Source organism: Bradyrhizobium sp. WSM3983 (assembly GCF_000473045.1).
Taxonomy (GTDB): domain Bacteria; phylum Pseudomonadota; class Alphaproteobacteria; order Rhizobiales; family Xanthobacteraceae; genus Bradyrhizobium.
The window spans coordinates 1-57,671 of the sequence record NZ_AXAY01000030.1; the positions used below are offsets into that span (position 1 = coordinate 1).

Annotated in this window: 37 protein-coding genes and 11 pseudogenes (1 of these 48 running past the window's edge); 32 read left to right on the forward strand and 16 right to left on the reverse strand. The window is 58.4% G+C overall.

Annotated features, from left to right (window positions below; all coding sequences use genetic code 11):
• The first annotated feature begins 202 nt into the window (after nt 1-202).
• From nifV to YUA_RS0132040, 5 genes are all read left to right on the forward strand, one after another.
• Nucleotides 203-1,375: a homocitrate synthase gene (nifV, locus tag YUA_RS0132020; protein WP_051383495.1), complete on the forward strand. Its 1,173-nt coding sequence runs from the start codon at nt 203-205 to the stop codon at nt 1,373-1,375.
• 201 nt (nt 1,376-1,576) lie between these two features.
• A complete protein-coding gene (nifW, locus tag YUA_RS0132025; protein ID WP_027534365.1) occupies nt 1,577-1,918 on the forward strand; it encodes a nitrogenase stabilizing/protective protein NifW in 342 nt (113 codons plus the stop codon).
• Nucleotides 1,919-2,836: 918 nt separating this feature from the next.
• Complete coding sequence (locus YUA_RS0132030) at nt 2,837-3,946, forward strand: electron transfer flavoprotein subunit alpha/FixB family protein (protein WP_027534366.1); 1,110 nt, start codon at nt 2,837-2,839, stop codon at nt 3,944-3,946.
• Nucleotides 3,947-3,957: 11 nt separating this feature from the next.
• Nucleotides 3,958-5,265, forward strand: coding sequence for an FAD-dependent oxidoreductase (locus YUA_RS0132035; protein ID WP_027534367.1), 1,308 nt, complete (start codon nt 3,958-3,960; stop codon nt 5,263-5,265).
• A 38-nt stretch (nt 5,266-5,303) separates the two neighbouring features.
• Entirely contained in the window at nt 5,304-5,600 is a 297-nt protein-coding gene (locus YUA_RS0132040; RefSeq protein ID WP_027534368.1) for a ferredoxin family protein, read from the forward strand.
• 201 nt (nt 5,601-5,801) lie between these two features.
• Here the strand turns inward: YUA_RS0132040 and YUA_RS45635 are convergent.
• The 3 genes and pseudogenes from YUA_RS45635 to YUA_RS50410 form a co-directional block, all read right to left on the reverse strand.
• A pseudogene (locus tag YUA_RS45635) lies at nt 5,802-6,350 on the reverse strand (carboxymuconolactone decarboxylase family protein).
• Nucleotides 6,347-6,901, reverse strand: a complete 555-nt coding sequence (locus YUA_RS0132055) for a peroxiredoxin (protein WP_027534369.1) — start codon at nt 6,899-6,901, stop codon at nt 6,347-6,349. Before YUA_RS0132055 ends, YUA_RS45635 begins: the two are co-directional and overlap by 4 nt.
• A gap of 862 nt (nt 6,902-7,763) precedes the next feature.
• Complete coding sequence (locus tag YUA_RS50410; protein WP_156947390.1) at nt 7,764-7,952, reverse strand: hypothetical protein; 189 nt, start codon at nt 7,950-7,952, stop codon at nt 7,764-7,766.
• A 1,308-nt stretch (nt 7,953-9,260) separates the two neighbouring features.
• Here YUA_RS50410 and YUA_RS0132065 point away from each other — a divergent pair.
• The gene (locus YUA_RS0132065; RefSeq protein WP_027534371.1) at nt 9,261-9,467 is read left to right on the forward strand and encodes a cold-shock protein; all 207 of its coding nucleotides are present in this window, start codon (nt 9,261-9,263) and stop codon (nt 9,465-9,467) included.
• Between the two features lie 1,263 nt (nt 9,468-10,730).
• On the opposite strand, the gene YUA_RS52000 is transcribed toward YUA_RS0132065, so the two are convergent.
• The gene (locus YUA_RS52000) at nt 10,731-11,099 is read right to left on the reverse strand and encodes an ATP-binding cassette domain-containing protein (RefSeq protein WP_027534373.1); all 369 of its coding nucleotides are present in this window, start codon (nt 11,097-11,099) and stop codon (nt 10,731-10,733) included.
• A 99-nt stretch (nt 11,100-11,198) separates the two neighbouring features.
• Nucleotides 11,199-11,872: pseudogene (locus tag YUA_RS52005) on the reverse strand (molybdate ABC transporter permease subunit).
• A 492-nt stretch (nt 11,873-12,364) separates the two neighbouring features.
• Here YUA_RS52005 and YUA_RS0132090 point away from each other — a divergent pair.
• Entirely contained in the window at nt 12,365-12,571 is a 207-nt protein-coding gene (locus YUA_RS0132090; RefSeq protein WP_027534374.1) for a hypothetical protein, read from the forward strand.
• 1,881 nt (nt 12,572-14,452) lie between these two features.
• Nucleotides 14,453-14,731, forward strand: a complete 279-nt coding sequence (locus YUA_RS50425; protein ID WP_156947396.1) for a hypothetical protein — start codon at nt 14,453-14,455, stop codon at nt 14,729-14,731.
• A 171-nt stretch (nt 14,732-14,902) separates the two neighbouring features.
• On the opposite strand, the pseudogene YUA_RS52770 reads toward YUA_RS50425, so the two are convergent.
• A pseudogene (locus YUA_RS52770) lies at nt 14,903-15,380 on the reverse strand (IS5 family transposase); the annotation flags it as partial.
• Between the two features lie 1,117 nt (nt 15,381-16,497).
• Between YUA_RS52770 and YUA_RS0132115 the strand changes: the two are divergent.
• From YUA_RS0132115 to YUA_RS0132125, 3 genes are all read left to right on the forward strand, one after another.
• A complete protein-coding gene (locus YUA_RS0132115) occupies nt 16,498-18,105 on the forward strand; it encodes a carboxyl transferase domain-containing protein (protein ID WP_027534376.1) in 1,608 nt (535 codons plus the stop codon).
• 16 nt (nt 18,106-18,121) lie between these two features.
• Nucleotides 18,122-20,122, forward strand: coding sequence for a biotin carboxylase N-terminal domain-containing protein (locus YUA_RS0132120; protein ID WP_027534377.1), 2,001 nt, complete (start codon nt 18,122-18,124; stop codon nt 20,120-20,122).
• Between the two features lie 107 nt (nt 20,123-20,229).
• Nucleotides 20,230-21,300 (forward strand): IS630 family transposase, encoded by a 1,071-nt coding sequence (locus YUA_RS0132125; protein ID WP_084293004.1) that lies wholly within the window; start codon nt 20,230-20,232, stop codon nt 21,298-21,300.
• A 288-nt stretch (nt 21,301-21,588) separates the two neighbouring features.
• Here YUA_RS0132125 and YUA_RS48980 read toward each other — a convergent pair.
• Both YUA_RS48980 and YUA_RS0132150 read right to left on the reverse strand, forming a co-directional pair.
• A pseudogene (locus YUA_RS48980) lies at nt 21,589-22,595 on the reverse strand (MFS transporter); the annotation flags it as partial.
• 644 nt (nt 22,596-23,239) lie between these two features.
• Nucleotides 23,240-23,716, reverse strand: coding sequence for an Lrp/AsnC family transcriptional regulator (locus YUA_RS0132150; protein ID WP_027534381.1), 477 nt, complete (start codon nt 23,714-23,716; stop codon nt 23,240-23,242).
• A 154-nt stretch (nt 23,717-23,870) separates the two neighbouring features.
• Here YUA_RS0132150 and YUA_RS0132155 point away from each other — a divergent pair, with 154 nt between their 5' ends.
• From YUA_RS0132155 to YUA_RS0132175, 3 genes are all read left to right on the forward strand, one after another.
• Nucleotides 23,871-25,385, forward strand: coding sequence for an NAD-dependent succinate-semialdehyde dehydrogenase (locus YUA_RS0132155; RefSeq protein WP_051383485.1), 1,515 nt, complete (start codon nt 23,871-23,873; stop codon nt 25,383-25,385).
• Between the two features lie 10 nt (nt 25,386-25,395).
• Entirely contained in the window at nt 25,396-26,796 is a 1,401-nt protein-coding gene (locus YUA_RS0132160; protein ID WP_027534383.1) for an aminotransferase, read from the forward strand.
• Between the two features lie 625 nt (nt 26,797-27,421).
• On the forward strand, nt 27,422-28,519 hold the full coding sequence (locus tag YUA_RS0132175) for a S9 family peptidase (RefSeq protein ID WP_027534384.1): 1,098 nt from the start codon (nt 27,422-27,424) through the stop codon (nt 28,517-28,519).
• A 211-nt stretch (nt 28,520-28,730) separates the two neighbouring features.
• Here YUA_RS0132175 and YUA_RS45665 read toward each other — a convergent pair.
• A pseudogene (locus tag YUA_RS45665) lies at nt 28,731-29,560 on the reverse strand (transposase).
• Between the two features lie 292 nt (nt 29,561-29,852).
• Entirely contained in the window at nt 29,853-30,335 is a 483-nt protein-coding gene (locus YUA_RS0132190; RefSeq protein ID WP_027534385.1) for a MarR family winged helix-turn-helix transcriptional regulator, read from the reverse strand.
• Between the two features lie 474 nt (nt 30,336-30,809).
• Between YUA_RS0132190 and YUA_RS0132195 the strand changes: the two genes are divergently transcribed.
• From YUA_RS0132195 to YUA_RS47210, 7 genes and pseudogenes are all read left to right on the forward strand, one after another.
• Nucleotides 30,810-32,324 carry a porin gene (locus YUA_RS0132195; RefSeq protein ID WP_027534386.1) on the forward strand — a complete coding sequence of 505 codons (1,515 nt, stop codon included), beginning with the start codon at nt 30,810-30,812 and terminating at the stop codon, nt 32,322-32,324.
• A 298-nt stretch (nt 32,325-32,622) separates the two neighbouring features.
• Nucleotides 32,623-33,647 (forward strand): annotated as a pseudogene (locus YUA_RS45670) (hypothetical protein); the annotation flags it as partial.
• A gap of 4 nt (nt 33,648-33,651) precedes the next feature.
• A pseudogene (locus YUA_RS50435) lies at nt 33,652-34,218 on the forward strand (DDE-type integrase/transposase/recombinase); the annotation flags it as partial.
• A 946-nt stretch (nt 34,219-35,164) separates the two neighbouring features.
• On the forward strand, nt 35,165-36,625 hold the full coding sequence (locus YUA_RS45675) for an amidase (RefSeq protein ID WP_051383487.1): 1,461 nt from the start codon (nt 35,165-35,167) through the stop codon (nt 36,623-36,625).
• A 420-nt stretch (nt 36,626-37,045) separates the two neighbouring features.
• Nucleotides 37,046-37,465 (forward strand): annotated as a pseudogene (locus YUA_RS48995) (IS3 family transposase); the annotation flags it as partial.
• A gap of 820 nt (nt 37,466-38,285) precedes the next feature.
• Nucleotides 38,286-38,516 carry a polysaccharide deacetylase family protein gene (locus tag YUA_RS52775; protein WP_371259924.1) on the forward strand — a complete coding sequence of 77 codons (231 nt, stop codon included), beginning with the start codon at nt 38,286-38,288 and terminating at the stop codon, nt 38,514-38,516.
• Complete coding sequence (locus YUA_RS47210) at nt 38,411-38,725, forward strand: hypothetical protein (RefSeq protein WP_027534388.1); 315 nt, start codon at nt 38,411-38,413, stop codon at nt 38,723-38,725. The genes YUA_RS52775 and YUA_RS47210 overlap by 106 nt, the downstream gene beginning before the upstream one ends.
• A gap of 278 nt (nt 38,726-39,003) precedes the next feature.
• Here the strand turns inward: YUA_RS47210 and YUA_RS0132220 are convergent, their stop codons facing one another.
• Entirely contained in the window at nt 39,004-39,261 is a 258-nt protein-coding gene (locus YUA_RS0132220; RefSeq protein WP_051383497.1) for a LexA family transcriptional regulator, read from the reverse strand.
• Nucleotides 39,262-39,304: 43 nt separating this feature from the next.
• On the opposite strand from YUA_RS0132220, the pseudogene YUA_RS49005 reads away from it, so the two are divergent.
• Nucleotides 39,305-40,269, forward strand: a pseudogene (locus YUA_RS49005) (IS630 family transposase); the annotation flags it as partial.
• A 395-nt stretch (nt 40,270-40,664) separates the two neighbouring features.
• On the opposite strand, the pseudogene YUA_RS52020 reads toward YUA_RS49005, so the two are convergent.
• Nucleotides 40,665-41,478 (reverse strand): annotated as a pseudogene (locus YUA_RS52020) (transposase); the annotation flags it as partial.
• A gap of 293 nt (nt 41,479-41,771) precedes the next feature.
• Between YUA_RS52020 and YUA_RS0132240 the strand changes: the two are divergent.
• The 5 genes from YUA_RS0132240 to YUA_RS0132260 are packed head-to-tail and all read left to right on the forward strand — an operon-like array spanning nt 41,772 to nt 47,403.
• Complete coding sequence (locus YUA_RS0132240; protein ID WP_027534391.1) at nt 41,772-43,451, forward strand: ABC transporter substrate-binding protein; 1,680 nt, start codon at nt 41,772-41,774, stop codon at nt 43,449-43,451.
• Nucleotides 43,451-44,452: an ABC transporter permease gene (locus YUA_RS0132245; protein WP_027534392.1), complete on the forward strand. Its 1,002-nt coding sequence runs from the start codon at nt 43,451-43,453 to the stop codon at nt 44,450-44,452. The genes YUA_RS0132240 and YUA_RS0132245 overlap by 1 nt, the downstream gene beginning before the upstream one ends.
• 14 nt (nt 44,453-44,466) lie before the next feature.
• Nucleotides 44,467-45,399, forward strand: coding sequence for an ABC transporter permease (locus YUA_RS0132250; protein ID WP_027534393.1), 933 nt, complete (start codon nt 44,467-44,469; stop codon nt 45,397-45,399).
• Complete coding sequence (locus YUA_RS0132255) at nt 45,396-46,409, forward strand: ABC transporter ATP-binding protein (protein WP_027534394.1); 1,014 nt, start codon at nt 45,396-45,398, stop codon at nt 46,407-46,409. The genes YUA_RS0132250 and YUA_RS0132255 overlap by 4 nt, the downstream gene beginning before the upstream one ends.
• Entirely contained in the window at nt 46,402-47,403 is a 1,002-nt protein-coding gene (locus YUA_RS0132260) for an ABC transporter ATP-binding protein (RefSeq protein WP_027534395.1), read from the forward strand. Before YUA_RS0132255 ends, YUA_RS0132260 begins: the two co-directional genes overlap by 8 nt.
• A gap of 369 nt (nt 47,404-47,772) precedes the next feature.
• On the opposite strand, the gene YUA_RS0132265 is transcribed toward YUA_RS0132260, so the two are convergent.
• From YUA_RS0132265 to ectB, 3 genes and pseudogenes are all read right to left on the reverse strand, one after another.
• Nucleotides 47,773-48,837, reverse strand: coding sequence for a D-alanine--D-alanine ligase family protein (locus YUA_RS0132265; RefSeq protein ID WP_027534396.1), 1,065 nt, complete (start codon nt 48,835-48,837; stop codon nt 47,773-47,775).
• Between the two features lie 103 nt (nt 48,838-48,940).
• Nucleotides 48,941-49,087 (reverse strand): annotated as a pseudogene (locus YUA_RS52780) (transposase); the annotation flags it as partial.
• 139 nt (nt 49,088-49,226) lie between these two features.
• Nucleotides 49,227-50,519: a diaminobutyrate--2-oxoglutarate transaminase gene (ectB, locus tag YUA_RS0132270; protein WP_245285311.1), complete on the reverse strand. Its 1,293-nt coding sequence runs from the start codon at nt 50,517-50,519 to the stop codon at nt 49,227-49,229.
• A gap of 1,333 nt (nt 50,520-51,852) precedes the next feature.
• Here ectB and YUA_RS47220 point away from each other — a divergent pair.
• Nucleotides 51,853-52,080: a hypothetical protein gene (locus YUA_RS47220; protein ID WP_027534399.1), complete on the forward strand. Its 228-nt coding sequence runs from the start codon at nt 51,853-51,855 to the stop codon at nt 52,078-52,080.
• Between the two features lie 208 nt (nt 52,081-52,288).
• Here the strand turns inward: YUA_RS47220 and YUA_RS52785 are convergent, their stop codons facing one another.
• Nucleotides 52,289-52,567 (reverse strand): transposase DNA-binding-containing protein, encoded by a 279-nt coding sequence (locus YUA_RS52785; RefSeq protein ID WP_156947402.1) that lies wholly within the window; start codon nt 52,565-52,567, stop codon nt 52,289-52,291.
• Nucleotides 52,568-52,721: 154 nt separating this feature from the next.
• Between YUA_RS52785 and YUA_RS50445 the strand changes: the two genes are divergently transcribed.
• The 4 genes from YUA_RS50445 to YUA_RS0132310 form a co-directional block, all read left to right on the forward strand.
• Entirely contained in the window at nt 52,722-53,096 is a 375-nt protein-coding gene (locus YUA_RS50445) for a hypothetical protein (RefSeq protein WP_156947404.1), read from the forward strand.
• 264 nt (nt 53,097-53,360) lie between these two features.
• Entirely contained in the window at nt 53,361-53,921 is a 561-nt protein-coding gene (locus tag YUA_RS45705; protein WP_156947406.1) for a hypothetical protein, read from the forward strand.
• Nucleotides 53,922-53,933: 12 nt separating this feature from the next.
• A complete protein-coding gene (locus YUA_RS0132300) occupies nt 53,934-55,895 on the forward strand; it encodes an aconitase family protein (RefSeq protein WP_198029541.1) in 1,962 nt (653 codons plus the stop codon).
• Nucleotides 55,896-56,883: 988 nt separating this feature from the next.
• Nucleotides 56,884-57,671, forward strand: the 5' portion of a protein-coding gene (locus YUA_RS0132310) for a Xaa-Pro peptidase family protein (RefSeq protein ID WP_027534402.1). Its footprint extends 376 nt past the window's final position; 788 of the gene's 1,164 nt are visible here — the first part of the coding sequence; its start codon is at nt 56,884-56,886; its stop codon lies beyond the right edge, outside the window.

Below are 57,671 nucleotides of genomic sequence, written 5' to 3' on the forward strand. Positions count from 1 at the left end.
AACCCGAGCTGATCCAGGACGTAGAAAGGTGAGAGCTCAACTGGCGCGTCGGTTTTGCGACACTGTCATCCTGGCGCATCCGGTCGCGGGCGAGAGCTCGCGAATCTTCAGTAGGTTGGGATCCTGCGGGCGTGGCATGCGGTTTGCCAAAGCAGTCCTTACCAAACGCAATCAGGAGGCTTCGTTGATCGACGCCAAAGCCATCGCTGTCAAGCCGTCATGGTTCGAGTCGGCATGGAACCAGCGGACCGTGCTCAATGACACAACGCTACGCGACGGCGAGCAGGCGCCTGGTGTTGCGTTCACCACGGAGGAAAAGGTGGCCATCGCGCATGCGTTGGCCCGGGCCGGCATCACGGAGATCGAGGCCGGAACCCCCGCCATGGGCGATGATGAGATCGCTTCTATTCGCGCTATTGTCGAGGAGGGGCTGCCGCTCACGCCTATTGCTTGGTGCCGCATGCGTGAGGCCGATGTCGACGCGGCAATCGAGGCCAAGGTGTCGATGGTCAATGTTTCGATCCCGGCTTCGGACGTGCAGATCGCGGCCAAGCTTGGTGGGAACCGCAAGCAGGCATTGCAGCGGGTGGAGCGGGTGGTGGGTTACGCCCGCGAGCGAGGGCTTGATGTCGCCGTCGGAGGCGAGGATTCTTCCCGCGCCGATGTCGAATTTCTCATAAGCCTCATCGCGACTGCGACAGCCGCGGGCGCGCGGCGGTTTCGGATCGCCGATACGCTCAGTGTCCTCGATCCCGATTCCGCCTATGCGCTGATCGCGCGCCTGCGCGCGACCACTGATCTCGAGCTCGAATTTCACGGCCATGACGATCTCGGGCTCGCGACCGCCAACACGCTTGCTGCCATCAGGGGTGGAGCGAGCCACGCTTCTGTCACTGTCATCGGGCTGGGCGAACGGGCCGGCAATGCGCCGCTCGAGGAAGTTGCGGTCGCACTCAAGCAGCTCTACGGGCGTGATACCGGCATCGTGCTGCCGGAGCTCATAGACGTCGCCGCGCTGGTGGCGGCCGCGGCAACACGTGCGATTCCTCCCAACAAGGCGATCGTCGGGGAGCATGTGTTCACTCACGAATCCGGCATTCATGTTGATGGGTTGCTGAAGGACGAGCGCACCTATCAGTCGCTCGACCCGCGTTTGCTCGGTCGCTCCAACCGTATCGTGCTCGGCAAGCATTCCGGGCTCTCGGCCATCACCACGCTGCTTGGCGAATTGCAACTCGCCGCCAGCACCGAACAGACCAGACACATCCTGTCCCGAGTGCGAAAATACGCCGTCGAGCACAAGCGTCTGGTCGCGCGCGACACGCTGGCGGCGATCTGGCGCGATGTTTGCGAATGCTCTTCCGATCGCATGTGAGTGAGCTCTCGAGTTTCATTTGGCCCGCCACCAAATCAATCGGAGGGCGGCCAAAACTCGCGCAGACCGCGTTGAAGTCCGAGGACATGGGCTGTGTGGCCATGTCCAGCAGGGCCCACGTGAAACGGCCTTTTTCCGCGAACTCACCAGGCGCTGCCGGACCTCGACCGAGGCGGGCGGGCCCAATCCAGGGAAGTCTCGATGAGCAATATACCCCAGAGGGCCGGCATCCTCGACCGGCTCAACAGGGCCTCCTCGGCTGAGGAGATCTTTGCGCTGCTTGGCGTCGACTACGATCCCAAGATCGTCAATGTCGCGCGCCTGCATATCCTCAAGCGCATGGGGCAACATCTCGCCAAGGAGCAATTCGCCGCTGCCGCGGAAGCGGAGATCGCTGCGCGCTGCAAGGCGATGCTGGAGCAGGCCTATGCCGATTTCGTGGCGTCATCGCCAATCGACCAACGGGTCTTCAAGGTCCTGAAGGATGCGGTCGCGGAGCCCAAAAGGCCGGCCGCCTTCGTGCCGCTCAGTACGCTGAAATAGCCGTCTCTTAGATGCCGTCTGCCTCAGAGCAAATAGCTAGGCGTGCCTCGGCGGGCGCCTCTTAGTTCGATCGACCCCGCGGAGCGATGCGGGAGGCGACCTTGTCGCGTTTCCGACGTATGTCGTGGCCTGTTGTCCCCGACGCCAGGAACCACTTCGGCAAATGCGCCAAATTCATTTCCTTTGGTGCATGAACTCGCGGTGTTCTCAGTTGGTATGACACTTGCTGCTCTGCACCTAAGTCTGCCCGACAACAAATCGACCTTGTCCTGGAGAAGCGCATGCATAGCGTCATCTGCATCAAACAGGTCCCCGCGCCAGCGCAAATCCGCGCGCGGTTCCTGTCAAACACGATTGTGCAGCGGGGTGTGCCGACCAACCGTGGCGACGCCGTAGTCGCGGAGGCGACCCCCAGTGCAGTGACCAGCCGGCCCGAGAGATCATCGTGCACGCTATGGGACCGTATTCATTCGAGCCTTAATTGCGGAAGGTGCGCACCTTGGGTGCCGAAGCTGCGGTGCTGTTTACCGAGTGCTTCTCTGTCGGTGACGCGACGCTACCCACGACGTATACACGCACGACCGCGATCTCGAAGACCAGGCAGCTATCTGGTGGGACCGCTGTCGTCTTCATTGGCAAATCGGGCATCAATGGCGACATGGCCGAGGTCGGCCCCGGGGTCGAACATAGCCCTATTGTTCGCTGCTCAACCAGCTCGCCGCAATCGTTTGCCTCGATCTCACCTCCTGCCGCCTCTAGCGCCGAGCGTCAAGGGTCCCGTCCTCCGCGAAAAAGACCTGGGGTGTAAGCCGCGAGCAACCGGCTAACGCGCTCATCAGGGCCATGTTCAACCGACAGTCCAAGCCAGAACCCGATCGTGTCGCGCAGGCGCGTGGATCGGAAGGAGAATGCAAAGCCATGAGCAACGTCATCAAGGCTCCCACATCAGTCACAGGGGGCCGCGCAGCAACCAAGAAGCAGTTGCCGGACCGGTTCAAAGCTTACAAACATGTCTGGGTGTTCGTCGAGCAGGAGCGCGGGCAGGTCCATCCCGTCTCGTGGGAGCTTATGGGGGCGGGCCGCAAGCTTGCCAACAGGCTGAAGGTTAAACTTGCAGCTGTTGTCGTCGGCCCTGAGGGCGAGGCCACACGCAACGCCGCGCTCGAAGCCTTTTGCTACGGCGCCGATTTGACCTATCTCGTGGCCGACAATGTGCTCTCGGACTATCGTAACGAGTCCTACACCAAAGCGCTGTCCGATCTCGTGGAGATCTACAAGCCCGAGATCCTGCTCCTGGGGGCAACAACGCTCGGCCGCGATCTCGCGGGCTCCGTCGCTACTACTATCCTGACGGGCCTCACCGCCGACTGCACCGACCTCGACGTGGACGCGGATGGCTCGCTTGCGGCCACCCGTCCGACCTTCGGGGGCTCGCTGCTCTGCACGATCTACACGCTGAACTACCGGCCGCAGATGGCAACCGTCCGCCCGCGCGTGATGCCGATGCCGGAGCGTGTCGAGCGCGATCCCGGCCGCATCATCGTCCACCCGCTCGGCCTGGTCGAAGATGACATCGTGACCAAAGTGTTGTCGTTCATCCCCGACCGTGATTCGGCCAAATCAAATCTTGCGTACGCCGATGTCGTGGTCGCCGGCGGGCTTGGGCTCGGATCTCAAGAAAACTTTCAGCTTGTGCGCCAGCTGGCCGGCGTGCTCGGCGCCGAATATGGCTGTTCCCGTCCGCTTGTGCAAAAGGGATGGGTGACCTCCGACCGACAGATCGGGCAGACGGGTAAGACGATCCGGCCAAAGCTCTATATCGCCGCGGGCGTTTCCGGCGCAATCCAGCATCGGGTTGGTGTCGAGGGCGCCGATCTGATTGTCGCCATCAATACCGACAAGAACGCGCCGATCTTCGAGTTTGCCCACATTGCCATCGTCAGCGACGCCATGCATCTGCTGCCGGCGCTCACGGACGCGTTTCGGGCGCGGCTCTCGCCACATTCGCGCGACCGGATCGCGATCTAAAGGAGATTATCATGATCGAGGAAAGGTTCGATGCAATCGTTGTCGGTGCCGGCATGGCAGGCAACGCGGCGGCACTCACCATGGCCAAGAAAGGCATGAAGGTATTGCAGCTCGAGCGCGGCGAATATGCCGGTTCGAAGAACGTTCAGGGCGCAATACTTTATGCCGACATGCTGGAAAAGCTGATCCCGGAGTTCCGGGAGGACGCACCGCTGGAGCGACATCTTGTCGAACAACGGTTCTGGATCATGGACGACCGCTCTCATGTCGGGCTGCATTACCGCTCAGAGGACTTCAATGAGGAGCGGGCCAACCGGTACACGATTATCCGGGCCCAGTTCGACAGGTGGTTCTCCTCAAAAGTGCGCGAGGCAGGCGCGACCGTGCTGTGCGAGACGACCGTTACCGATCTTGCGCAGGATGCCTATGGCAGAGCCATCGGTGTTCGTACGGATCGCCAGGACGGCGAGATCCACGCAGATGTCGTGGTGTTGGCCGAAGGCGTAAACGGCCTGCTCGGCACGCGGGCGCGCCTGCGCGAGCGCCCCAAACCTAACAAGGTGGCCCTCGCGGTTAAGGAAATGCACTTTTTGCCGCGCGAGACCATCGAAGCGCGTTTCAATCTGAGCGGCGACGAGGGCGTCGTGATCGAAGCTGCAGGCACCATTTCCGGCGGCATGACGGGAATGGGCTTCATCTACGCCAATAAGGAGTGCATTTCGCTCGGTATCGGGTGTCTTGTCGCAGACTTTCAGCGCACCGGAAAGACGCCCTACGAGCTGCTCGATCGTTTCAAGCGCCACCCGTCGGTCGCGCCCCTGATCGAGGGGACTGAAGTCAAGGAATATTCCGCGCACCTTATTCCTGAAGGCGGCTATAAGGCCATCCCGCAGCTCTACGGAGACGGCTGGGTCGTGGTCGGTGACGCGGCGCAGCTCAATAACGCCATTCATCGCGAGGGATCCAATCTTGCGATGACGTCCGGGCGGATCGCGGCCGAAGCGATCTTCCAGGTCAAATCGCGCCGGCTTGCCATGACTGCGGAAAATCTCGCGCTCTACAAGAGGATGCTGGATCGCTCCTTCGTCTTGAAGGACATGAAGAAGTACAAGGATATGCCGAGGCTAATGCATACCAACTCGCAAAACTTTTTTCTGACTTACCCCCAGCTCATCTCCAAGGCGATGCAGACCTATCTTCGGGTTGATGGTACGCCAAAGTCTGAGAAACAGAAGTCGACGCTGAAATCCTTTGTCAATGCGCGGTCGTGGATAGGGCTGTTCGGCGATGCATTCCGCTTCGCCCGCGCTTGGCGCTAATTGTTTGAAACGCGAACCCGAAACCAACGAGGCTGACTATGAAGGTCGAGAGATCAGTGCGTGTCGAAGACAAGTTGTTTTGCAACCGCTATCTTGTGGACGCCGGACGTCCCCACATCAAGGTGCGTGCACATACGAAGCCCTCGCCGCAGCTCCTTGCGCTTTTGAAAGCCTGTCCCGCGCGCTGCTATGACCTCAATGACAAGGGCCAGGTCGAGGTCACGGTCGACGGTTGCATGGAGTGCGGCACCTGCCGCGTCATCGGCGAGCCCACCGGCGACATCGAATGGGGCTATCCGCGTGGCGGATATGGGGTGTTGTTCAAATTCGGGTGAGTGGCTACGATTCCCGCCGCGTTATCGGCTCGGCCGAGAAGATCTCGGGGCGGAGATAGATCGCCGCGTGCGCCAGACGAAAGTCGACCAACGCTGGAATATTCGGTCGTGAGAGCACTTTCGGCGAACTCAGCTCGCGGATATGGGCTTCCACCTCGACCATGCCCGGAGAAGAGGGCGCGAAATGTGCAAAAAGGCGGATTACTCGGCCCCTTGCGGCGTGCCATGCCGTGCGGCCTCGATCGCAACCGCAACTGACTGCACGATCGCCGCAAAGCGCACGGCCGTTTGAATTGTATCCGAGCCGGCGCCGGCTTGCCGCAGCGCCTTTTCTGGGCGTCCATGCAGGACCGCGCCCATTGATTGCGCTTACCGCCAGTGCCTACAATTCGAAATCGGCTCTGTCCACACGGGGATTGCCGAGCCAATTCATCCGCAGCCGAGCGGGCATTGTCTTGTATTGCGGTTGAGGCGAGATGAACAAATCGGTAATAGACGTCGTTCATAGCCATGACGGAAGCTGCGGATTTCGCCGCCTCGACCGCCGCTCGCGTCATCACCACGCCTGCGGCGGCTTCCATTGCGGCCGACGATCGGATTGCGGGTCGCGATCGCGCTAGCCAGCAACAGCCCGTAGTTGCTCTGCGGTGACGGTGTTTCGTCCGCCATCATGGACGCCAAGTTGAACGTGACGTCCTTGGCGAAATCCGGAATCCGGTCTTTCAACTCTCGATGGTCATATCCCCTCAAGCGAATTTCAATGTCTCGCCGCCAACCTCGCGGTTGCAGGGGCAGAGCTCGTCGGTTTGCAGAGCATCCAGGACGCGCAGCGTGTCCTTCGGGCTGCGGCCGACATTGGGATTCGTAGCATAGACATGTTGGATTGTATTCTCAGGATCGACAATGAAGGTCGTGCGATGGGCAACGCCCTCGGCCGAGCGGCCGCCAAGACCGTCGACAAGCGCGCCGTCCGTGTCGGCAAACTGCCAAATCGGCAGATGGTGCAGGTCTTTGTGCTCGCGCCGCCAAGCAAGCTTGCAGAACTCGTTGTCAGTCGAGCCGCCCAGCACGACCGCATCGCGGTCGGCGAAATCCTTGGACAGGCGGGCGAACTCGGCGATCTCGGTCGGGCAGACAAAGGTGAAATCCTTGGGGTAAAAGAAGATGATTTTCCATTTCCCAGCAAAGCTCCTTTCGGTCAGCGTCTCGAAGGCGCTCTGTCCGTTCTCTTCGTGCAAGTGAAAACCGGGCTTTACCCCGGTGATTTGGAACGACGGCAACTTGCTTCCAATTCCAAGCATTTTGTCCCCACTGTGTACTTCGCGCGAAATCCACTTATCTCGCGCCACCAGCGAAGCAAGCGATGTGCCATCAGATCCTGCGGGTTAACTGTCGCTGATCCAACATTCGGTTCGTCCTTATGACGGGTTCAAGCCATGCTGCGACATCAAAGACGATGGTTCCTGAATTTAAACTGTCCTGGACCAGGAGATTCTGAGGACGAAGATCTATCGCAAGCTCCGTTGACATCACGCGACCAATAGGACAGGCGCCGGGCCCCGATCCGTGAGCAAGCCGGCCATGCTGTCTCCGCCGAGAAGCAGAATGAGGTCTGGAAGCAAGTGCCTGAGCTCTCCACAGCAGGCACTACTGCTGGCGTTGCAGCCAAGGTAGGAAGTTGTGACCGCAATTGATTCTCGGGGCGATCGAGTTCGCTCAACGCTGGGCAGCTGGGGTTTGGGCTGCAATCCCCCCTCAAGTTGTGCAAATGAATGAAGCGGTGCCATCGTCGTCTGCTTGGCCTGCAAATCACCACCAAGCGATTTTTCGATGAGCCTTTCCTTCGGAGTGTCTGGGCGCAAACCTGAGCATACCGGAGGGGATGATTCCGTTCCTGTGGGAAGATGAAGTGCTACCGACTAAGCTCAGGCCAATAGGCATACCGTTTGCTATTGACGATGAGCGATACATGTCGAGTCCACTGGGATGAGGGCGCATAGTATCTCATTCATCATTCTCGCTGGGCAATGCACTTGGCTTAGATCCGAATAGCCTGCCCATACCCCAGCCCAAACCCGATGCCGCGCAGTGAGCTCTATCAGCTAGGAATCAGAAGACCAGATGATCAAGGCCAGGAAGGAAAGAGTCCGCGAACTAATTCGGTCACTCGAATCGATCCAGGTGCGAAGTCAGGCGCTCGGCGAAGAACAGAGTACGTTCGAAGGCAGGTCGTACTCCTTGACGGAGACCGGGGCTGGTAAGAACGATGCAGCGCATTCCGCGCGCGAAGCTGGCGACGATATCCAGAGCGCCATCGATCACATGAGAGCCGCTGTGGGTGATGACAGCCATGTCGGAACCTAAAGCAGCACCCAAGCCGCCCGATCATTGCCGCCCTGTCAGGCTCATGCCAATGCGCTTCTCATTAAAAGCTGGTGAGCAGCCTCGGCTAGAATGGCACGCTCGGCCCCCCGCGCGGCTGCCGATCGACGCTACGGCCAACAGGCGCTCGATCTGGCGCCAGGTTGTTTTGACCATACTGGCATACTGCCAGAGAAAGGCAGTAAACGACGCGTTGACCCACCCGTTGCCGGGGGGTTCCTTTGAGACCCGGCAAGTTCTTCAGGGGAAGCGATCGAGGACAGCCCGTTGATGGGTAAATCACCCTTTATGGCCGCGCGATAGTCCGCGAATTCCATCGCGAGCGAAGGGCAGCGCACGTGCGGTACAAGGCCAATCGAAGTTGAGATCACATTGGCTAACGTTCGGCTATCAACGATGTGGCCGACCCGCAACTAACCATGTTCAGAGTCGCAACAAAGACTTGGCCGCAAGGGAGTAGAACCTGCCGCTGCGGGGCGGGTGTCAACGCTCGATGGATACCGGCGCTCGCGGCGGCGATTGTGGAGCACCGTTGGGAAAGCGAGGCTACTGGAAACCCTGTGGCGCCAACGATATGGGGTTGCTGGTCTCGTCGCCGTGCTCACCGGCGTACCTTTAAGCGGAATGACCTGCGATCAGCCGCCAGAATCCCGACGGGGCCCCCAAGCTAACCGTTTTTCTTGAGAACGGTCCAGATCTTGCGAACGCGTGAATTGACGCGCTCGTCATTCTCACCTCCAGAACCTCAGGGCGACATCGAGACCTGAAGCGATCTCGTCGAAACGCAAAATACATATATGAGTTGTTAGACCCTCGCCTTTTCGGTTCGACGATGAAGTCACCTGGATTGAGGTGCGTACGTGACCCGTCTGATATCTTCACGACTCTTGGTCCGCAGGCGCAACAGCGAGCCGATGAGATCGGCCAGCGCCATACCCACAATGCGCATTAGGGGCGACGGTGCCCAGACGTGGCTCAGTGCGTCGATAATTGCCGCCGCGGTGTTCGGGGGTGTCGAAGCAACTACGGCTGGCTCAATCCAGATGGGCTTGTATGCAGAACGGCATCGCCCACACAGAATACGGGTTGCCCGGCTGCCCTCCGTCTGGTTATCGGGGGACGCGACCAGTGGAAATCACAAGTCTGGCTCAAAGCTTGCAATAGACGAGACGAAGCAGAAGACATGGTAGGGCGCTCGGCGCTAGGCCCCGCCGGTCGCGGCTGCGGCCGTCTGCGCTCATGGAAGCTCAAGTCTGAGCATTGGTGGAGATTGCGAGAGTGGCGATAGGCTTTGTGAAGTGGTTCAATCCTGAAAAGGGGTACGGATTCATCAGGCCCGAGGACGGCACCGCTGACGTGTTCGTCCATATATCGGCGGTTCAAAAGGCGGGGTATACAACTTTAGCTGAGGGCTCGCGCGTGAACTACGAGCTTGTTCCCGGCCGTTCCGGCAAGATGTCGGCTGAAAGCCTTAGCGTTGGCTGAAGCCGGACCTCTGCCGTTGTTGAGCCAGCGGATCGAGACGCGAGCCTAGTGTGCCAGCCTTTCAGTTCAACTGGGGGCGGACGTCAGGCCCCTTAGACCATCTGAAGCTGCTCGATTGACCCATCCTCCTTCATGAAATTCCTGGAGCGCCAGCCTATCCAGCCATTCGCGTTGGTCTATTGACCAACGCGACAAAAAGGCGCCTTCGATGGTACGCGGCGTACGCAGGAGTCGACCGCACAGCGAAAGTGATCGTGATGCGACGTGCTTCGGCATGCCTTTAGAGCAGCATTTAGCTTGTTTCGCGTTGGTCGAACTGCAGCTTTAACGAGCCCCGTTGAGTGCTGACCCGTAGGTAGGTTAGCTTGACCGCTACAGGTAAGGCGACCGGAGACGTCCGCCGACGGTCGCAGGTAAAGCTTCAGGATTATAGATGAGACTCGATCGAGTGTGATTTTGAGGACGGGGAATGGCCATCGCATGGCGCCTCCTCTTTGAGATTGGGCCGATCAGGGGGAGATCGACGCCGATCGACCGCGCGAGATTCTGAGCTAAGTCTGCGAGTAGGCAATCGAGATTAGGTTCCAGACGGTCGAGGATTGCCTCGACGGAAAATGGAGGCCGTCCATGTGAGGTTCGCCATCAAGATGTTGATTCTCTTTGCTAGTTTCAAGCAGCGACGCTTGCCTGTCCGGAATCTCCTGTCGGCCTGGAGGCCTCTGGAGCTTGCGATGGCGCTTCAGAGGCCGGGACCAGCGAGATGTGCTTGAAATGGGCGAATACGTCCATTCCGTCCTTGAGCCGTAGCGTATCAAACGCGTAACGCGTGACAAAATTCCGCGCCTGAGCCGCCAGTGCCAAGCGCGAGCACCAGAGTGATCTCGGACGCGCCGAGCGGAAAACAAGCTCTAATCCGCGCCGGAAAGACATTGATGACGGTGCTTGAGCGCGGCGCGTCGCGCATGCTGACGTCGGTGGCCGCGATGCGCAGCCGCTGGCGGACGCCAGGTGCAAGCGGCGGAGCCGGCACCAAGAGCTGCGCACCTTTGAGGCGGAGGATGAGCAGCCCACAGCGTCCGTCATAGCACGGACCACGGCATCAGGGCTGGCGGCGACTTCGTGGCTCGCCGCAAGGGGCAGAGCTGGATCGCTCTGCAAGATATGCAACGGCCGGCCGCGGTGATCGCGCTACGCTCCATCATCAGGAGATGATCGGCGAGATGTTCGATCTCAGCCATGTCATCGGCACGGCGAACTTATTCTTCAGGCGTTCAAGACTTGGCAAAATCCGTGCTTGGCCCAGCGATCCAGGGTGGCAAGCGGTTCGTCCATCAGAAGAACTCTTGGCTGGGACAATAGGGCGCGGCCGATGGCGACGCGCTGGCGCTCGCCGGCGGAGAGATGCACTGGCGAGCGGTCGAGCGGTGGCACTACACCGACCAATTCGATCATCTCATCAAACGCAATTGGCATAGGCTCGCGTTTGGGCGCGGCGCAAAGCAAGTTGCGCCTGACCGACAAATGTGCAAAGAGGCACGATTTCTTAAACACATAGCCGATCGGACGAAGATGCGGCGGACGGAACGTCGTCCGGTCCTGCCATACCTCGCCATTGATGGCGCAAAAACTCATCGGCAAACGCTCGAGTCGGTTTGCTGAACTGCGCATTCAGCGGGAAACGAGCGCGTTTTAACCTGAATGCGACTTCGATCCGGCCTGGGTGGCTGTCCCTCACGTGCTCCTCCGCCCGAGGTACTTATCGATTAAGCTCAAGACAGGGATGACCGCAAAAGCAAACATCAACATACCGCGAGCTACCCAGCTTGCCTCGTGCCAGCGCGATGCTTTGATATAGTCGAACAGACACCCGACAGTACTTTGGTGCGTGCTGGAATGTTGCCACCGATCATCAGTACCCCGAATGCGCCGATTGTATGCGCGAAGCCAAGCACGGCAGAGGTGAGAAAAGCCGGTCGTGCTAAAGGCTCGGCAGCCGTAAAGAAGGCACATGATGGAGAGGCACGCAGAGTGGCCGCGGCTTCGAGCGGTCGGTCGCCCATTGCATAAAGGCGTTGCGGATCGGCTGGACGACGAGTGGTAGTGCCCTCAAAACCGACCCGACAACGAGCCCCGCAAAGGTGTAGGCGAGGGCGCGCTCTCCCCAGAGACGCGAGCAGACCGCCCGGCCCGGCCGGGCCGAGCAAGGCCAGGAGGTAGAAGCCCGGCACAGGTTGCGGCAGTATCGGCGGCAGCACGATGATCGTCGCCACAGCCTCATTCCAAATGGTCTTTGAGCGCGCTAGCCACGCGACAGGCGTACCAATAATCAAGAGGATCACGGTCGTGACGCTCGCGAGCTCAATTGTGAGTCTGACAGACACGCAGATCTCTGAAAGGCTCTCGATGCATTAACTCCAGGCTTGCCACGCACAGCCGTGCCGCGCGACCCCTCCGTTGGGTTCCGGTCCTTTGAGAAAATCGACGACGGCGAGTCTACCGTCTGAGCCAGCCTCAACAGCAAGGCCTGCTGCCCGAGGAGATCACAAGTCTCCTGCGGCACTAAGCCGCCGCGATGCGGTCCCGCAATGCGTTAGCCTCGACAGCGTGACGGAGGCTCCCGACGTGAGGCGGCTACGGCCATTTTGGCCGCCGCTGCTCCCCCTCATCCAGCAATCTGCGTGCCGCTTGCGCAGTATGGTCGCGGTCGGCTTGACGTGGATCAAACCACTCGTGCCAGCTTGTTCTCCAGAACGGATGAGCAGCTTTGTCGGATTTCCGACATCGGCGGGTTTCAACCGAACACCGATGACAGACAAGATGGAGGCGGCTTAGGAGATAACGATCGCCCCTCGCGCCATGATGTGAGCAGCTACTTGACTTGATGATGTGGCGACCCCATGACCGAAGCGCTTAGCACGCCGGATGCCGACAAGTTCTCGAACCTGAACTATCGAATCAGACTTGACCAAACCGTCTGGCGCCCGAGCGATGAAGCGAAGGCTGCCGATATCGGATGGATCGCCGAAGGCGGACCAGGGTGCGCGACGTGCAAGCGAGCGTCAATGGAGCCGATCTTTGCCAAGTTTATACCGGCGATGCCATGATGTTAACGAGCACTGGGCGGATCCGATCCTATATCTGTCCGCGATCGTCGACCTGATCGCTCAATATCTGCTACATCATCATGAACGACACAAAACTCGAACTTGTATGCAGGATCAGCTCACCTCTAGGGGGGCTGGCCTGAACCCGGCGCGGTGTCGAATTCCGTTTTCCCGGTCCACCGGTTGGTCGCCATATTTGTCTTTGCCGCGCAAGATGAAGCCTTTGCCGCGTATCATAGCATCAAGATCGTGCGGTGTGGCTGGTTCAGCTCTGCCAACCGTTGCTCGACGGTGTGCTGCTTGCCCTTAAAGCGTCTCGAACAATCAATTGAGGGTACGCATCGTCTCCTCCTCATCCGTCGGTGAATAGAGGGCGACGGATACCTCATGTAAGAAGGTCAGAGTTTGGAAAATACGATGGGACGCTTTGACGGTAACTTGTAGAACTTTCGAGACCGAAGAAGAATTCGTTCCATAGGGTGGCGTAGCGGTCATAACCTCCATCGAGGCTGGACACGAACAGGGTCCCGTGAACCAAAGCGAAACAATCAACGTCGGTAGCTACCAGACATCCCCGTTTGCCACTTTGTCGAGCAAATACTATCGCTGATGAACGTGAGAAAGAAGAATCGTGCAGGATCCCAAGCGCAAGCGCTCGAGTTTCAGAGGCCAACCTGAAGGCCGCCGAAACCGTTCAGCGCTCTTGCCGCGAAGCCGCGGCGAGGTCGCGCGGGCATCGCGAACCGTGGCGCTAGCCGTTTCGATCAGCAGTTCGCGGTTTGGCTCCGCAGTTGTGGGTCCGAAGCGACGTGGTCTTCGTCCCTCATACTCCCAACGTTCTTTGCTCGTTGCGAGAAGTGCAGAGCTGGACCTCTGGGAAAATCAGGAGGCTCTTCAGCGCTGGCGGCTATCTAGACGATGAAAGACCGCAATTGACCATTCCGCGCCGAACCGCGCTTTGAGAACGTTCGTCGCATCGGAATCATCACAGCACTCGATCTAAGGATAAGTGATGCCGGATATTTCGCTGGTATCGGTCCGAAACGTCATGCCTTCTTCGACGAAGGACCTGCTGTTGCGGCCGCTCGGCGACACGATCTACATGATGCCGCCATACTGTGTCACGATGGACCTGAATAAAATCGACGCAGGCATCTAAGATGATGCTGAGGTGCCAGCTTGAGGCCGCGCTTCTCGTCCGTCGCCACGGGAGTCTTAATTCGAATATGCCTGGCCGCGATGCGGTGATTACCTATCCGATCCTCGGTCCGCACATCTACGTGATGAGGTACCAGATAGGGGCAAGCGTCCACGATCGTCCACACCGAGCATGCCTTGAGCGTGTCTGACGGCCCGCCACCTGAGCCATAAGCAAGATGTCTCGTAGAGCGCCTCAGTGACTTCAATGAAGCACGCAATTTCGGTTCCGCCAGCTGCAAGAGACAAGGATCAATCGCGGACGACACGGCTGATACTTGTCCGATTTTTGACAGCGGCCAGACAGGCCGTGGGGTTCGAAACACCTCAGACGCCCTGCTGGCTGTGTTCTAAGGCGAATCCGAGACCTACCGCGTTGAACGCTGGTGGCACGGAAGTTGCTGCTGAGAGGGCATCGACAGTGAATGGAGGCTAAAATGCAATCAGATACGTAGGGCGAGCGGTGCTCTCCTTCCTTCAAGCCGCGATGTGACTTTGCAAGAGAAAACGAGCGAGCGGTAACTGCGGTGCTCATGCAGCACGGCGTTGCGGATGAGCCGATGGGGCGACGCGTCCCTTGGATATGAGAGTCATGCGCTTGCCGTCATGTTGGAATGCGGCATACGTTGTTCCGAACCGTCCCTTAGTACGCGGTGGCGTACATACTAGCAAAAGGAGGGCAACGTGTTTTTTCTCGAGCTCCAGACGAGCGATATTCATGCCGCGCTCGGCCGTCTCCTCGACCAGACGCGCGTTGCTGGTCTTCGACTCGCCGCCGTCAATGCTCGAGCGATAGGGGACGAATGCCGGATCTCAGCTTCGATTGACATCAGCGACCGCGATACGGTCGACAAGCTCGCTCGCCGCGTCGGCTCCATGGTCTGCATCGGCACAGTTGATGTGCGAAGCGAATGCGAACGTCCGATCCCAATCCAAACGCCGCGAGCTCGAACTAAGGACTGACTTCATGTGCCTATTCGGTAGCGCACAGCTGTGTTGACCAGCTCACTTCCATCGGAGCTCGAATCAAACGAGCTTGTCTTTCAGGCCGTTCGCTGCTTCTAGCTGGATGGGGGCGTAGTCCACTAACGCCTGTCTACAGCCAGTAGCTTGCGAGGAAAGCCGCGGTGAGATGATCAGGCTGGCAAAGCAGGCATTGGTCTCCTCGTAGCGAGTTGCGATGCGGCGGAACGACTTGAGAGCGCAGAAGAAGTTCTCGATCAGGTGGCGCCGTTTGTACATTTAGGCATCATGAGGATGCGGCCCGCCCGGTCGGCCGTGGAGGGATGCCCGCCGCAGCGCCGCCTTCGTTCAAGCTGGCGCGCAGCCAATTATTGTCGGAGGCCTTTCGCGATCAGCGCCTCAAAGTCGGCGATCAAAGGCTCGTCGCCGACGCTATCGTGCCGCTGGTCTCGCAACAGGGCGAAGCGAACGAGAGTCCCGAGGGCATCGACCAAGGCCATGATTTTGGTGGTCAGCCCCGCCAGGTGAGCGACCTACGGCCGGATTTTGAGCCCCCCTTTTGCTCCGGTGCCATGCTGGTGGACCCGACGACTGTGCCGTCGATCATGACATATTCGAAATCCGGATCGTCGCAGAGAGCCTTGAAAACCCCCGCCCGGATCAGAAGGCGCAGATTATCGCCGGTACCTGTTGATAGTGAGACAGTAAGGCCGGTAGCGCACCGACACGATCTGACGCAGCAGCTTATTGTTCGGTCGTCGGAGCTGTTACGAAAGATGCAGAAGAACGGTCCTTGATGGCTGTGGTGACATGATTATGGTTCCGTCCGGCGTCTGGGTGCTCGTGGCTAGCAAGCGAACGGACTTCCGCGCGGTGCCGACAGTCCGGTCGCGTCGGTCCGCGAGTAGCTCAAGCATGATCCGTTCTCCGGGACGGTCTTCATGTTCCGATCGGAGCGAGCAGACGTGCTCAAAATCCTGACCAGGAACACGTCCAGTCTAGACTAGTGGCTGCTATCGCAGCGCGCAGTTGACTGCAACCTGCTATTCTTGACCATTTGGCGTCAGACGCCATCGTCAATACCCAGTTTTGGCAGATTGGCACCCGCTGACTAGAAGTGCATGATGGCTCAAAGCTCGATGTGGCTTCCAAACCTGACTTCCCAAGCTACAAACAGCATGAAACGCAATTGTATTTGTCCGGAAGGGAAGCCGCCGATCGCTCTCGTATCGTCAGGATGTTGGCCTTCCTAAGCCGAAGGTAACTGCAGTGTGAGGTTATCCTGAGCCGGTTGCCAGTTGCGTTGCTGCCAATCGATTCGAACCCGGCCGGCCATGTCCGATTCCCGCTAGCAGTGGAGAGATCCTCATGCAACATACCCTCGCCAACGAGGTCAATGCCACACACGAACCGCCCCGTTACGCAATTCACTCAAGCGGAACGATCGATATTCTGGCTCAGCGTGGTTCACCGCGCCCCGCGGCCGGCGTTCAAGCAGACGTTCGCTGCGGGGTGTTGCTCGACGTGGAGGGGCCGCGCATGTCAGCACATTGACAGGAGCAAGGCGGAGGACATCATCTTCGACATGGATATCGAGCTCGCCTCACAGGCATGGGTTCTCCTTGCATCGCTGCGCGACTGATTAAAGATTGCGAGTTTCCCGCGGCGCATTCGGCTGCCGAAAATCGCGTCCCGGCCCAGGGAATGATTCACAATGACGGCAAGCGATCAAGGGGCTTGCCGTGCAGCCGCCAGGAACACCGGCAATGGCAATCATCAAATCGGACGTCGTCACGTCGAGCGAAGAATACGTACGCAACCGCTACGCTTACGCAGAACTGGTCTTTGATCTTCGGCAGCGCCGGGCCGCGGCTGCGATCGGCGGACCCGAGCGGGCGCGAAAGCTCCACAAGGAGCGCAATCAGCTGCTGCCGCGGGAACGGATCGCCGCCCTGATCGACCCTGGATCGCCGTTCCTCGAATTCTGTCAACTGGCGGGCGAAGGCCTGTACGAGGGCGTGCCGCCTGGCGGTAGCATTGTCACGGGCGTGGGAATGATCACAGGTCGCCCCTGCATGATTATTGCGAACGAGGCTACCGTCAAGGGAGGGACCTATTACGGCATCACCTGCAAGAAGCATGTGCGTGCGCAACGCTTCGCCTGGCAGCACCGCCTTCCCAGCGTGATCCTGGTCCAATCAGGAGGCGCTAATCTGCCCGACCAGCCCAATATCTTTCCCGACGACGGCCAGTTCGGCTCGATCTTCTACAACCAGGTCAGGATGTCGAGCGAAGGCATTCCGCAGATCGCAATCGTGCATGGTCCTTCCACAGCGGGGGGCGCCTATATTCCTGCACTTTGCGACGAGACCGTCATCATCAGAAACCAAGGCGCCATGTTCCTCGGCGGTCCGCAACTCGTCTACGCCGCAACCCGCGAGGAGATCGGCATCGAAGCGCTCGGCGGCGGGGATATGCATAGCCGTATCAGCGGCGTGATCGATCATGTTGCCGAGAACGACGCACATGCAATTGCGATCACGCGCGAGATCGTGGTTAATCTGGGCGAGATCCCTCCGCAAACATGGACGGTCGCGCCCGTACGCGAACCGCTGTTCGACCCTGGCGAAATCTACGGGTTGATCAGCTCGGATCCCCGCGTTCCCACCAACAAACGCGATATCCTTGCCCGCCTGGTCGACGGCAGCGAATTCCACGAATTCAAGCCGCTCTACGGCGAAACCTTGGTGACCGGATTCGCGCGAATCGAAGGCTTTGAGATCGGTATCCTCTGCAACAATGGCGTTCTGTTCTCCGAGAGCGCGCTGAAAGCGACACACTTCATCGACCTTTGCTGCAAGCGCGGCATTCCGCTGCTGTTCATCGCTGACCTCACCGGCTTCATGGTCGGTCGCGAGGCCGAGGAAGGCGGCATCACAAAGAATGGGGCGAAGATGATCACGGCGATGGCGAGCGCCAACGTGCCGAAATACACCCTGATCATCGGAAACGCCTACGGCGCAGGGTACTTCGCGATGTGCGGCCGCGCGTTCCGGCCGAACGCTATGATGATGTGGCCCAACGCTCGGTCCGCGCTCATGGGCCCGGAACAGGCAGCCACTACCCTCGCGATGATCAGAGATGCTGTGCACAAACGAGAGGGCACGAAATGGACGGACGCCGAACGCGAGGCCTACATGGCCCCGACCCGGCGGACATTTGAAGACTTCGCCAATGCCTACAACTTCGCCCGCAACACCTGGTGCGACATGGTGATCGATCCGCTCGAATCCCGCAGCGTGATGGCGCTGCTGCTCGATCTGGCGGGCCGAGTCCCGCGCCAGCGCACTGATTTCGGCGTGTTGCGAATGTAAACGCAGGAGACCCGCGGTGTTCAACAAGATACTGATCGCCAACCGCGGCGAAATCGCGTGCCGAATCGCGCGCACCTGCCGTCGTCTTGGAGTCGCGGTTGCCGGCGTGCACTCCACCGCGGATGCCGACGCCTTGCATGTGAAGACTATCGGTGAATCGGTCGAGATCGGCGGTCCGCCGACTTCAGAAAGCTATCTGCGGATCGATGCCGTGATTGCTGCCGCCAGGACAACTGGCGCCGAAGCCATTCACCCGGGTTTTGGCTTCCTGGCCGAGAATGCCGCGTTCGTGCGTGCGGTTGAAGCAGCCGGCCTGGTGTTCGTTGGACCAACGGCGGAAACCATTGAGCGCGTCGGCGACAAGTCATCTGCGAAACGGGAGGCCGCTGCGGCTGGCATCCCCATAGTTCCCGGCAGCAAGACTCAAAGCGAAGATCCCGCCGAAATCGAACGCGCCGTCCGCGAACTCAAGTTGCCCGTCATCCTGAAGGCTGCAGCCGGCGGCGGCGGCAAGGGCATGCGGGCCATCTTATCGCTTGATGGACTTCGGAACGAAATCGAGTCCGCGATGCACGAGACCAAAAATGCCTTTGGTAGTGCCAGCTTGATCGTAGAAAGACTGATCGAGCGTGGCCGGCACATCGAGGTGCAGATTGCGGGAGACGGCAACGGCGATATCGTTCATCTGTTCGAACGCGAATGTTCGCTTCAGCGCCGCCATCAGAAGCTGATCGAGGAGGCGCCAGCCGTCAATCTCCCGCCCAAGCTTCGCGAGCGCATCCTTGAGGATGCCGTTCAACTCGGCCACCGGCTGAAGTATCGCGGCGTCGGCACCGTCGAGTTCATGGTCAGCGGTCTCGAATATTATTTCCTTGAAGTCAATCCTCGGCTCCAAGTCGAGCATCCCGTGACCGAAATGGTCACTGGCCAAGACATCGTAGAGAACATGCTCCGTATCGCAGCCGGCGAAGGCCTGCCGATTGCACAAGATAGGATGATGTGCCGTGGGCATGCGATCGAGGCACGCATTTGCGCCGAAGATCCGAACGATCGCTTCATGCCGTCCACTGGAGAGATTGCCTACGTCAGCTTTCCTTTCGGCGACATCCGCGTCGAAACGGGCATCGAGAGCGGTTCGACCGTTACGCCCTACTACGATTCGATGCTTGCCAAGCTGATTGCGCATGCCGACACCCGTGACGAGGCACTCGATCGGCTTCGTCGAGCGCTCGATGAGACGTCGATTTTCGGCGTCACGACGAATAGGGAGTTCCTCAGGCGACTGATCGTGTTCCCCGCGACCAGAAGCGCCACATTCCATACGCGCCTCATCGATGAGGGGATTAATACGCTTGCGAATGAGATCGATGATTTGGATATCGATGCGCTCGCGTTGGGAGCCTATTTCTGGATGATGCGGCAGCGGCAGCCTGGATCCAACGGACCGTGGCAGTCGAGGGAGTTGACTGGTTGGTACATGGCCGCGGAGAACGACGGAATGGCGCCGATCCCCATCCTGCATCTTGAGAGCGCTGGAAAGGGAGCGGAGATCCGCTTTGCACCGCTGCAATCCGACGGCTCGATGTTAATCGGCGTGAACGAGGCTAAGGTCTCAGTGAGCCTCTCTGCGCTCGGCGACGACAGGTTCATGGCCGCGGCAAACTCACGTCGCGAGATCGTACGCATTGTCCAGAAGGACAACGCCATCTACGTTCACGATCCTCGTCGTGCGCACGCGATAGGTGTAGTTTCCTATTTGAGCTACCTCGGTACGACTCCCGAGATCAGCGGCGAACTGCGTGCCCCGATGACGGGGGTGGTACTGAAAGTGAACGTCACCGTCGGCGCTCGCGTGAAAGCGGGCGATGCGACGATCGTCATGGAATCCATGAAGATGGAGCTGCGCATCGCGAGCGTGGTGGATGGGATCGTTACCGCTGTCCACTTCAAGCCTGGCGATACCGTCGAGCGAAACGCCGTCGTCGCCGTCGTCGAGCGGGATTCGGTCACGGTCTAACGGTGCCTTTAAGCCACTCACGGAATTTCAGGGAAAAACACGTTGCGATTGAAAAGCGCGAACTAGTACCCACTATTCCTGAAAGTTGAGTCGTGATTCAAGGGTGCATGAGCAGCATCCCTGAAGCGACAGCGATTAGCCTTACGAATGATGAGCGTGCCGAGCTTGAAAGCTTGGCGCGCTCGACGAAGACGGAGCACCAGATGCGTCAGCGCGCCCGGATCGTGCTGATGGCGGCGGACGGTGTAGCCACGCGCGCGATTGGCCGGGCGGTCGGCTGCACGACCGGCACGGCCTCGAAATGGCGAGTGCGCTACGCCGAGCGGCGGCTTGGCGGCCTCGACGAGACGGGCGATCGGGGCGCGGAGCCGAAGTACACGGAAGCAACGGACAAGCGCATTCTGGCGCAGTTGGATTGGCCGCCGCCCAAGGGCTATGGGCGCTGGACGGGGCCGTTGTTGGCCGCCGCGCTCGGCGACGTCGATGTACAGTATGTGTGGCGTTTCCTGCGCGCCCAGAAAATCGACCTTGCCGGGCGAAAGTCGTGGTGCGAGAGCAACGATCCGGAGTTTGCCGCCAAGACCGCCGACGTGGTCGGGCTCTACATGGCGCCGCCTGAGAATGCGATCGTCATTTGTGTCGATGAAAGGCCTTCGATCCAGGCGCTGGAGCGTGCGCAGGGCTATCTGAAGTTCCCCAACGGCCGGGCGCTGACCGGCCATAGCCACGACTACAAGCGCAACGGCACCTCGACATTGTTTGCCGCTTTTGAGGTCGCCACCGCCAAAGTGACGGCAGCTCACAAGACACGCCGGCGGCGCGTCGAATTCCTCGACTTCATGAACAGCGTCGTCGCCGCCAATCCCGGCAAGACGATCCACGTCGTGCTCGACAACCTCAATACCCACAAGCCTAAAAATGACCGCTGGATCAGCCGTCATCCAAACGTGCACTTCCACTTCACGCCGACCCGAGCCTCCTGGCTCAACCAGGTGGAAATCTGGTTCTCGATCCTGCAGGGAAAGTCCTTGAGCGGCGAATCCTTCACCTCGGTCAAACAACTCAGAGCCCACATCGACGCCTTCATCGAGGCCTACAACGCCAACGCCAAGCCATTCGTTTGGACCAAGTCCGAGGTTCATCAGAAACGCATCAAAGCCCGTTTCGCGGACCAATGATTCCGGGTACTAGGAGATTCGGAGCGACATCGCCACCAGGTCAGCCAGATCTGCCCGGGTCCGGTACGCAGGCCTCTCGGACCCCAGCCGATGCCTGGAGCGTTCCAGCTCCGTCGTTCTGGAGTGACACAGATCTCTTGTATCGTCCTGAGCCGCATGTCGTAAGACGCGTCTGTCTCTTTCGGCTAGGTTATGCAGACCAGCGTATGGCTCCGCGATTGGTGGCAATTGCCCGACGAATGTCTACAACAAAAACGGACGGTACTCGTCCGAGACCATTCGCTAGGCGAGCATCAAGGCTGCCGATACCAGGAGCGCCGCGCCAACCCCGGCGGAATCGGTCAGATAGCCCCAAGCCCAGCTGCCGACGGCAATCCCGCCCGAGTTCACGGCCTGATAGGCCGCGAGCGATCGGGCCGCTACCCAGCGGGATGCGGACAGCTGCACGCCAATGCTAAATAGCACCCACGCCATCATCCACACGGGCGCCCGCCAACACCAGTGCGGCGGCCGTCATGACGGGCTGCGCGACCAGCGGCATCAGCGCAATGATCGCGCCGCCGATCACGCCGGTGACCATGGAACGGATCAGCACGATCTTGATCGAAGGAGAATTGATGATGTAGCGCACGCCCGAAACAATGGCGCGGCGAAGCTTTTCAGGAGGCAGACGCCAAGGTTCTGCAGTGCGTTTCCACAAGAAAAGCGCGAGCATGAGTGGCAGATAGAGCAGTGCGTTGAGCGCAAACGCAGCCACTGCGCCGGGCGCCGCAACGACCATGCCGCCGACCGCCGGGCCCACGCTGCGCGCGATATTGTAGCTGATGCCGTTCAGCGACGGCCGCAGGCAGTGCGTCGGAGGACACCTGCTCGCTCACTGCGGATTGCCAAGCGGGTCCCATCAGCGCCATGCCGCTGCCGACGGCAAAGCAGCGTGCCGGCAAGAGATTCGGCATAGTGAGACCCAGCCAGGCGAGCACGGTCAGTGCGGTTGCGCCGCAAAGCTCAATTGAAAGCGCAACCAGCCCCACGATGCGACGATCATGCATGTCGGCAATGGCGCCGGCCGGGATCGCGATCAGCATTACCGGCAGCATGAGCGCCTTCTGCACCAGCGCAACCTGGTCGGCAGAAGATGTGATCTGCGTCATCGCCCAGGCCGCGCCGACGCCCTGGATCAGGATGCCGAGATTGGTGAACAAGCTCGCAGACCAGATGCGGCAGAAGGTCGGATAGTGCAACGGTGCCGTGACGCCCTCGGTGCCGGATGGAAGGGGCTTGGCTTGATGCGTCATCTCGGCTCCTGCCTAGCCTCCCATGATCTAATTCTGGACCACATCAGCGATGGCTAGACAGAATTCACCGCTCGAAAATGGGCAAGTGCTTTTTCAGGCTCGTCCGTTTTGCGCACGCTTGTTCGAGAACCTTATGAGGTCCGCCAACGTCCTGAGGCATCCCTCGTGATCCGCAGCTGCCTGCGCGCACGCGCGAGATCATCTCTCGCCCACGAGACTGAGCGCTAGGGGCGTCTCCTGCTGCCTGAATTCTGCTGACATCGCAGCGCTATTGCCCGGCTGGGACGCGATCATGTCCCGTGTCCTGCTTTGGAAATTGATGCCGCTAGCCCAGCGGATGGGCATGGCATTGACTCGCGGTCGTTCGAGACGAGGCCACTAGTTCGATCACCCGAATCTCAACTGAGCCTCTTCAAATGCCGAGTTCCTGTTCTTGGGATGGTTTCGCAGAGTGGAGAGGCAACGCAATCAAATGAAGCGCGATACTCATGGTCCTAATCGATCGAGCATCAATCTGAAGAGAACTCTCATCTCCTTCGATAGTGGCATAGAGTAAGGGAGCGACCCTGAAGGTTTTCTGCGTTTTATGCGAAGCAGTGATGGAAAAGCGCGCGAACGCATAGATCCACGGAGGGGACACTGCATCAATCCTCGGACGGAGCCTCGATTGGAATGGCAAAGCCCGCCTTTACGCGGTCCATGATGACCATCGTCTTGAAGCCCTTAATGTCTGAGTTCTCATAGAAGAACCGCCGGGTGAACTGCTCATAATCTTCCATGGTACGCGCGGTAAGGTATAGGACAAAGTCGGCGTCGCCGGTGACGTAAAATCCATTGACGACTTCAACGGACGATTTGATGGCCTTCTTGAATTTATCGATTATGTCTGAACGCTCACGCTCTAGGCTCACTAGCACAAGCATTTGAATAGGCCTTCCTACCGCCTTCGCCGAAACGATCGAGACATCGGCCTCGATGATCCCTTCCGAACGGAGCCTCTTCAGTCGTCGTTGACACGCGGTAGCGGAAAGTCCCGCCAGCTCGCCGATCACGTCGGAGGTTAGACGGTTGTTTTTTTGCACAATCTCGAGGATGCGGGCGTCTATCCGGTCATACTGCATAGTCGTCTCCAGCCTAGAGGTCAATTTCATCGCAAAATCCTATGTGATGCAGGAAATCATCCGAATGGCGGGAAAATGCGACGCAAATATCTTTGCGATACCAGTATCCTGAATGCAAAGGCAATTTCAACAATTGACCGGCTGAGACTTCTAAATGGCCCTTCAAACCATTCGTCACCAAAGTCCCCATTTTGTCGGTCTTGCTGCCGGGCACCTTCAGAATCTACGTCGTCGGGATTTTGCAGCGGGGGCCGCACTCATCGATGGCCGCTGGATCGCGGGCGAACAAAGAGACGTTGTGGTTGATCCCGCCACCGAGGAGCAGATCGCGGATGTTGCTCGTTGCTCTGCCATAGATATGACTCTAGCGATCGCGGCAGCTGAGCGATCGTTTGTTGCATGGCGAGAATGGTTGCCGGCAAGGCGTGGGGCGATCCTTAGGTCGTGGGCGTCATTGATGCTCGACCATTCGGAAGAGCTTGCGGTCCTGGTGACGAGCGAGCAGGGCAAGCCCCTCGCGGAGGCGCGCCAGGAAATTACGTACGGAGCGGGGTTCCTCGAGTGGTTTGCTGCGGAGGGGGAGCGCGCATACGGAGAGACGATCCCGAGCCACAGGCCTGGAAGCCTGCTTCAAGTGCGAATGCAGCCAATCGGTGTCGCGGCGGCAATCACCCCCTGGAACTTTCCTATTGCCATGATTACACGAAAGGCGGGAGCCGCCCTTGCGGCCGGTTGTCCGATGATTGTGAAACCTGCTCCCGAGACGCCGTTGTCCGCTCTTGCCGTGGCTAGATTGGCCGATGAAGCCGGCGTTCCGGCCGGTGTGTTTCAGGTAGTGGTAGGCAATCCAATCGAGCTTTCAACGCCTCTGTTGCGCGACACAAGAATACGAGCTCTTTCATTCACCGGGTCTACCCAGGTTGGGCGTCTGCTTCTGGAGGGGGCGGCCGATACAGTAAAGAAGGTGTCGCTCGAACTTGGGGGGCACGCCCCCTTCCTTGTCTTTGATGACGTGGATCTCGGGAAGGCTGTCAAAGGGGCGGTGGCTGCAAAATTCGCTACGTCGGGCCAGGATTGTTTGGCCGCTAACCGCATCTACGTGCAAAGAGGGATCTACGATGCCTTCGTTGAGACATTTGCTGAGGCAATGGCTCAACTCAAAGTCGGTCACGGTCTGGATCCTACGACAGATATCGGGCCAATGACCAAGTTGTCGGTCGCCAAGAAATGCAGGATCCAAATAGAAGATGCGGTGACAAAGGGAGCGCGGGTTATTTCCGCAAATCCAAATGCCAGTCTAGGCCCGAATTTCGTTCTTCCGACGCTGCTTAGTGACGTCACTGAAGACATGCTCATTGCGCGTGAGGAAACATTTGGGCCGGTCGCTGCTGTACTTCCGTTCGATTCTGAAGAAGAGGTCATCGCCCGAGCAAATACTAGCGAAATGGGGCTGGCAGGGTACGTCTACACAGATAGCCTGCGTCGAGCGCTCCGCCTTTCTGAGCAGATAGAATGCGGCATGGTGGGTATCAATACCACGTCATTCACAGGCCCGCCTATTCCGTTCGGTGGATGGAAGCAATCCGGGCTTGGTCGCGAAGGGTCGCGGCACGGCTTAGCGGAATACATGGAACTCAAATACGTCTGCTTCGGCGATTTGGCAGCTTAGGAGAATCGGTATGATTGATATCAAAACCATCGCTGAACGAGATCGCTCGGCGGTTCTGCATCCTTTTACACAGCTCAAGGAATTCGCGACTGGCAAAATCGGTGATCCCACGATCGTCGCAGGGGGGAAAGGCATCCGAATCGAAGACGCGCAGGGTCATAGTTACATCGACGGCTTTGCTGGCCTGTACTGCGTGAATATTGGATACGGCCGGACCGAAGTGGCTGAGGCCATCGCACGGCAGGCCTATAAATTAGCGTACTACCACACATATGCCGCTCACACGACTGAAGAGCTGGCGACCCTGTCGGAGCGACTCGTTCGAATGGCGCCCGGCAAGCCAAGCAAAGTGTTCTTCGGGCTATCGGGATCGGACGCCAACGAAACCCAAGCGAAGCTCGTCTGGTATTATAACAATTTACGTGGTCAGCCTAAGAAGAAAAAGATCATTTCGCGCGAGCGCGGCTATCATGGCTGCTCAGTCATTTCCGGTTCGATGACCGGTATGTCGTTCTACCATGATCACATGGATCTTCCGTTCCCGGGCATTCTGCACACGGGCGCACCGCACCACTACTGGGGCGCTGAGTCAGGCGAGACGGAGGAATCCTTTTCTCGTCGGCGCGCAGCCGAGCTTGAAGAGCTGATCGTGGGAGAGGGCCCGGAAACGATTGGTGCTTTCATTGCGGAACCGGTACTAGGTACGGGCGGCATCACACCGCCTCCTACCGGATATTGGCGTGAAATTCAGGCCGTGCTCAGGCGCTACGACGTTCTTCTGATCGCCGACGAAGTGATTTGTGGATTCGGTCGAACCGGCGCGGACTTCGGCAGTACGCTGTATGGGATCGAGCCAGACCTAGTGACCGTCGCCAAAGGCCTGACCTCTGGCTACGTGCCGCTCTCGGGAGCCATTGTCGGTGAGAGGGTTTACGCGGTCATGGAGGAAGCAGCGGATAGGGTTGGTGCATTTTCGCATGGATATACCTATTCCGGTCATCCGATTGCGGCCGCAGCAGCCAACGCAGTCCTCGATATCGTCGAAAAGGAACGATTGAGCGATCGCGCGAGGCTCGTCGGCTCGCACTTCCAGAAGCGACTTAAGGAGCGGTTCGCTCAGATGGAGATCGTCGGGGAAGTTCGAGGAGTTGGCTTGCTCGGCGCGATCGAGTTCGTTGCCGATCGTCAGACTAAACGGCGATTTGATCCCCAGCTCAAGGTGGGCGCCCGCATCTCGAAGGCTGCTCGTGATAGGGGGCTTATTGCACGAGCAATGCCGCATGGTGACATTCTTGGTTTTGCTCCGCCTCTCGTCGTATCCGAAGCTGAGATAGATGAGATTGTTGATCTGGCTTATCGAGCGACCAAGCAAGTAATGGACGAGCTCGCGAAAGAATCGGCTGTCGCTTAAAACGAATTTAGCTTGCCGCTGCGGATCTTTTACCCGATCTTGGGCAAGCATTTGAAGTCGGCCATCACCTGAGAAGGGCGGCGCGATAGACGTGCAGCCCGCTGATGGTAGAAGTCACGCAAGATCGAACAGTTGATGAGACGAAAATCCTCCCGCGAGGGATGCAGTGCATGGCGTTCCTAGCCATGACTTTGACTTATCTGCACGGTGGGCTCGTGGTCACCATGGATTACGGTGATGCCCATCTAGGGCGATCGCTTTTTTGAGCGACATGCAAACCATGCGGATCACGCCGGCAGCCAATCCGTGGTCGATTCAGCATTCCTGTGCGCTGGAATTGCAATAGCCTCCATTTGGCGGCGAATATAGGCGCCGATCAGATGACGGTTGATCATATGAAACGCTGCAAAAGCCCGCAATCAAGCGCAGAATTTCGGAGTTGCGGGCGGCTATGTTGCGGAACTTCGACCTTCGGCGCCTCGTAATATTTTCAGCAGATGGAGATAAGCCCAAGTCTGAGAGCTCAATTCTTACCGATATAATCGCGCTGCTCCCAGAATCTCCGCACAAACGACCGGATTAGCTGACCCGGAGGGGGAGGATCAGCACCAAGGGGGCAAGTCGAATGGAGTACGCTGGTTGGTGTAATGTAAGGGGCGATCTTTGGTCCGCAAGGCGAGCCGCCGCAGCGTTCCTGGACAATCTACCTGTCGAGGAAAACTCCGGGGCCATAGGTCGGCAGAACTGGATCGCCAGATGGACAAAGATCGGAGATGAGCAAAGCCTTCTTGGGGACTTAAATATCAAAAACGGCGCCTTCGATGAGGCGACCGAAGCATGGCTCTGTGCGCTAACTGCTTTCGAAGTTGCCCGGCGGTTAGCTGACGAAGAAGACACACAAAGCGCAGAGATTTCGGTCAAAGTCGAGGTTGGCATTCAAAGGCTGAAATCGTCTCTGGTGCGCCAAACAGAACAGGTAAAGATAGCACCCTGCGATCAGGCCGAACTCCTAGCCTATTACTTGCCAGCTGGCGATCCCGATGTGCCGGTCCCGGCAATCATTTGCATCAGTATGGAAAAGGAAACAGGGCCCACGTTGTTCGGAAGGCTCTTGCCCGTGGTGTTTGGTCGGCGCATGTCGGTTCTCGTTATCTCTCACGACGACGTGTCACATCAATCGCGCGGGCAATCGGAGGAGTTGTTGTCTTGCTGTTTAGATTACTTATCAAATCGACCCGACATTGATGCTGCTCGAATTGGTGTGTTTGGGGAAGGTTTGTCGGCAGCTCTAGCAACTGCTTTCGCTGCATCCGATCGCCGCATTGCTGCGGCGGTCTGCGACGGTGGTCTTTGGAATTGGGCTCGAACTCGTGCGGCAATCAGCTGGATCACGAACGATGTAGATGGAGTAGTCGACGATGTAATGTCGGCGCGTCGCGCGCAATTGACGCGCCAGTTGACATGCCCGATTCTCGTGGTCGCCGGCGGCCGGGGCATCGTCAGCCTTTCGGAGGCGACCCAACTACAGGCTGATTGCTTGGCGGCGGGGGCTGATCTTGACTTGGCGCTGCCGCGGATAGTTCGGAGCCCAGCGGGCGAGATTGAGAATTTCATAACTTCCGATGATTCCATCTTCGGATGGTTGGAGCACAAGCTCGCATGCAGCTCAGCTTGCGTTACCAATATCGGCCAGCCCGATCAAATCATCGGACGAGATCACTAGCAAAGGCGTGATTCGAAGCCCGTGCTGGGTCAGTGACAGGAGCGTTCGCGCCTTGGGCCTCAACGCCTCAACTACCAGCGCCACGCATCGAACGTATCCTAAGGAACTTTGTCACAGCGCGATCCACTAGAACAAAGCTCCGAGGAAAAGCTTTTCGCTAGGCAATCCGGCCCCCTCGAAAGTCATCCGTTAAGAAGCCGATAGTGATTGGTTAGTGATGGCGGCGATGAGGGCTGTCAGGATGAGGTACCAAAAAAGCCCTTAGCCAAGCGAGGATGCGGCGGAAGTTGTGGCCCACAGCTGAGAGAATGGCGTTGGCGGCATCGCCGACACGGCCTTTGAGGTAGCGGCAGCCGAGATTAGCTTGGGCATTCAGGTGTCCGATGATGGGCTCAATGGCGGAGCGGCGGCGGAGTTCACGCTTGATGGTGCCGAAGACGCCGCGCCTCTGGCCGGAGATGAGGACACGGCGGGGATTTTGCGCGTCGTGGCCGCGGTAGGATTGTCGCAGCCTGATGCCGTGCCTTCTCGCCAGGCGGCTGAGCCCCATGATCGCTGCATGCAGCAGCTTGGCATCGGTCGGAAAGGTGATGGCCTTGGGCTGCACCGTGGCGTCGACCGTGACCCGTTTGAGGTCCCGGCTGCGTAACGCGCCGGCCGCGTGCTCCACCCAAAGGCTCTCGGCCAACAGCAGTTCCAGCTTGTCGCCGCCGCTTGCGCCAGTGGCTCAGGTCCGAGCGCTCGTGCGGAAAGGCGCGTTGGGGAGAACTCTTCGCCGAAGAATTGGAAATACGGGTCGCGGACTCAGCGCTCGCACGCGCCCTCATCGGACAGCCCGAGCAACAGCAGCCCGATCATGAAGCGCGTCTCGATGCCGGGCCGGCCGTTCTCGCTATAGAGCGGCGCGATCTCGCCGTCGATCCAGTCTCAATCGACCTTGCCGGCAAGCAGAACCAGCTCGTGCTTCAGATTCATGATCTGGTCCAGCCGCGCCCGGAACAGATCGTTCGATCCCGTCGTCTTGCGCTTCTTCGGCCGCATCGTCCCCTCCGATGCACCACAGAATCATAGCTCGCAACGACGGGGAATCCGCAAAACGAAATTGCAAGGTTTGGAGTTCCCAAGCACGCCAAATCGCTGCAATCTCAAATGCCTCCGTATCCAAAAACATGACTCCCGCTCAATCGCTTAGAGGCTTGTTCACGGGACGACTCGAAAACTCATGACCTCGGTTCCACTCTGCTGCAAGAGGCGCGCCGCGACCGCCTGTTGCGAATCGCGCGCTTCTGACACGCACTCCGCCGCCTATCTCGGCGTTCGTGAACCTAGTTTCCTACAGTACACCTATATTCAATTTTTGAGATGCCAATCGGCTACTCTTCCTGATCGCGGCTAGTCGCTTATTCAGGTAGTCAACAGACGCCTCGTCTAGCCCATCAAACATAGCGGAGTTGAGGGCTTCTCTCTTGATTGATAATTTCGAAATTTCGGCACGCGCCTTTTCAGTCAACGACATCTGAACAAATCTTGCGTCGTCGGGCGAAGGCACGCGGGTTAGAAACTGCATGCTCTCTAATCTCTTGGTTTGGTTGGTAACAAAGGCTGGATGTATCCGTAGCTTATTCGCCACGGCTATCCCCGAGACCCCGCGTCCCTCATCGAGCTCGTCAATGGCCATTAGAATTAACCACTGCGGTTCGGTTATTCCTAACAATTGAGCCCAGCGCTTGTGTATCTCCTCGAGCTGGGAGTGTATCTCGACGATGTTCCAGATGAAGTCTCTAACGGCTCTGTCGAGCTGTTCTTTCCCGGTCATTTTGGTCGTTCCGCCAAAAAACTTCAGTATCACCGCGCGCGCGATGGCCCCACAAAGTAACAGGTACCCCCCTTCGGCTAGTCAAGGAAGGTCACTCAAGGCATAGGCCCCATGTAATAAGACAATTGATCAATGCAATTGGATGACTAGGATCATTTCGGAAGCCCATCCGCCGAATTCATGTAAGGCCCTCCAAATAGCAGCAGGGCCCGTCCCTAAGACCATCTTTTTGCGCGATTTTGGATACGATTGAGGCGCTCGACGCGACATGTTGCTGAATTGATACATTCCAGCTTCAAGTGAGGGGGATACCAAATAATTAATTGAATTAATTGATATAGCTAAGTACATATAGTTCGACAACGAGGGGGCGCCTCGAAGTCGTTCCGTCGAGCAACCCTGCCCGTGGGGTGAGGTCAGCAGCGGCGGATTTTTGAAGGACGGAAACGACGTTTCCAACTTGGAGGTTCATCCATGAAACTGACGAAGCATCTCATCCTGGGCTCTGCGGCCATGCTCGCTGGCGCTGGAGCGGAGGCGGCTGATCTTCCTGTGAAGGCAAAGCCAGTCGAGTACGTGAAGATTTGTTCCCTGTATGGCAGTGGATTTTACTACCTGCCGGGTTCTGATACTTGCATCAAGATCGGCGGTTATCTGCGTGTCCAAACCTCGCTGAACACGAACGGTCTCTATGACGCACCCAGTAGCGGTTTGGGTGGCGCGAGAAATCGCCTCAGTAACTACTACACCACTGGCTCCCGTGAAGATCTGAACATTGATACACGCACCGCGACCGAATACGGCGTGGTTCGCACCTTCTTTGATGCTGTCTTCAATTGGAATTCGGGTGGCTATGCTGGCGCTGCCAGCTCTGCCGTGAATGGCTCGACCATCTATACCGGTACTAGTGCGATCTCTGGCGGTACGCTTGGTGTCTACTACGCTTTCATTCAGTTTGCTGGCTTCACGTTGGGTAAGGCGCAGTCGCAGTTCTCGTCGCCTTGGACCAACTATCCGGGAAACAATTTCGACGCTTTGCCGGGCGGCGGCGGCTGGGACGCCGTGAACCAGTTTACCTATACCGCTGACTTCGGGCAGGGCATCACGGCCTCGTTCTCGGCCCAGGATCAAGTCAACCATGACACAAGCAACATCTGGAATGTGAGCGCTGCGACGGCGCTGGGTCTCGCGACCGGCGCGTACGGTGCCAACGACATCGGCAGTTCGCGGTCTCCTGACCTCGTTGCCATGGTTCGCGTTGACCATGCCTGGGGTCTCTTCCAGGCTTCGGTCGCCGCACATGACAATCATGCTGCTTACTATGGTGCGGATGAGACGACCGGCCATCCGGGCGACAAGTGGGGCTGGGCTGGTCAGCTGGCATTGTCGATCAAGAACCTCCCGACCGGTGCGGGTGATACCATCAACATGTCAGGCGTATATACGAATGGTGCAAGTCGTTACAACTTCCAGGACTATATGTCGACCACCTACGCAATGTACGGTGGCACGGGAATAGCGGGTGCTTACCAGAGTGTCGGCCTTGCAGGTCTCTCTGACTCAGTCTTCGTGGCTGGCTCCGGCCAGCAGCTGACCGCGACCTACGGCTTCCAGGGTGCCTATACCCACAACTGGGATCCCCGCTGGAACACCGCTCTCTACGGCGCATGGGGTGCTGTGCGGTATAACAGCACGGCTAAGGGCTATATTTGCGGCGCGTTCGTCGCAACCCTCGCGCTTTCCAGCGGTCTTGGCGGCTGCAACCCCGATTTCAACTATTCGGCTGTGGGTGTAATCACACGCTGGACGCCGGTCAAGAACCTGACTTTTTCGGCCGACCTCACTTACATGATGCTCGACCAAAAGTATGCGAGCGGAAGCACTGTGACGCTGCCGTTGCAGTCGACTATCGCCAAGCCGGGTGCTGCGTATGAGCTGAAGGACCAGAATGCTCTCACTCTACTGCTTCGCGCTCAGCGTAACTGGTAGATCAATGTCAGCCTAGAAGGAGAAACGAAGCGGCTCTATAAATCTAAGTTTAACCTCCAAGAAGGCCTCCGGCATGCCCGCCGGAGGCCTTTTAAGTATAAATGAATTTTCTGCTGATGTTCTTATCTACGTGAATTTGCGAGCCGGCTATCCTACGTTCGCGCATATAGACCTGCATGTTCGCGGGATCGTGAGCACGGATTTCGCAGGATTGTGAGCAACTTTTCAACGGCTCAGCTCGCTTCGGCCGACAACCTCAACCGGCTTAGGAACTGTCTCGTCAGTGAACGAAAGGCCGATTCACATCCAGAGATTGTCGATGCGCCGGATCAAAGAGGTTTTCTGCTTAAAGCATGTTCAAGGCTTGTCGGAGCGAATCATCGCGCACACCCTGGGCAACGGTGCGGTGCACAGCTATCTGCGCCAAACCGGGGCTGCCGGGCTGAACTGTCCGTTGCCAGCCGGAATGACCGACGAGGACCCGGAGCTCTTGCTTTTCCCTGCGCCGAGGCCTGCATCGCAGAACCCGCAGCGGCGACGTCATCGACCCCTCAAGTGGGGAAGTGCAGTCGATGAAGCTGTTCGTCGCGGCAATGGGCGCTCCAGTTATACATACGCCGAGGCCTTGCCCAAGCGAGCGGCTCGCCGACTGGATCCCGGTTCACATCAACTTTTCGCCTTCCTCCGCGGCGCGCCGACATTCGTGGTCTGCGACAATCTCAAGGCCGCCGTCACCAATCCCGACCGCCACGATCCCGCCCTCAACCGAACTATGCCGAGATGGCGAGCCATTACGGCACCGCCATTCTCGCAGCCCGGCCGCGATGCCCAAAGTATAAGGCAAAGGTCGAAGTTGCAGCGCAAGTCACCCAGCGATGGATTCTGGCGCGGCTGTGCAACTAACCAACGCTTCTTTTCATTGGCGGAGCTGAACACGGCCATCAAAATACTCGTCGTCGAGCTCAATGCTCGGCAGATGCGCGACTTTGGCGCCAGCCGCGCCGAACTGTATGCCGAGCTCGATAAGCGCAAGCTCACAAAGCTGCCTGACCCGGCTTCCGCTTTCGCGCGCTGGAAGCGATGCCGGGTCGGCCCGTATCGGCTCATCCGTGAGCTCGTCGATGCGCGCATCGACGACAGAACGGTCGAGATCTTCCACAACGACCGGATCGCCAGCCACGCCCGCGCGCCCAACCGGCGGGGCCATAGCACCATTACTGACCACATGCCCAGCGCCCATCGGCACTACGGCCAATGGGCTCCCGCCAGAGTGATCGCCGACGGCGAGCGATCGGTCCGTCGACCGCTGCCCTGTTCCAGAGCCCTGATCGCGGGTGCTGATCGGAAGATGATCCGCTATCGCTCCAGCCCCCGCCGAACTCGGCTCTACGCGGCCGATTGCGCGATATCACCAACGAGCGGCGGCGTTTCGGCTACCGCCGGTTGTTCGTCCTGTTGCGGCGAGAGGGAGAGCCATCGGGGATCAACCCAGCGTTACCGCGAGGAAGGGCTCACCGTCCGCAAGCGACGGACTGGCCGCAAAGCTGTGGGGGCCCGTGCCCCGATCGTGGTCGAGGCGAGGCCCAACGCGCGCTGATCACTGGACTTCTTCCACGACCAGTTCGCTAACAGCCGGCGCTTCCGCATCCTCAACATCGCGGACGACGTCACCAAGGAATGTCTGGGCGCAATTTCGGATACTTCCATCTCGGACCGACGGCGTCGCCCGCGAGTTGACGGCGATCGTCGAGCGGCGTGACAAACCCGGTATGTCGTGTCCGATCACGGCACCGAATTCATCTGCAATGACATGCTCGCCTGGTGCAAGGAAAAGTGTCATCGACTGGCATTTTATCGCGCCGGGAAGCCGATGCAGAACGGCTTCGTTGAAAGCTTGCTGCGCGCGGCGCGGTTCCCTCAGTTCAAGGCCGGCCCGGCTCACCAGCCTGTGTGTGCTCTTCGACATCTTTGATCTCGTCGAGCAGGCACTCGGCGGCCAAACCTATCTCCCGAAAATGACCAGCGTGGGGTGAGAGGGCTCCGGTGGGTCTCTTCTCTCTCCTAGGATTGTCTCGTGCGCGATACGTGCGCTGACCTCTACCCCAGTTCGATGCGCTTTTGCACAGTTCGTCGCCGTGCGTCCACAGCCAACAATAGCTCGCCCACCAGACGCGACCGCATCTCACATCGCATGCCGGTCGGACTGAGTTACCACGGCCGCACAAGAGGCGCGGTAAAGCTCATTTCACGCAGAGTTTCGGCTTGGATCGCCGGAATGAGCCGAAAACATCCATCAGATCGTGTTTCATATGACCAGCATCGAGCTTTCAGGGTTTGTCGACGAAGCACGCATGAAAACGTGGACGAATGGTTGCAGCTAAGAGGATTCGCCAGGAGACGAAGAGCAAACTTGCTCGATAGTGTTCGGGGCGGCCTTCCTCTCGAGAATCATCTCATCGACGGTTACGTTCCCGTGTGAGGCGGCGCGAGTTTTTACGGCAGGCAAGGCGTGTCATTGCGTTCTCTCTTGGACCGTTTGCGCTCGCGGCTGAACGCTGGCACGAGCCTGCGTCCAGCCAGGCGCTACAATTCGGATCGCCTGCCAGGCGCCAACGATCAGATCATGCGAAGCCATAGAGCTGAAACAGCTCGCCAAAAAAGGGAGACTACCATGAGATTGAGCCAAATATTTCGATCTCGATGCGGTTGGCTTGGCCTCTCTCGTGAGAATGGGCGAAGTAACGCTCTCGGAATTGACGCATCCAATTCGGGAGGTTCACCACGAAAATCAATCCCCGCCTCAATGCTGCCATTGCAGCTCCCTCTCGGATCCAATCACCATGACTGAGATAGACTCGCTCACAGCCTCGGACGCAGTCGCCCAAGCCGCCGCGGTACGCCGGGGCGATGTCGCTCCTGTCGATTTGGTAGAGGCCGCGATTCGGCAGATCGAGCGCCTCGAGCCAGAGATCGGAGCTTTGGTTCATACTCGATTTGAGGAGGCGCGTAAGGAAGCGGCGAGTGCAAACTTGTCGGCGCCTTTTGCGGGCGTGCCTCTGATCCTCAAGGACAGTCTTTCGAGTACGCAAAACGGAATCCCGTATTTTGCAGGTAACCGCGTCCTGAAGGAGCGCCCCTACATCTCGCCGGCGGACTCACCAATTGGTGCGCGCTTGCGCAAGGCTGGCTTCATCACCGTGGCGGTCAGCAAGACGCCGGAGCTCGGCTTTTCTACGACCACCCAGCCGGCGGCCTTTGGACCGACGTGCAACCCGTGGGATCTCCGCTACTCGGTGGGCGGCTCTTCGGGCGGTTCGGCAGCGGCTGTCATGGCGAGAATGGCTCCAGTCGCGACAGGGGGGGACAGCGGCGGATCCATTCGGATACCGGCCTCGTTTTGCGGAACGATCGGGCTGAAGCCGACCCGCGGGCTCGTCCAGTTGCCGGAGCCCAACATCAATGATCGGATGCATGCATTCGTCCTGACACGCACCGTACGAGACACGCGAGCCTTGCTGGGCGTTCTGGCGGGCGAAGATGCGAGGTGCCTCTTCACGTCAGGGGCGAGACCAAAGCATCCTACGAACGGTGGTCCGCCGGACCTGCCGCGCCTTCGCGTCGGCATCGCGAGGACGATGGGGGGCGTAGAGGCGCATCCGGATTGCCACCGTGCAGTTGATGCAACCATTCCGGTCCTCGAACGTCTCGGCTTCAGCGTCGCGGATACCGCACCGTCGATCTTCGCGGCGAACGACGCACTCTGGGGCGGCGACCACGACCTTCTTACTGTAGGGGCCATCGGTGCTCTCGGTCATCTCGAGACTGTCGCGGGACGGGCGATACGGCAAGACGAAGTTGAGCCATTCTTGTGGGAGACGGCACATCCTGCGGCCGGAATGCCAGAACTGGAGGGTTACCTTCTTGCTGCGAAACGCCGAAGATCTTGGGCGGTTTCGGCCATGGGCTGGTGGAACGACTACCATCTGCTCGTCTTACCAACGGTCTGCGAGCCGCCCGTTCTGATCGAAGCGCGGGCAAAGGAGACCATCGCGCAAACTACCTTGACCGAGATGCGGCAGATGGCTTTCTCATTTCCGTTTAACCTAACAGGTCAGCCCAGTATTTCGCTACCGCTTCACAGCACAGCAGAGGGCATGCCAGTGGGAGTTCAGCTCGTAGCCGATATGGGCGCCGATGACCTGTTGCTGACGGTTGCCGAGCGACTGGAGATGATGTTGCCTTGGAACCATCGAGAGCCACCGACGATGCGGCGGCCTTCTAGCGCGCCGTCCAACGAGTGACACCGACAACGCGAGCACGGCGCTTCCATGTTGCAGCCCCAGATCAGTCAATAGGCATCGGCGGAACACCACAATCTTCTTGCCGGATGCCGGCGAGTCAACGGCGGATGATGCGGCGTGTTGCGCCCGGGCGCCGGTGCGCGCCCTCACCACAATCGTCTTGACCTCAAGGCTTCCGCCGTCCCCCAAACTGTACGGCTGTCGGTCGCCTAGATCGTCGACCGTATCATCGTGCTGCGCGACGACCTTCCGCGAGGTCGACTGGACCGGCGGCATCCTCACACAGCCGAATAATGACTTACTTGCCGGAACCCGAGCGAGCGAGATCTCATCGATGACCGTCACCGATCTGAAGCGGCTGCTTCCAACGGCACGTGCCAAATCATATTGTCGACCTCGGCTTTCGAGATTGCCCCCGACCTGCGTCATGGTCGACTGTGCTCGATCGTGGGCGCGAATCGTAAGATGACTAGCTATCGTCCCAGCCGCCCTCCGGACGTGGCTCTGCGCGATCTCGCCACGCGCGGCGGCGTTTTGGCTATTGCCGGCTGTTTGTCCTGCTGCGGCGAGAGGGCGAGCCATCGGGAATCAACCGGATCTACCGGCTTTTCGCGAGGAACGCTCGCCGTCCGCAAACGGCGGGCTTGCCGAAAGGTTGTGGGGACCCCCTGCTCCGATCCAGGTCGACGCGAGGCCCAACGCGCGCTGATCGCTGGACTTCGTTTCATGATCCGTTCACCAACGGACGACGCTTCCGCATTCTCAACATCGTTGACGACGTCGATCTGCAGGCGGCGCGTTGCCCGTGAGCTCACGGGCATCGTCAACCCACGCGCGCGCGATCCTGAGAAGCCACGCGGCGTTGCCGAAATTGAGCCACCGCTCGATCCCGTCATCAGCAGGTTCGAACGCCGGAATGCGGTGATGCGAGCGCAGCGATGTGACGCGCTCCCGCTCCAACGGTAGCCGTTACCAGTGACAAGGCCATTCCTATTGGGTATGCCGGCGACGAGATCGTTACTGTTGATTGCATCTAGTCGTCCAACACACAACCAGTGTGTGCAACGTGAGTGGCGCAACCGCCGGGCTTGCGGCCGGTGCGTGTGGTGTGAATGATATCGGTGGAGTACGCTCTCCTGACCTCATCGCCATGGTTCGCGTTGATTAGGCTCGGGGCCTCTTTCAAGCGTCGGGTGCCGCGCATGACGCCGTTTGCTATGGCGCCGACGAAACGCCGAGTCATCCGGGAGACAAGTGGGGCTGGCCTGGTCAGCTGGGCCTGTCGATCAAATATTCGGACCGGTGCTGGAGACACGATCAACGCGACTGGCGTGTATACGAACCGTCCGAGCCGTTACAGTTTCCAGCAGTATATGTCGGTCACCTATGCGATGTGCGGAGCTGCAGGTGTCGGAGATGCTTACCAGAGCATCGGTCTTGCTGGTCTTTCTAATTCTGTGTTCGTCACGGGCGTTTGACCTGCTGTTTCCCTTGCACGCGTAGAAACAGAATTCACTTTTCGTGGCCGCGCTGCTCACCTCGCGCGTACTCGCTGTCGATCCGAAGACTTATCCGCGCGTTGGGCTGAAGAGCTTTCCGCGGACCTGCCTGCGGCCGACAACTAGGTCGTTCTCGGCTTTGGCCCCGGATTACGCAGAAGGTGCTGGCAACCCTCGCGCAGGAGCGCGTGCGCCCCACGGGTTTCCTCGTCAGCAAATCCTCGACCGAGTTTCCCACTCTAGTCAGGCATATCGCTGCAGAAGGCCATAAGGTCGCACACCCTAGATGGTCGCATCAGATGGCTTCGAAGCTCAATTCGAGCAGGCGAAGGACGTCATTGATCGCAGTGTTGCGGCGGATGAAACAGGGCTCAACGGCCTCTCGCCCTTGACGCCGTTCTTCCGCTTCCCTTATGTCGATTTGACGCCCGAGCTGCTAGACCACTTGCGGTCACACGTCATCGTCGCGTTCGACACCGCCTTTTGGGCGAGCGATGGGGAGATCCCGGAGCAGGAACTGAAGAAGGTGGCCGAGCGGCTCGATACCGCAAGGAAGGCATCATTTTGCTGCACGATGCGCAGGCGCGGACGACGGCCCTGATGCGAGCACGAGCGTGAAGCCATTCTGGGATATTTTGATAGGCGTCCTGCCCAGCGAGCGCGCCCTCGGTTGCTAGACATTGATGGTTCGTCGGGGAGGCAGCAATGCGGCGGCTTTTTTGCGATCCGAGTGTCGTTGACCAGCTGTGCTTTTTCAACAGAACAAGATCGCCGAAGACGCGGAGCCTAAATGGTGCTAATGTGAAAGAGGCACAATCTTTCGGCTAATCCAGCTAGTGGCTCTGCACAGTGATTTTGACGGGTTGCGCCCCGCGGCGGTCAGATTAGCTCCGGCAGGCTTTTGGGATCAACGAGGACCTCGATACTGCGAGGGGTCCTGGGCTGTCTCTTGATGAGGCCAGCGCGTTCCAGCGTCAGCACCATCTGGTGAACCAACGGCGGGCTGACGCGGAAATATTCCTGCATGTCCGTTTCGGCCGGGGGCCTGCGATGCAGCCGGGTATAGAGGTGGATAAAAGCCAGATACTGCCCCTGCTTGGGCGTGGAGGTTTTTGCCGTAGGACTCACGCCGGCCATCCGATTCAGTTGTTCGTGCGTGCCTCGAACGAGGAGGCACGCCATGAATGTACGCTATCGGGTCGAACTCAGCCAAATCGAGTGCACTGAACTCAGGGCGCTACTCAGCGGCGGCAAGCATGCGTCCCGCAAGCTCAAGCGGGCACAGATTTTACTGGCCGCTGATGGCGGAGCCAGCGACGAGGAGATCGCAAGGAGCGTCGGTGTGGGCGGCTCGACCGTGTACCGGACCAAGCGGCGCTTCGTGGAAGGCAATCTGGAGCGGGCGCTGAGCGAGGAGCCGCGTCCCGGAGCGGAGCGCAAACTCACGGGCAAGGAAGAAGCCTTGCTGGTGGCGACATCCTGTACCAGTCAGCCAAAGGGCCGTGCCCGCTGGACGCTCGAGCTGCTGGCAGGCGCAATGGTCAAGCTCGCCGAACACAAGAGCCTGTCGCACGAGACGGTTCGGCGGCGCCTGGCCGAAAATGGCCTCAAGCCCTGGCGCAAGGACATGTGGTGCATTCCGCAGGTCGACGGCGAATACGTCGCCCGCATGGAGGACGTGCTCGACCTCTACGCCGAGGCGCCCGACCCCAAGCGGCCGGTGGTGTGCTTCGACGAAAGCCCGGTGCAGCTCATCGGCGAGGTCCGTCAGCCGATCCCGGTCGAGCCCGGACGGCTCGAACGTTACCATTACGAGTATCGTCACAATGGCACCGTCAACCTCTTCGTTCTCCTCGACGTGCATCGTCCCTGGCGCAAGGTCGCGGCGGGCGGCGGAAGACTATGCCCAATGCATGCGCGACCTCGTCGACATCCATTATCCCGACGCCGAGACGATCCGGGTCGTCCAGGACAAATCTATCGACCCATTCTGCCGGCGCTCTCTATCAGGCGTTCCCAACTGCCGAAGCCAGGCGGATCTTGCCGCGGCTCAAGTTCCACTACACCCCCAAGCATGCAAGCTGGCTCAACATGGTTGAGATCGAGATCGGCGTCTTCCGGGGACAGTGCCTCGATCGCAGGATCGACGGATTCTCGCGGTAGGCCAGCAGCATCGCGGCCCGCGACACCCGGCTCGCCGGTTCGGTCCTCGACCGCGAAAGAGCCGTCAACGTTTCAATCTCCTCATCGGTCATTGCCAACTCGACCGCTTGCCGCCATCCTGCCATGGTGAAACTCCTCGTTCAGTCAATCGCAAACGAGGAATCCACGAACACGCCTCCCGTTCCATGACCGCCAAGTTCACGGAATCGGTCGTCTAGTTCCGGATTGATGATAGTGGAAGAGTGGGCTTTGCCGAGGCGAATCAGCTTTTACGGAATTTGGTCCGCCGAACGTGATCAGGCCCGCGTTTCGCGTGTTTCGCGATTTCCTCGTCGTGCCTCCTCGATGCGCTTGCGGATACGCTGATAGACGCCCTAGGCACTGTTCCAGGTCGTTCGCCCGTCAATGGCAGGGCTGCGCCCGCTGTGTTCTGCGAAGCATGCGGCGTTACGTTCATAGATCGGTGCTCGTTGATGAAGTCGTCTGCATCGTAGCTTGTGCCTAGCGTGATCGCCGCTGTCTGTCAGCACGAGGCTCGATGAGGTGCAACGTTTCGTTTGGTATGCCCGCCAGCCAGCGTCAAGGAAGCGTCAACGATCAGGCCGTGACGCTTTCCATCAGCCCATCTTCGATGAAGCACACCTTCGTCTCCTTGCCTTTACCGTTGCGGTGAGCACTAGCTTCGAGGTCGGCGTCAAATTGCGGATGTCGTTCGAACGATTCTGGCCTGTAGGTTCGCTTCGGCGTCCGCCGCCTTGCGCTGGCGATTCGCGCGAGCTGTCCTTGGGCTTGACGCTCTTCATCGAGGCCCGGCCTCGATGGGCGTGCCATTGACCGAGACGTGACCGCTCGACAGATTCTTCGCATTGGGCCGTGCCAGCGCCACCGTTAGGAATTTGGCCGCGATGTCGCCTTCCAGCATCCGGTCGCGACGCTTCGAGAACACCGAATGGTTCAAGGGCCGCGTCGTGGACACCGATTCGAACGAACCAACCGAACGGCAGCTCGTTTTCCAACTATGCGACTAGAAGCCGCTCTGAGCGGATCGCATAAAGTGCGTGCAACGACGATCGCCCGCGGCCGCTTCTTTCGGCGGAATTGACGGCGGTCGATCGGCGGATCGAGAGCGGCAAACTCGTACTCTAGCGCCTGTTGGATCTCCTGATCGATCGCGCGCCTATGATATCCTCGCGGTTGATCGCCGGCTGGAAAAGCCTAAGCCTCCCCTTTGCAATGCGTTCGCGGGGTTGGGCGATTCATTGTGCCGGCTCGATCGTTCCAAAGCTCAGATCGTGTCTATTGCCTTCGCTCACATCAGCGCCTGCTAGCATGAAAACTTCGCTTTCTGCCAATCAAAGCAGAATTTCGGCAATGTGAGCCGTCACATCGGAGAAAATCGACTTGGAGCTTGGGTGAGTGTTTTGCTCAACAGATGAAAGCCGCAGTCGAGCGGGATCACGGCGTTAGGGATGGGAGGGAATCGCATGCGCTTCAAGTACACCAGTTCTTGCGCCGTCGGTCGCCGCGCGGTCGTAAAGGCTATGGTTTTCGGATCAGTTGCGCCCTGGGTCATGAACTCCGCGGCGCTCGCATCGTCGTGTGGCGATAGGATCGTGCGCGTCGGCGCTAAGTTGGCCCCTGCCTCATTGAACCCATTTGCCACATGGTCTTCTTTCTGGCCAACTGCGTTCACCTATGACTTCCTTGTCGGTGTGGATGCGCAGCGTCATCCAGACAGGAGGGGTTTCGCCAAAGCGTGGTCGGTTGCAGACGATAAGGTAACCTGGACTTTCAAGATCTGGCCCGGCATGAAATGGTCGGACGGAAGGCCTGCCACAGCCGGGGATGCCGCATTCACCTACAATTATCTGCGCGACTCCATAGGCACGCCCAACGAGCTGAACGTCGGCTGGAACAACACGACGGGATTGGAGAATGTGGCGTCCATAGCGGCCATTGACCAGGAAACCCTGCAAATTGTGACCAAGGTCCCCACTCGGTGGCCAACCGATAACGTCATAATGATTGTTCCAGAGCACATCTGGAAGGACGTTAGTCACGCCGCCGCGCGTAGCACATTCCGCAATGGGGCGCCGCTCATAGGGACGGGGCCTATGATCGTATCGGAGTTCCAGCAAGGTCAGTTCGTCCGCCTTACGCCAAACCAGTACTTCCGCACGGGGCAGCCGGCGACGGCAGGCGTGATCTTGAGCCTCTTGAATACAGCAGATTCCCTAGTCCAAGGTCTAAAGAGCGGTAACCTCGACTATGTTGCTAGTGTCACGGCGGCGCAATGGGCGGACCTCTCGAAAGATCCTAACGTTGCGGTTGGTCAATCGCGAATCGAGCAGCGGAATTTTCTAGCCTTCAACACTGCGTCTGGGCGCGGGGAAGGCAGCACGAAGGCCTTGCAGGATCCGGCGTTTCGCGACGCGATCGGTTATGCGATCGATCTCCAGACAATCGTCGATCGTGGCTTTCGCGGGCATGCCGACGCCGGCGTAGGGTTAGTAATGCCCGCGGCGGAGGACTATTTTTCCGACCTGAGCGATATAAGGCGCCGCTTCGATCTGAAGGAGGCGGCCCGCCGGCTTGATGCCGCCGGCTACAGGGACGCGAACGGAGACGGCGTCCGCGAGGACAAGGAAGGAAAAAGGTTTCAGCTTGAGCTAATCACGGGAACGGACTCGGGTACCCAAGAGATGCCGATCGCGGTGGTGCAGCTGATCGCCGGTTGGCTAGGACAAATCGCTATTCCCGTATCGGTGACCCAGCTCGATTCGGGAGCGCTCGGCTCCCGCCTGACAGCGCCGGAGAATGGTGGTGGAAAGTGGGATCTGGCTGTTGGCGGCAATTGGCTCTCTCCCGCTCCTCATGACATACTCGTCTTGGGCAAACGCGGCGACCGAAACAACCGCTCATACTGGAGCAACGAGCAGTTCGAGCAGCTTCTGTCTCAGGTCGATGTCACTGTAGATCTCAGGAAGAGCAGGGAGTTGGTGGATCGGGCGGTGCGCCTCATCTACACAGAAGCGCCTTATATTATGCTGTGTTATCCCCTCAAGCTCCACGCCCATCGGAAGGACTGCATTCAGGGTTGGGGAACTGAGGACGCTGTGTCGTCGTGGGGGTACTTCCCGTTTGATCGCCTGAAGGCAGTGTGATGGCCGGCAGTCTGCAAGGAGGCCGGACTAGCCGGCGCATCGGGCATGTCACCTTCAGAGCGATCTTAACACTCTTCATGGTGGCAATACTTAACTTCTTGTTGTTCCGGGTCATTCCGGGCGACCCCGCCGATATGCTATTGGCGGGGGCGCGCAATTCAGTCTCAGCCGAGCAAATCGAGTCCCAGCGCAAGAGCTGGGGGCTCGACAGACCATTGATCCCGGACCAGTTGCTAAACTACCTGTCCACGACGTTCCAGGGCGATCTAGGCTACAGCTTCAAGTTCAGCGGTAGGCGTGTCGCCGATTTGATCTTGGAGCGGCTGCCTGCCACCATCGCGCTGGTCGGCGTGGCACAAGTCATCGCTATCCTCTGCGGCGTTATGCTCGGCATCTATGCGGGCTGGCGCCGGGGAGGAGCCATCGATCATGTCGTCTCAGGGACCTCTCTGGCGCTGTATTCGACGCCTCCATTCTGGCTCGGCATGGTCTTGGTGTTGGTCTTCAGCACGGCGTTAGGGTGGCTTCCCGGCTACGGCTCCTATTCGCCGAGTGCGGCGACTGCGGATCTTCCCGACTGGCTAGGGGACCGTGCTCGCCACCTCGTGCTTCCGGTCCTTGCAATAGCGCTGGGGCTGATCGGGCAATATGTAGTAGTTGCCCGCGCGGCGATGAGCGACGTTGTGACCGAGGATTATATGGTGACCGCCCGCGCCAAGGGGTTGACCAGTGGTCAAATGCTCATGCGCCATGCCTTCCGCAATGCGCTCTTGCCGGTTGTAACGTTGGTAACGCTCAATCTTGGCTACATAGTGTCAGGCGCCATTACCGTCGAATCCGTGTTCGCGTGGCCGGGGATCGGCAGCCTGACAGTTGAGGCGGTCAACGGGCGGGACTATCCAGTCCTTCAAGGAGTATTCCTGTTGCTCGGTCTGTCGATCGTTGTCGCGAACCTCGTCACCGACTTAGCCTACGGCATTCTCGATCCGCGGGTGCGGTAACGACAGAGATGGTGATGACAAAGCTTACTGCTGAATCTCGCCGGCACCTCCGAACACAGGCGATAAAATCGTTCCTGCGGCGATTCCTCGGCCATAACGGCGCTTGGCTCGGTCTACTGGCCCTAGCGTTCTTTCTCGTGTTGGCAGCAATGCCCGGCGCTCTTGTAGGCCCCCTACAGACTGCGATCACCGCAACTGGTGACTTCCTCATACCGCCCTCAACCCAGCACCTGCTCGGCACAGACGAGATCGGGCGGGACGTGCTCAATCTCATCGTCCACGGTGCCCGCACATCGTTGACGATAGCGCTGGTGTCGACCGTGATCAGCCTGATAGTCGGAATCACCGTCGGCATGACTTCAGGCTATTATGGTGGCCGGATCGACGCTTGGCTGATGCGCACAACGGATTTCTTTTTCGTCATTCCATCCTTCGTGCTGGCTCTGGTTATCACGCCCGTGGTTTTGGAAGTAATTGGGCGAGGCGGAGACATCCTTGGTTTCCGCCCTTCTCTTTTCGTGATCATTCTGGTTATTGGCTCAACGAGCTGGGCTTTTGTTGCACGCATCGTACGAAGCCAGACGTTGTCATTGCGGGAACGCCAGTTTGTTGAGCGCGCCAGGGTCGTAGGCACCAATGATCTCAACATCATGGTGCATCATCTCCTGCCGCTCCTCGTACCGCAGGTCGCAGCCAATGGTGCCCTCGTCGTTGCCAATGCGATCTACACCGAGACTGCGCTCTCATTTCTCGGTCTCGGTGACCCCTTGCAGCCATCATGGGGCACCCTGCTTTCCCTCGCTGAGCGCGCTGGCGCCGCCAGCTCCGGAGCTTGGTGGTACTTCGGTGCACCCGGCCTGTGTGTGCTCATTGTCTCCCTCGGCTTCGTACTGGTCGGCAATGCGCTCGACGACACCTTCAATCCGCGCCGGAGAGCCATCCCGTGAAAAACCCTTGCCAACAAGCCAAAGCGCCGATTTTGGCGGTCGAAGGCTTGGCTGTCGACTACAGGCTGAGGGGCAGTTCATTGCCCACGATTCGGGACGTGAGTTTCGAAATCCAAGCCGGAGAGGCCGTTGCACTCGTCGGTGAATCGGGAAGTGGGAAGACCACGACCGCGATGGCAATTGCAGGTCTGCTGCCTCCCAATGCTGCAGTCAGTGGCGGCGAGGTGCGTTATCGCGGAGATCGACTCCCGATCGACGATGACGCTGCGATGCGTCCACATCGTTGGAGCGAGATCTCCGTCGTCTTTCAAGGCGCAATGAATGCACTCAATCCCGTTCACCGCATTATTAAACAGATTGCGGAACCATGCCAGCTTCAGCTCGGCATGTCTCGTGACGAGGCGATAGCGAGAGCAAGGGAACTGCTCGAACTCGTTGGCATCTCGGCGGAGCGCGGCCGCGCTTATCCTCACGAACTGTCGGGTGGTATGCGCCAAAGGGTGATGATTGCCATGGCACTCGCGTGTAGTCCCTCGATCGTAATAGGCGACGAGCCGACGACGGCTCTTGATGTCATCACACAGGCGCAGATTCTCAAGCTGCTGACTGCATTGCGATCGCAGCTAAATCTCGCCTTGATTTTGATCACTCATGATCTGTCGGTAGTAGCTGAGTGCTGTGACCGCGTGATGATCATGTATGCCGGTCGCCTCGTCGAGGACGGTAGCGTTGCCGATATTTTTGCGAATCCCAAGCACCCGTACACCAAGCTGTTGATTGAATCGATTCCTAATCCGGAACACGGCAAACGGATGGTTCGGCCCATCCCAGGCGATCCCCCGACCTTGCAGCACCGGCCGTCGGGCTGCGCCTTCCGTTCACGCTGTCCGTCTGCCATGCCGGTTTGCGCGACCGAAGTTCCCAATCTTAAGAGGTGGGAGCAGGGGCGCGTCGCCTGTTACCTTCACCCACCCATGAAACATGAAGAGAAGGCGTTAGCGAATGCCTGACGCTCCCGATATCCTGCGTTTGGAGAACCTGCAGGTTCATTTCCCTGGCCGAGGTGGGGTGCTGGACCATATTTTGGGACGGCCTAGCGCAGCCGTTCGCGCTGTAGATGGTGTCGACCTTGCCGTCCGGCGTGGCGAGATCGTTGCAATCGTTGGAGAATCTGGCAGTGGCAAATCGACCCTCGGCCGTGTCATCACCAAATTAATTCAGCCAACTGGCGGTAGATTGCTGTTTGACGGTGACGATGTGACCTCGATGAAGGGCTTTTCGGCACTGCGTCCTTACCGGCATCGTGTGCAAATGATTTTCCAGGATGCCTATCAAGCGCTCAATCCGCGACACACCGTCTTCGATATTGTGGCAGAACCGTTGCGATCGCTGCGGCTGGTTACGGACCACACCCAGCTCACCCAACGTGTCAGGCAATCTCATGCGGCGGCGGGCCTCAATCCTCCCGAGGAGTTCTTCGCACGCTTTCCACACGAACTGTCCGGTGGGCAGCGCCAGCGAGTCGTGATCGCCGGAGCGCTTGCCGTGGCGCCCGACCTCATCGTGGCCGACGAACCGGTTTCTATGCTTGACGTCTCGATACGTGCACAGATTCTTCAGGTCCTGATGGACCTCCGGCAGCAGCGGAACATGGCGCTGCTGTTCATTACCCACGACCTGCCCGTTGCATGGTTGATCGCCGATCGAATTGCGGTCATGTACCTTGGGCGGGTGGTAGAGACTGGCACTGCCGACGATATCACCTTCCGCCCCCGTCATCCGTATACTGTCGCGCTTAGAAACGCCACGCCGCACGTTCGCGGACACTCGGATCGAGAGAAGTTGCCAGCACTAAAGGGGGAGATTCCAAGCGCCGCACGCATACCGAATGGGTGTCGTTTTCATCCACGTTGTCCGCTAGCCTTCGCTCGCTGCCGCGAAGACGCGCCGCCAACCATTGAAGTGGGCCCAGAGCACACCACTGCTTGCTGGTTGATGAAGTGAAGGCGACAACAGCAGCAAATCACTTCTGAAGCCGTAATTTATCAAGAGACGAAACGATCATGAAACAGGCATGCGGACGCGGTCTCCCCGGGCTGATAACTCCACGGCTTCACCATCTGCAGGAGCGACGGAGGAAACACATCTGTCACTGACGGGTATCTAACATCACGCGTATTCGAGGGCCAATGTACTGCTGATCCCTTTCTATCACGCTGCCAGAGACTCTATCCGTTGCTGTCTCTGTGGCATGCGGTCGACCGGTCGGCGTTGTCGACCATGTCCGCGGCCTTCTCGGCGTGCACCCGTCGCTAGCCTGCCATCAGTGTGCGATCGCCGAGGGCCTGTTGTACAAGGCGATCTAGGCTCAGGTCATTGGCCTGCCCTCGCTCGCTCAGAGCGCTTAATCGCGCCTTCAAGCAGTCTCTGTAGCAACGCAGCGTATGAGATGCCCGCTTCCTCCATCATTCTCGAAAACATGCTGAACGGATTAAGGCTGGGAATAGTGGTCACCTCGTTAATCAGTAGTTCCCCATTGGGTCGTAGAAAAAAATCCACCCGCGCCAATGCCTCACAGCAAATCACTCTGAAGGCTTCGCAACTCAGCGCGCGCATCCGATCAGCCACCGCTTCATCAAGCTCCGCCTTCGTTTTGACTATTACTCCCTTCCCCTCGATTTTCGCCTGATACGTGAAGAAGGCGTGCTGATCAGTTGGAATTATCTCACTTGGCCATGAACAGAATAATTCGCTCGGTCGCTCTGCGTCCTGTAAAATCGCACACTCGAGCTCGCGCGCCTGCACGTACTCCTCGACTAAGACCTTGCTACCATAGCTAAACGCGAGGTTGACGGCAGGCTGAAATTCTGATTCGCAAGTTACCTTGCTGATGCCGATAGAAGAATGAAAACTTGCCGGCTTTACAAATACCGATCTGCTGCAGAGCGCTTCTTGAGCAAACTGAAACTTCACCTCTTCTTGAGATCTCAGAGCCAGAGACCGTGCGATCGGAAGACCAGCGTCGCGCAATATTCGTTTGATGATTTGCTTATCCATGCATATCGCTGGCGCGGGCAACCGGGATCCTACAAAGGGCACCTGCGCTGTTTCCAGGACACCTTCCAATACACCGTCCGGAAGCATCGGGAATACTACGTCAACGTGACATATTCTGTTATCATCGCTGCAGCGGTCGACAAGTGCTTTGCCGCCCCCTCCTGGCAGGAACATTATTTGAGGACCCGACGAATCCAATTGTGAGGGAAAGTTCTTCGTATTCTCCTGCAGTCGCCACGTGCCATCTCGTGAGACACCGACCAGTATCGGATTATAGCGTTTCCGGTCTAAGGCTTCGTAGATCAATCGAGCAGATCTCATTGACAGATCGTACTCAGCAGATCGACCGCCAAACATTAATGCCACGTTTAGTATGGTCATCACAAACGTTCCTGTGTGGTTCGGACAAACTTATCAACGCGCGAGCGTAATAAGCATAGCGTGAAGCAATCACCAGCAACGACGATCTGCAACTACTAAAAGGGAGAGGGCTTTGGCGAACAGGGAATGTTGCCGAGATCAGCGACTGACAGTTGGCAGTCTTTCCGAGAGACGAGGCATATTGCGGCGCGACACGGACCGAATGCGATCCCTTCTTCGGCAAGGCGGTGTCGTCGATGACCAATATCGCGGTTACTCGGCATCAATCCCCAACGGGTTTTGCGGCGCAGATCAGCGCAGAGTGATCGGCCCAGCAACCCCGGCCAGCTCCACTGATCACCCGATGCTCCGGCGCAGTCCTATCGTCGTCACCACTTACTCCGGCCACGTCACCACGACCCTGGCCTTTTCAGTGTTTCGACCAAAGATTCTCCGAATATTTCGAGACCTTGATTTAGTGTCTCAGAGTCGATTGTGAGTGCAGGCAAAAATTTTGCGACCTGATCATCAGGTCCGCATCGTTCGAGAATCAATCCCTTCTCAAATGCTTTCAGTGCCGTAGCCTCAGCGATTTCAGCCACTTGGCAATCGAACCCCAACGCCATCCCCCGCCCTCGAACAGCAAAACCGTTTCCATGTTCGGATGCAATAGCCTCAAGTCGGCGCCGCATGTCTTCTCCCGTCCGTTGAACACCCTGCGAGAAAGTCCGGCTACGCCAATAAATGTTTATAGCTGCGGTTGCAGATACAAGCGCAAGGTTGTTTCCTCGAAAGGTGCCTGTGTGCTCTCCAGGCCGCCATGCGTCGAACTGCTCTTTTATCAACAACATTGATAATGGCAGACCGTACCCACTTAGCGATTTCGACAGCACGACAATGTCTGGCGACAACTCCGCGAACTCGAAGCTAAAGAATTCGCCTGTGCGACCACAGCCCACTTGGATATCGTCAACTACGAAAAGGGCCCCAACACTTCTTGCTATGGCCTGAATTGACTGCAACCATTCCCTGCCAGCTACGTTGATACCTCCTTCTGCTTGCACAGTTTCGACAAGAATGGCAGCTGGAAGGTCGATGCCACTGCTCTCGTCCAGCAGTGCCTTTCGCAGGTAGTCAGCCGTGTCAACAGCTGAACCAAGATAGCGATCATACGGCATGAAAGTTGCGCCGGACAAAGAAACGCCGCTACCCGTCCGGTAAAAACGATTACCGCTCGCAGCAATCGCTCCTAAACTCATGCCATGATATCCTTGTGTGAATGAAATGATATTTTGTCGCCCTGTGACCTTGCGTGAGAGTTTTAACGCTGCCTCAATAGCATTAGCACCTGTGGGTCCCGTGAACTGGAAGCGGTATTGCAGACCCCGTTCCCGAAGTATGACAGAATTGAAGGTCTCCATGAATTCGAGTTTTGCAGGAGTGGCCATGTCAAGCCCATGGACCACAGCATCCGACGCTAGATACTCAGTAATTGCAGCTTTGATCTCATGATTGTTGTGACCGTAGTTCAGCGCTCCGGCACCAGAAAAGAAGTCAATGACCTTTCGACCATCCTCCGTTAACATAATGGAGCCGCGCGCTCGACTGAAAATAGCCGGAAACGAACGTGAGTACGAACGAACGTTTGACTCCAGGGCTTCGAGTACTCTCAGTTGGCGTGGCTCTCTGACTGCTCCGCCCATGGTGGTCTCCTCGGCAGGTAAATGGTTCAATTGACGTGCACGCTTGTCAGATTGCGCGAGCTGTAGACATACCTGCCAAAAGTGTACGGCGTTTCACGTGTATCCCAAAATGGCTCCGCTCATTTAGCGGAAAGCCGGGAATAACGAACCTGCTAATGCTGGTAGTCTCCTGTGATTCAGAGTGAGGTATTACCCTGCACGTAGGCGCCCGTCGTCCATTTCGAAAATCGAAATGCCCTTCAGTTTTTGATGACGGTTTCCGAGCTGCGGTATGTGCGGGGAGAGCAAGCCTGCCGTGTCGTGCTCGAGTGAAGTGGTCCCGGTTGTCTAAGCAGCAATTCCACATCGACAAAAGGGAGCTTCTGCCAGAGTAAGGTCGCGGTCTCACGTCACGATCACAGATCCCCATCATTTCCATTTTGGACGCAGGCTTTCAGTCATGTCGGAGGGGAGGGCACGCCGTCCCGCTTATTAGCGCCGATCAACGGGCGGCGGCGGTCGCTCCGTATTGCGTCGTCCGATCTCGCCGAAGCGCTAACGAGGTTAGGCCTGGATATTCTCAATCTGCCGCGCATTAGCGCAGCTTGATCCGATTAATGGAACATTTGAGCGCGACCCACGCTCGATTCGCGCTCCGCTTTTGCGGCCTTCAGCTCGCAGATAATGGGTAGCGAACAGGTCCAAGCCGGTGGCGCCCATCTGTGACGCGTAGTTGCGCGGGCTAGCGCATGAGTCCGCGTCGACGGCCGATCGCGAAATCAGGGCAGAATTGTATCGGTGAAAGATGAGGCCATCTGTCCACCGAAGCAAGCGGAGCAGCGTGACTTTCATAAGATCGATATCGGCTTCGCGGCACTGACTGACGAGTGGGACGGTTCGCCATCCCTGATTCTCGAGTTCAGGGAGACCGCAAAACTCTCGTGGCCGACGCAACTGCGAACGCAGAAGACCGCCATAAGATTGGCCAGACGCTCCTCCGGGCGCAGTGTTAAGTCGTCCGCTTGCAACCCGATTTCAGGATCATGTGGAACAGCTCGTTTTTCCACTGCATGGCTTACCAGTCTATCTTCTCGGTCGCCTCGGAGCCTCCGCGGACGGAAAGGTCCGTGATCAGCTTCCACCGATCGTCTTTCGGCCCTTCGGCGCGCGCGTTCGTTGACGTGGACTACCGTCAAGCTGAGCGCGGGGTAGTGTTTCTGCTAGCCGATTAGAGGCAGAACCGTGATACGTTTCTTGATCTCCAGCGCGGCTTTGGTCATCTCGCCCTTGTCGTCCCTCACCTCGATATGATGCAGGCCTTTGACGCGGGTATCTTCCATCTCGTCCGCAATTAATGCCCGCCATTGCCCGCCAGCCGATCGACGCAGGTGCGGACAAGGAAGGGAGCGCCGAGGCCCTGCGTCAGGCAGTAGAATTCGTAGATGTCACTTTCGCGGTCGCCGACATGGATGCAACGCTCCGGCTGTCCGAGTCGTTCGACGGATTGTCTCAGATTGTCGAGTCAGCGGGCACTTTCCTTCTTTTCGTTGGGAACGCGCGTCGGGTTGATCTTTCTTCTTGAGCTGGGCTGTGCCCTTGAACTGTTTCGTGTCCGGAATTTCACCGCCGCCAGTCCCAAGGGCAGGCCTTCGGTAGTGACCGCGAGGCTGGAATGCATCAGCATTCCGTAGATCGTGTGAGGTGCCACCTCTGGTCTTTGTCGCGGCCGCTATTGACCCTCTTGGTCATGCCGATGGCGTTCGTGTTCGCCCGCTGGTAGGAGAACTCCGTTATATCCTGGAACAGAAGAATCGGCCCGTACAATCATCGTAACGCGTGCACGTCGCGGTGAAGTGGCCACTAAGGATATCGGCCTCTTTCATGCGCTCGTTAGCGAAGAAGCGGTAGGCCGCCTTCGAATTCGCCCAGTCCAGGCATGCGAACGGTACGCTGCCGCTCATGCCGTCACTGATTTCTTTATAAGCTCGCCAAATCGTCGACCAAGCGAGCGTCTTTGAACGCAGTTTCGTCGATCTCACGCTCTGTCCAATGCTTGATCGCGCTTGCATCCCCGTGATCCTGGCCTCCAATCGGACATGCCGAACGAGATGGTGTCACACTGCTTGAACGCATGAAGCACCCCGCTGCCACGATTCAGGTGCTCAGCAATAAATCGTTGCTCCGCCACCCGCACACTTCTCGGCTGGTATGGCGACGGGATCGATGTCGAGCAGCACCCACATAGCGGCCGCCCTCACGCCGACGATATCGAAGCCACCGAGAAGGTCGCCGATTCCAATCGAGCTGGTCTATGTCGAAAACGGTTACTACGGCCACAGAACGGCCAACCCATGGCGCGTCATCATCTCCAAGCGCGGGTTTGCGGTGTCATCAGAGCGCCGCCGATCCTCCATTGGGCCTGTGATCGGGGACATGACTACCGCTGGCAACCTCGGCCAGGCGAATGCCACGACAAGAATGCCGCCAATGTCGTCCTTCCCGCGTTCGCCCACAACGCTTCGCTTCGTCCTCGTCTGGTTCAGGATGCTGCTGCCGCGCATCCTGAAAACGCATTTGCCAGTCAAACGTGCAAGGTGATTACCAGCAGTTGAACATCTGTTGCGATTATCGGAGCTTGAGCGCCGGTCCGGAGCGATCCTATAGCGGAATGCAACAATTTCCGCCTCGGTCAACTACCAGCGCTAGTAATTGATCTGGATAACTGAAGGCTGTCATCTATTGCTGAATGAAATTCCGTTACGCGAAGGAACACGATCCACCCTCGAAAACGGGGCGGGAGCATACTTCAAGGATGGAGGTCTCGGGGACCAAGCGGTCGAAGACGCTGGAGGCAACCGGGCGATGATGATGATGATGATGATCTTCAACGTCTTTCAGACGATTGGCTATTACGGTTATGCAAACTGGCTACCAACGCTCCTAATTAAACAGGGCGTTACGGTCACGACCAGCCTCGGATATACGACGCTGATCGCGTTGGCTGTGCCGGGACCGTTGCCTGGAATCCTTATCGGTGACCGCTTCGAGCGCAAGCGTGTCATCGTCGCGATGACTAGGCTCAACGTAGTGTGCAGCCTGTTGTTCAGTCAGGCCTCCAGCGTCGTCACCATCACTATCCCGGGTGTCTTGCTTACGCTTGCGGGCAACATCATCTCGGATAGCTATCATACGCAGCAACAGCAGTTGCTCCGACCGATATCAGGGCGCGTGCCGCGGGTTCGTTTATTCCTGGAGCGTGCTCTCGGCGGTCTGCAACGCAATCCTGATTGCGTTCATGCTCGAAAAGCCGGAGTGCTCGGCGTATTTGTGTTCATCGGCTGCGCGATGATAGTCGTGATACCGGCGATTGGTCTGATGGGGCCGAGAACTCGTGGTCTCGAGCTCGAAAAGATTTCACATTAGTGGTGATACGGAATGGAGCGTTCTTCTGTGGCGAAACTGTCATTGCCGGGGCGGGTCCTTTTCCTGTCCGAGAACCCGGGGTTGGTGCGGAGACAGCTCGCAGGTGAAGACCTGCCCTTCGCCCAATGCGCGCCCTTGCGCCACGAGATATCGACGGATGAAATTACGCCGGTGCCATCTGTCGTCGTATTCGACGAACGTTTGGCATCGCACGCCCATATAGGGTTTAGGGCGGGCTCGGAGAACCCGATTGGGCCGGGCCAGCTCATGGCCGCCAACGTTGCGGTGCTCGTTGCCGGTGATCGTTACGGCAAAGGCTCGTCGCGCGAGCACTCTCCAGTTGCGGAAAAGGCTGCTGGAGTTCGGCTTGTTATCGCCAGCAGCTTCGAGCGAATTTATCGGCAGAACTCCGACAATGTCGGCCTCTTCACTTCTACCGATTTGGGCCTCGCTGACCGCATCCGGAGCGGCGAAGAAATAAGCATCGAGGAGCTTTTGCGCGGACGCGACCCGATCGCGTCCGCAATTCTACGCGCCGCCGGCCTTCTCGCCTACGGGCGTGAGAAATTGCAATCGATCAATACCGTTGCTGCGCCTGAGTCCGGACGGCCGAAAACGTTATTCGAAAAGATCATCGACCGTCAGGCCATATCAACTGACGACGCCGGTCCAGTGACGGCCGTGGGGCAAAGCGGCTTCGTGCGCGTCGATTACCGTTTCGTTCATGACATCTACACGGGTATGTGTCGGCATCTTCTTCACCAAAAATTCGGGCCGACGCCGAACCTGTTTGATTCCAAATCAATTCTGGCTTTCGAAGATCACTACTCCTACACGCATCTCAGCCGCGCTCACCGGAGCCTGATGCCCCATGTTCAGGAACTGTCAAATGCCCATCGTGCGTTTGTCCGCGAACATGGGCTGCGGCACCACGGCTACCTGTCTGATGGTCCTGGCTCGGAGGGTATCTCGCATTCGCTAATGGCCGAGCTGTACGCCAAGCCAGGCCAGCTCATCGTTGGGACGGACTCGCACACGCCGCATTCTGGCGCGCTCGGCTGCGTCGCTTTTGGGGTTGGCACGACAGATATTGCGAACGCGTTCATGACCGGCGCGGTTCGCATGGTCATGCCAGAGGGTATTCTCATCGACCTCGTCGGAAAACTGCCGAGCGGGGTCACTGCGAAGGACATTGTGCTCCATTTGCTGGCTCTGCCGGCCATCCGGTCGGGGGCCGGCGTCGGCCGGGTGTTTGAGTTTGCTGGTCCTGTCGTGAGTTCGCTCTCGATCGACGAGCGCGCGACACTCACGAACATGACTGCCGAGCTCGGCGGGTTCACCGGCCTGGTTGCGCCCGACGAGGTCACCCTCCGATTCATACGGGAGCGCAGAGGCGAAGAATGCGAACTCGAGGACTGGATGCGGAGCGATGACGATGCGGTTTATGCCGAGAGATTCTGCATCGACGTCTCCACATTGTCGCCTCTGGTGGCGCGACCGGGTGACCCAGGTAACGGGATCGAGCTTGCTGCGCTGACTGAGCGCGTTCCGGTGAACATCGCCTATGGCGGCTCCTGTACCGCCGGGAAGCGGGAGGACTTTGACGCCTACCACGAAGTCTTGGCTTGGGCAGCCAAACACGGTCTCTCGGTTGCGCGCGGAGTGAGATTGTTTCTTCAATTTGGAACAGTGGACGTGCGCGAGTACTGTCGGGGGAAGGACTATTTCAGCGCTTTCGAGGCCGTAGGTGCGGAATTGCTTCAGCCGGCCTGCGGAGCCTGTGCCAATTGCGGTCCGGGATCCTCAGAAACGAGCAACCAAGTAACGATCTCGGCTATCAACCGCAATTTCCCGGGCAGATCAGGGCCTGGCCAGGTTTGGCTCTCGAGCCCGTATACTGTGGCGGCTAGTGCCATAGCTGGCTGGATCATCAGTTTCGAGGATCTGAAGAAGTTGCAGGCTACGCCAACTTGATCTTGACGACCTCCCTAGAGATCACTGGACTCGAACAAGAAAATGAATCCACTATCGACTTAGGCGACATCCCCTCCAACCAAACTATCTGCGCCGCAGCCCAGATTCATTGGTTCGGGCCGGCTGTGCGATCGTGGTGCCGAACATGCGTCTCCTTTCGATTGTCCAGAAGTTTGCCGCTTTCGCTCGATAGCAAGATTGGTGGCCTATCAAGATGCGTCTCAAAGGGTATACGGCTGGGCCCGCTGTGGATCAAATGAACTGCCTATGCGAATGAATGAACAAGATATAGAAGGCTCGGTTCGTGCGAGGAAAAGCGGTAGCGCTCTCTCGATTCGTACGTGTGACATGTGTGAATGTCCTCCAACGGCAGACGCGTTCTATCTCGCCGGCCCTTCATGAACATTGGCGCAGTTTCTTCGGGGCGATCGGCCAGCCTGAGTTTTTGTCGCAACCACGCTTTGCAAGCCAAGCTGCGGCGCTGACACATCAACGAGGCCTGCGAGGAGGTCAGCCGCATCTTTCTCACCCGGACCACCGCAGAATGGCGCGACCTCCTGGAGCGCGCTGACGTTCCGGTGATGCCGATGCATACGCTCGAAACGAACTCGAGGATCCTCACCTCAAGGTTGTCGGCCTCTTCAACACCATTGATCATCTCGTTGAAGGACGCATAAGTTGCCTTCAACCTAGACGTGACACAGCCGCAGGCTGGCGGACCGGCACCGAGCCGGGTCGCGACATCCTGCAAGGAGCCGGTTTCTCGGTCGCGGAGATTGAACGCTTAGGCCAACAAATGCTGTCCATCTGCGGACTTCGACATAAAAGTGGCGGAACTATGATGCACTCACAAGTCAACGCGCCACTTGCGGCCAAGTCACGCGCATAATCAGGAAGAATGCGCAGGAATTCTGCGTGTGCGCACGGGACGAAACGACCAGAACCATCGAGGTGCTGAATTTAAATATAGGCACAATGGAGGTGACATATGGCCACGACAGTCTCAGCGATTCCTTTCACCGGCGTCCCATTCCCGCGATCGGCGTATGACCGTCGGCGGGAGAGGGTATTCGAGGCTATGGCTCGCGCGGAGCTCGATGCGCTCGTCGTGACTGCCCATGGTCATCTCAGATATCTTACCGGATATGACGGGCGAGGTGGATATTTCGCGCCCTTTCCGTTGATCCTCGTGCCGGGGCGAGCGCCGACATACGTTGTGAGGGAGTATGAGGTGCAGGCAGTTCGCGCGAACAGCTGCATTGACGAGTTCGTGCCCTATACGCAACAGTACGACTTTGCCAAGGTGTGCGCCGGCGTGCTCAAGGGGTACGGAGTTCAGCGCGGCAGGATCGGCCTTGAGCTCGGCTGTTGGAATCTCGCGCCGAACGATGTGAGCGCGCTTCAGGGCCAGCTGCCCGAGGCGAAGATGGGGGACGCGACGGGATTGGTAGCTCTAATCGCAGCTGTGAAGACGGAGCTTGAGTTGGAGGCTATGCGTGAAGCCATGGTATTCACGGACATAGCGGTCCAAACGTTCAATTTATCCATTCGCGAAGGTGCGACTGAATTGGAGGTGTTCAAAACCATGGAGGCGCAGGTCGAAAAAGCTGGCGGTGAGATCCGGATCGCTTCCGTGACGCTCCTGTTTGGCGAAAGAACGAAGATCCCTCATGGTTTCCCGGCGCGAAATCCAATCAAGAAGAACGAGCCTGCGTTTATGGAGCTCGGCGGCTCGAAGAATGGTTACACAGCTGGCCTAGTTCGCAGTGCGGTATT

Excerpts from the sequence above, each read along its gene's own strand:
- nifW (WP_027534365.1), top strand. The coding sequence starts at position 1,577 with ATGAGCAATATACCCCAGAGGGCCGGCATCCTCGACCGGCTCAACAGG.
- YUA_RS0132030 (WP_027534366.1), top strand. The coding sequence starts at position 2,837 with ATGAGCAACGTCATCAAGGCTCCCACATCAGTCACAGGGGGCCGCGCA.
- YUA_RS0132035 (WP_027534367.1), top strand. The coding sequence starts at position 3,958 with ATGATCGAGGAAAGGTTCGATGCAATCGTTGTCGGTGCCGGCATGGCA.
- YUA_RS0132040 (WP_027534368.1), top strand. The coding sequence starts at position 5,304 with ATGAAGGTCGAGAGATCAGTGCGTGTCGAAGACAAGTTGTTTTGCAAC.
- YUA_RS0132055 (WP_027534369.1), bottom strand. The coding sequence starts at position 6,901 with ATGCTTGGAATTGGAAGCAAGTTGCCGTCGTTCCAAATCACCGGGGTA.
- YUA_RS50410 (WP_156947390.1), bottom strand. The coding sequence starts at position 7,952 with ATGGCTGTCATCACCCACAGCGGCTCTCATGTGATCGATGGCGCTCTG.
- YUA_RS52000 (WP_027534373.1), bottom strand. The coding sequence starts at position 11,099 with ATGAGTTTTTGCGCCATCAATGGCGAGGTATGGCAGGACCGGACGACG.
- YUA_RS0132090 (WP_027534374.1), top strand. The coding sequence starts at position 12,365 with ATGACCGAAGCGCTTAGCACGCCGGATGCCGACAAGTTCTCGAACCTG.
- YUA_RS0132115 (WP_027534376.1), top strand. The coding sequence starts at position 16,498 with ATGGCAATCATCAAATCGGACGTCGTCACGTCGAGCGAAGAATACGTA.
- YUA_RS0132125 (WP_084293004.1), top strand. The coding sequence starts at position 20,230 with ATGAGCAGCATCCCTGAAGCGACAGCGATTAGCCTTACGAATGATGAG.
- YUA_RS0132150 (WP_027534381.1), bottom strand. The coding sequence starts at position 23,716 with ATGCAGTATGACCGGATAGACGCCCGCATCCTCGAGATTGTGCAAAAA.
- YUA_RS0132155 (WP_051383485.1), top strand. The coding sequence starts at position 23,871 with ATGGCCCTTCAAACCATTCGTCACCAAAGTCCCCATTTTGTCGGTCTT.
- YUA_RS0132160 (WP_027534383.1), top strand. The coding sequence starts at position 25,396 with ATGATTGATATCAAAACCATCGCTGAACGAGATCGCTCGGCGGTTCTG.
- YUA_RS0132175 (WP_027534384.1), top strand. The coding sequence starts at position 27,422 with ATGGAGTACGCTGGTTGGTGTAATGTAAGGGGCGATCTTTGGTCCGCA.
- YUA_RS0132190 (WP_027534385.1), bottom strand. The coding sequence starts at position 30,335 with ATGACCGGGAAAGAACAGCTCGACAGAGCCGTTAGAGACTTCATCTGG.
- YUA_RS0132195 (WP_027534386.1), top strand. The coding sequence starts at position 30,810 with ATGAAACTGACGAAGCATCTCATCCTGGGCTCTGCGGCCATGCTCGCT.
- YUA_RS45675 (WP_051383487.1), top strand. The coding sequence starts at position 35,165 with ATGACTGAGATAGACTCGCTCACAGCCTCGGACGCAGTCGCCCAAGCC.
- YUA_RS47210 (WP_027534388.1), top strand. The coding sequence starts at position 38,411 with ATGGTCGCATCAGATGGCTTCGAAGCTCAATTCGAGCAGGCGAAGGAC.
- YUA_RS0132220 (WP_051383497.1), bottom strand. The coding sequence starts at position 39,261 with ATGGCCGGCGTGAGTCCTACGGCAAAAACCTCCACGCCCAAGCAGGGG.
- YUA_RS0132240 (WP_027534391.1), top strand. The coding sequence starts at position 41,772 with ATGCGCTTCAAGTACACCAGTTCTTGCGCCGTCGGTCGCCGCGCGGTC.
- YUA_RS0132245 (WP_027534392.1), top strand. The coding sequence starts at position 43,451 with ATGGCCGGCAGTCTGCAAGGAGGCCGGACTAGCCGGCGCATCGGGCAT.
- YUA_RS0132250 (WP_027534393.1), top strand. The coding sequence starts at position 44,467 with ATGACAAAGCTTACTGCTGAATCTCGCCGGCACCTCCGAACACAGGCG.
- YUA_RS0132260 (WP_027534395.1), top strand. The coding sequence starts at position 46,402 with ATGCCTGACGCTCCCGATATCCTGCGTTTGGAGAACCTGCAGGTTCAT.
- YUA_RS0132265 (WP_027534396.1), bottom strand. The coding sequence starts at position 48,837 with ATGACCATACTAAACGTGGCATTAATGTTTGGCGGTCGATCTGCTGAG.
- ectB (WP_245285311.1), bottom strand. The coding sequence starts at position 50,519 with ATGGGCGGAGCAGTCAGAGAGCCACGCCAACTGAGAGTACTCGAAGCC.
- YUA_RS47220 (WP_027534399.1), top strand. The coding sequence starts at position 51,853 with ATGCCCGCCATTGCCCGCCAGCCGATCGACGCAGGTGCGGACAAGGAA.
- YUA_RS52785 (WP_156947402.1), bottom strand. The coding sequence starts at position 52,567 with ATGCAAGCGCGATCAAGCATTGGACAGAGCGTGAGATCGACGAAACTG.
- YUA_RS50445 (WP_156947404.1), top strand. The coding sequence starts at position 52,722 with ATGTCGAGCAGCACCCACATAGCGGCCGCCCTCACGCCGACGATATCG.
- YUA_RS45705 (WP_156947406.1), top strand. The coding sequence starts at position 53,361 with ATGATGATGATGATGATGATCTTCAACGTCTTTCAGACGATTGGCTAT.
- YUA_RS0132300 (WP_198029541.1), top strand. The coding sequence starts at position 53,934 with ATGGAGCGTTCTTCTGTGGCGAAACTGTCATTGCCGGGGCGGGTCCTT.